The following is a 44,764-nucleotide window of genomic DNA, read 5'->3' on the forward strand; positions in this document are numbered from 1 at the left end:
CACATCAAAAGCAAAAGCGTAACGACCACTCTTTCAGTTGAATCGCTACGCTTTTCTCAAATTTACTTTTTAGCTATCTGTTTATTTTACAATTTACGATTTACTATTTGCAGTGCCGCACATGACAATTAATCATGTGTTGAATGTAATTCGGGAGCAAAGTTAGTAAAATCTTCATTTTTCCTTATCCATTCTTCATGATTATATTCTATCTTTGTCGTCCCGACTGGAAAAACTCTGTTATAAAGGAGTTTGTCCGGTCGCAAAATAGTAAATAGTAAATTGTAAAATAGTAAATACCTCGATGGCCGAACAGAAAAGAAATACCCGCAATTCAAAGTCTACTAAAATACAACCGGTAAATGATTATGGACGTATTCAGCCGCAGGCGCCTGAACTGGAAGAAGCAGTTTTGGGAGCTTTGATGATTGAAAAAGACGCTTACTCATTGGTGAGTGAGATTCTTCGTCCCGAATCTTTTTACGAACGCCGGCATCAGTTGATTTATTCTGCTATCACCGATCTTGCGGTGAATCAGAAGCCGGTGGATATTCTGACTGTAAAGGAACAACTTAGCAAACGTGGAGAATTGGAAGAGGTGGGAGGCCCGTTCTATATTACTCAATTGAGTAGTAAGGTGGCTTCATCAGCGCATATTGAGTATCACGCCCGTATTATTGCACAGAAATCTCTGGCGCGTGAGCTGATTACATTTACAAGCAATATCCAGAGTAAGGCGTTCGATGAAACGCTGGATGTGGACGACTTGATGCAGGAAGCGGAAGGTAAACTTTTTGAGATTTCGCAGCAGAACATGAAAAAGGATTATACGCAGATCAATCCGGTGATTGACGAAGCCTATAAGCTGATTCAGAAGGCTGCGGCGCGAACCGACGGTTTGAGTGGTCTTGAGAGTGGTTTTACAAAGCTCGATAAGATGACTTCCGGTTGGCAGAATTCCGACCTTATCATTATCGCTGCACGTCCTGCGATGGGTAAGACCGCCTTTGTTCTTTCTATGGCTAAGAATATTGCTGTCGATTATCGGAACCCGGTGGCGTTGTTCTCTCTTGAAATGAGTAACGTTCAGTTGGTGAACCGTTTGATTTCCAATGTCTGCGAAATTGAAAGTGGAAAGATCAAGAGCGGACAGTTGGCTGGTTATGAGTGGCAACAGTTGGACTATAAACTGAAGAATCTGATGGATGCACCGCTTTACGTGGATGATACTCCGTCTCTGTCTGTATTTGAACTTCGAACGAAAGCGCGTCGTCTGGTACGTGAACATGGAGTGAGAATCATTATTATTGACTACCTTCAGTTGATGAATGCGAGCGGTATGGCATTTGGTAGCCGTCAGGAAGAGGTTAGTACCATTTCCCGTTCGTTGAAAGGACTGGCGAAAGAGTTGAATATTCCGATTATCGCACTGTCGCAGTTGAATCGTGGTGTGGAAAGTCGTGAAGGTATTGATGGTAAACGTCCGCAGTTGAGTGACCTTCGTGAATCGGGAGCCATCGAGCAGGATGCCGATATGGTGTGCTTTATCCATCGTCCGGAATACTATAAGATTTATCAGGATGATCGTGGTAATGACCTGCGTGGTATGGCGGAGATTGTCATCGCCAAGCATCGTAATGGTGCGGTAGGCGAGGTGTTGCTCCGGTTTAAGGGAGAATTTACCCGTTTCTCCAATCCGGAGGACGATATGGTTATCCCGATGCCGGGTGAGCCTGCCGGGGCTATGTTAGGATCGAAAATGAATACAGGTAATGCAGGTTCCGTACCTCCTTCTCCCGCGCCTGATTTTGCACCGCAGACAGCGAATCCGTTCGGAGCACCGGGGGATGGACCTTTGCCGTTCTAGTTGCGTCCCTGTGGTGAAATAACGCGCAATTTTTTATCTAACCTTCTCGGTCAACCGAAAAATCTTATTAACTTTGCAAATCTTTTTGAGAAACAATAAAAAATTAAATATATGAATATCTCTTATAACTGGCTGAAAGAGTATGTCAATTTCGACCTGACGCCCGATGAAACGGCTGCTGCGTTGACGTCTATTGGCTTGGAAACAGGTGGTGTAGAAGAAGTGCAAACCATTAAAGGTGGTTTGGAAGGACTGGTGATCGGTGAAGTGCTGACCTGCACGGAACATCCTAATTCTGACCATTTGCATATTACTACTGTCAATCTGGGAGACGGTGAACCGGTACAGATTGTTTGTGGTGCCCCGAATGTGGCTGCCGGACAGAAAGTGGTGGTAGCTACTTTAGGTACAAAACTTTATGATGGTGACGAATGTTTTACCATCAAGAAATCAAAAATCCGTGGGGTGGAATCTACTGGTATGATTTGTGCCGAAGACGAAATCGGTATCGGTACGGATCATGCAGGTATTATCGTATTGCCGGAAAATGCTGTTCCGGGTACGCTTGCCAAGGATTATTATAATATCAAGAGCGATTATGTACTGGAAGTGGATATCACGCCTAACCGTGCGGATGCCTGCTCTCACTATGGGGTAGCTCGTGACCTGTATGCTTATCTGATTCAGAACGGTCGTCAGGCAACTTTACAACGCCCGTCAGTGGATGGCTTTAAAGTGGAAAACCATGACTTGAATATCGAAGTGAAGGTTGAAAACAGCGAAGCTTGTCCGCATTATGCCGGTGTTACCGTGAAAGGTGTAACGGTGAAGGAGAGTCCGGAATGGCTGCAAAACAAATTGCGCCTGATCGGTGTGCGTCCTATTAATAATGTAGTGGATATTACGAACTATATCGTTCATGCTTTCGGTCAGCCGTTGCATTGCTTCGATGCCGGAAAGATTAAAGGCAATGAAGTGATTGTGAAGACAATGCCCGAAGGTACTCCGTTCGTTACGTTGGATGAAGTGGAGCGTAAGTTGAACGAACGCGACCTGATGATTTGCAACAAGGAAGAGGCCATGTGTATTGCCGGCGTATTCGGCGGACTGGACTCCGGCTCTACGGAAGCTACGACAGACGTATTCATCGAAAGTGCTTATTTCCATCCTACATGGGTGCGTAAGACGGCTCGTCGTCATGGCTTGAATACGGATGCTTCTTTCCGTTTCGAACGTGGTATCGATCCGAACGGTGTGATTTATTGCTTGAAACTGGCTGCTTTGATGGTGAAAGAACTGGCTGGCGGTACGATTTCTTCTGAAATAAAAGATGTATTCACTACTCCTGCACAGGATTTTATCGTCGATCTTGCTTACGAAAAAGTACATTCTTTGGTAGGTAAAGTGATCCCGGTAGAGACAATCAAGAGCATTGTGACTAGCTTGGAAATGAAGATTACCAATGAAACGGCAGAAGGACTGACATTGGCTGTTCCTCCTTATCGTGTAGACGTGCAGCGTGATTGCGATGTGATTGAAGATATTCTTCGCATCTATGGATATAATAATGTGGAAATTCCGACTACGCTGAACTCCAGTCTGACTACAAAGGGTGAACACGACAAGTCGAATAAATTGCAGAGTCTGATTGCAGAACAACTGGTGGGTTGTGGATTCAATGAAATTCTGAACAACTCACTGACTCGTGCTGCTTATTATGATGGGTTGGAGGCTTATCCGTCCAATCACCTGGTGATGTTGCTCAATCCGTTGAGTGCTGATTTGAACGCTATGCGTCAGACCTTGCTGTTCGGCGGACTGGAAAGCATTGCTCATAACGCCAATCGTAAGAACGCTGATTTGAAATTCTTCGAATTCGGTAACTGTTATTATTTCAATGCTGACAAGAAGAACGAAGAGAAGGTACTGGCTCCTTATTCGGAAGATTATCACCTGGGCTTGTGGGTAACCGGTAAGAAGGTTTCCAATTCATGGGCACATGCAGATGAGAACAGTTCGGTATATGAATTGAAGGCTTATGTAGAAAATATATTGAAGCGTCTGGGACTGGATTTGCACAATCTGGTTGTCGGTAATCTGACGGACGATATTTTTGCTGCCGCACTTTCTATCAATACGAAGGGTGGTAAGCGTCTTGCTTCCTTCGGTATCGTGACTAAGAAGCTGTTGAAAGCATTTGATATTGACAATGAAGTGTATTTTGCCGACTTGAACTGGAAGGAACTGATGAAGGCTATCCGTTCTGTGAAGATCAGCTACAAGGAAATCTCCAAGTTCCCTGCTGTGAAACGTGACCTGGCATTGTTGCTTGACAAGAATGTGCAGTTTGCCGAAATTGAAAAGATTGCTTACGAAACAGAGAAGAAGCTGCTGAAAGAAGTGGAACTCTTCGATGTGTACGAAGGTAAAAATCTGGAAGCAGGCAAGAAGTCGTATGCAGTGAGCTTCCTGCTTCAGGATGAGAGCCAGACTTTGAATGATAAGATGATTGATAAGATCATGTCGAAACTGGTGAAGAACTTGGAAGATAAGCTGGGTGCCAAACTTAGATAAACTTAAAATTTCAATCTAAAAATATAAACCAATGGGAAGAGCATTTGAATATAGAAAGGCCGCTAAACTGAAAAGATGGGGCCACATGGCTAAAACATTTACAAGACTGGGTAAACAAATCGCGATAGCTGTAAAGGCAGGCGGTCCGGAACCTGAAAATAACCCGACTTTGCGTTCGGTGATCGCTACTTGTAAGCGTGAAAATATGCCGAAGGATAATATTGAACGTGCTATCAAAAACGCAATGGGTAAAGACCAGAGCGACTACAAGAGCATGACTTACGAAGGATACGGTCCTCACGGTATTGCTGTATTTGTGGATACGCTGACAGATAACACAACCCGTACGGTGGCTGACGTTCGTTCGGTATTTAATAAGTTTGGCGGTAATCTCGGTACAATGGGATCTCTCGCGTTCCTGTTCGACCACAAATGTGTATTCACTTTCAAGAAGAAAGACGGATTGGATATGGAAGAACTGATTCTGGATCTGATCGATTATGATGTGGAAGATGAATACGAAGAGGATGATGAAGAAGGAACAATCACTATCTATGGTAATCCCAAGAGCTATGCCGCTATTCAGAAACACCTGGAGGAGTGTGGCTTTGAAGATGTCGGTGGAGACTTCACTTATATCCCGAACGACATGAAAGAGGTGACTCCGGAACAGCGCGAAACATTGGATAAGATGATCGAACGTTTGGAAGAATTTGACGACGTGCAGACTGTTTATACCAATATGCAGCCGGAAGAGGGAGAATAAGACAAGGTTATGGAATATGTGTATAGAACCCAGGGAACTTGCAGCACCAACATCGAACTGAATGTGGAAGATGGAGTGGTGAAAGAAGTTGCTTTCTGGGGAGGATGTAATGGTAACCTTCAAGGTATTTCCCGCCTTGTGAGAGGAATGAAGGTAGCGGATGTTATCGCAAAACTTGAAGGAGTGCATTGTGGTGGCAGACCGACTTCATGTCCTGACCAATTGTGTCGTGCATTACATGAGATGGGATATTAATCGACTTCTTTTATTTTTGTAAAATTTGATATTTTTCAAGACCTTCGGCAATTTATTTTGTCGAGGGTCTTTTTTTTGTGGGAATCCATAGGGGGGGATCCGGGTGTTGTTTACTTACTTGTCGGTATTTTGAACTAAAATTGACCTTCACTCGTTATTTATAAGTATATTTGTAAGGTTAAAACTATTATGCAAAAATGAAGAATATTTTTCAAGACTTAAAACGCAAAGATCATAAACGCTATCTGGGTGGACTGGATGTTTTTAAATATATTGGTCCGGGGCTTCTGGTTACGGTAGGATTTATTGATCCGGGAAACTGGGCTTCTAACTTCGCCGCCGGTTCCGAATTTGGCTATTCCTTACTTTGGGTGGTTACATTGTCTACTATTATGCTGATTGTGCTTCAGCACAACGTTGCCCACCTGGGGATTGTTACCGGACTTTGCCTTTCGGAGGCGGCCACTAAATACACTCCCAAATGGGTGTCGCGACCTATTCTTGGTACGGCGGTATTGGCGTCGATTTCTACTTCTTTAGCGGAAATTCTGGGAGGTGCCATTGCGTTGGAAATGCTCTTTGATATTCCTATTATATGGGGAGCTGTGTTGACTACGCTTTTTGTCTCTATCATGCTTTTCACTAATTCGTATAAAAAGATAGAGCGTTCCATCATTGCATTTGTCTCTGTTATCGGGCTTTCGTTTATCTACGAACTGTTTCTGGTGGAAATAGACTGGCCGGCTGCGACAGCAGGGTGGGTGACTCCTTCTTTTCCGAAAGGAAGTATGCTGATTATCATGAGTGTGTTGGGAGCGGTAGTGATGCCTCATAATCTGTTTCTTCATTCGGAGGTGATTCAGAGTCACGAATATAATAAGAAAGATGATGCTTCTATTAAGAAGGTTTTGAAATATGAGTTGTTTGATACTCTTTTCTCTATGATTGTCGGCTGGGCGATTAACAGTGCCATGATTCTTCTGGCTGCCGCTACTTTCTTTAAAAGCGGTATTCAGGTAGAGGAACTGCAACAGGCTAAGTCATTGCTCGAACCTTTGTTGGGAAGTAATGCTGCCATCGTATTTGCACTGGCATTGCTGATGGCGGGTATTTCATCCACCATTACGAGCGGAATGGCGGCAGGTTCCATCTTTGCGGGTATTTTCGGTGAATCGTATCATATCAAAGACAGCCATTCGCAGGTAGGAGTCCTTTTATCTCTGGGAATTGCCTTATTGCTGATTTTCTTTATTGGAGATCCTTTCAAAGGATTGATTATTTCGCAGATGATACTTAGTATTCAATTACCTTTCACGGTATTTTTGCAGGTGGGACTGACGTCTTCCCGAAAGGTGATGGGAGATTATGTCAATAGTCGTTGGAGCACGTTTGTGTTGTATTCGATTGCCATTATTGTTTCGGTACTGAATATCATGCTTTTGTTTTCATAAAATGAATATAAATCAATACATATAGATCGATGAAGATTATTACTTATAATGTGAACGGACTACGTGCCGCCGTATCTAAAGGTTTGCCGGAATGGCTGGCGCAGGAGAATCCTGATATTCTTTGTCTGCAAGAAACGAAACTGCAACCGGACCAGTATCCGGGAGAGGTGTTTGAAGCGTTGGGTTACAAGTCTTATTTGTATTCGGCGCAGAAGAAAGGATACAGTGGAGTGGCCATACTTACCAAGCAGGAACCGGACCATGTGGAATATGGGATGGGAATGGAGGCTTATGATAATGAAGGACGTTTTATCCGGGCGGATTTCGGAGACTTATCGGTAGTCAGTGTTTATCACCCTTCGGGAACGAGCGGGGACGAACGCCAGGCTTTTAAAATGGTGTGGCTGGAAGATTTTCAAAAGTATGTGATGGAGTTGCAGAAGTCCCGTCCCAATTTGATTCTTTGTGGTGATTATAATATCTGCCATGAGCCGATCGACATTCATGATCCTGTCCGGAATGCAACAAACAGTGGTTTCCTTCCTGAAGAACGGGAGTGGATGACACGTTTCCTGTCTGCGGGGTATGTGGATTCTTTCCGTACGCTTTGTCCCGAAAAACAGGAATATACCTGGTGGAGCTATCGTTTTAATTCGCGTGCCAAAAATAAGGGTTGGAGAATTGACTATTGCATGGTTAGTGAGCCGGTACGCCCGCTGTTGAAACGTGCGTATATCCTGAATGAGGCCGTACATTCCGATCATTGTCCGATGGCGTTGGAAATATTATAGGATAGTAATACTCAATTTACGGGTGTCTCCTCCGTCGCGAAATTCGCAGAGGTAGACACCTTGCCATGTTCCCAGGTTCAGGCGGTGATTCTTGATGGGGATAGTGACCGAGCTTCCTATCAGGGAGGCTTTTATATGGGCGCTCATATCGTCGGGGCCTTCGAGGGTATGGATGAAATAGGGGGCACCGTCGGGAACCAGTTTATTAAAGAATGTCTGGAAGTCATGCCGTACGTCCGGGTCTGCATTTTCGTTGATAGTTAGTCCGGCAGAGGTGTGTTTGATAAAGACTACCAGCAGGCCACTTTCGGGAAGTGCTGGTAGTTGTGAAATGATATCACGCGTGATTAAATGAAATCCACGCGAGTAATGAGGGAGTTGAATATCGAATGTTGTAGCCATTGTTTTATCTCTTAGAATTTGGAGGGTGGATTCAGGTCCACATAGGGGTCGTTGATAGCTGACGCCATCATTGCATTGACGGCAATTCCTGCATCCTCTTTATAATTTCTTCTCTTGTTCCATTCACGTACATCTTTGAGAGTGACATCACGTTTCTTTCTGTTTTGGGGAAAACCACTTTTTCTTTTCCTGTCAGCATATTCATCCTTTCTGGCTGCGCTTATCATAGCTTGGATGGCAATGGCTGTCGATTCTTTATATGAAATAGTTTTGTTCATATTTTCTTTTTTTTGATTTTAATCTTTACGCCCTATCTGATGCAAAGATACTTTTTTATATTTTTGTGCGAAATAAAAATGCAAAATAGTTTATGGAAGATAGAATACAGAAAGCAGTGGAGCTTTTTAAGAGCGGATACAACTGCTCACAGTCGGTAGTAGCGGCCTTTGCGGATATGTATGGATTTACACAGGAACAGGCGTTGCGTATGGGTGCTTCCTTTGGCGGGGGGATAGGACGAATGCGTGAAACGTGTGGAGCTGCCTGCGGCATGTTTTTGGTGGCGGGCTTGGAAACCGGCGCTACGGAAGCGACAGACCGGGAAGGAAAAGCTGCCAATTATGCGGTGGTGCAAGAACTGGCGGCTGAATTTAAGAAGCGTAACGGCTCGCTGATTTGTGGCGAATTGTTGGGATTAAAGAAAAAAGATCCCGTTTCAACGATTCCGGAAGAGCGTACTGCTCAATATTATAGCAAGCGTCCTTGCGCTAAAATGGTGGAAGAAGCGGCAAGAATTTGGTCTGAATATCTCGAAAAGCATCCTAAATGAAAGAAAAAATGCTTTTTTATTACAAAAACGATAAAAAAGTGCTCAATAAAGTGTTATATAACATAAAAATAACTATCTTTGTCCCCGAAATAAAATCTGAAAGTCTTTTTGACCGGATGATTTTAAGCATGTCTAACTAAAATTGCAAAGCAAATGTTGAAAGAAAAAGCTGGTGTAATTGCAGGTACTATCTGGAATGCACTGAACGAAACAGAAGGAATGACTGCCAAGCAGCTTAAAAAAGCAACTAAATTGGTTGACAAAGATCTGTTCCTCGGCCTTGGCTGGTTATTGAGAGAAGACAAAGTCTCTGTGGAAGAAGTTGAAGGTGAACTCTTCATCAAATTGATCTAAGCGAGTAACTCACTTAAGCAATAAAAAAATGCGTTGGTACATGATCATAATGTTATCAACGCATTTTTTTTTATTCCGCCATTTACGTATCTTTGCACACCAAAAAGATAAAATAATAAGAATTCAGAATGAAGAATATTCGCAACTTTTGCATTATTGCTCATATTGACCACGGTAAGTCAACGTTGGCCGACCGTCTGTTGGAGTTTACTAACACCATTCAGGTGACTTCAGGGCAGATGCTTGATAATATGGATCTGGAAAAAGAAAGAGGGATCACTATCAAGAGCCATGCGATCCAGATGGAATATACTTATCAGGGGGAGAAGTATGTCCTTAACCTGATTGATACTCCGGGACACGTGGACTTTTCGTATGAGGTGTCACGTTCTATCGCTGCATGTGAAGGGGCATTGCTGATTGTCGATGCTTCGCAGGGAGTGCAGGCGCAGACGATCTCGAATCTGTATATGGCCATTGAACACGACCTTGAGATTATTCCGGTTATCAATAAATGCGATATGGCGAGCGCCAATCCCGAAGAAGTGGAGGACGAAATCGTTGAACTGTTGGGTTGCAAGCGCGAGGAGGTAATTCGTGCATCCGGTAAAACGGGTATGGGAGTGGAAGAGATACTGGCTGCTGTGATTGAACGTATTCCTCATCCCGAAGGGAATGAAGAGGCGCCGTTGCAGGCTTTGATTTTCGACTCTGTATTCAACTCTTTCCGTGGAATTATAGCTTATTTCAAGATTGAAAACGGCACGATTCGCAAGGGCGACAAGGTGAAGTTTTTCAATACGGGAAAAGAGTATGATGCCGATGAAATAGGGGTGTTGAAAATGGATATGGTGCCTCGTAACGAACTTCGTACGGGGGATGTAGGATATATAATTTCCGGTATCAAAACTTCCAAAGAGGTGAAGGTGGGAGATACCATTACACATATTGCCCGTCCGTGTGACAAGGCTATTGCCGGGTTTGAGGAGGTGAAGCCGATGGTGTTTGCCGGAGTGTACCCGATTGAGGCGGAAGATTTTGAAGATCTTCGCGCGTCTTTGGAAAAGTTGCAGCTGAATGATGCGTCGTTGACTTTCCAACCGGAGTCTTCATTGGCTTTGGGTTTTGGTTTCCGTTGTGGTTTCCTCGGATTGCTCCACATGGAGATTGTGCAGGAGCGTCTGGACCGTGAGTTTGACATGAATGTGATTACTACGGTACCGAACGTGTCCTACCATATATATGATAAGCAGGGCAATATGAAGGAGGTGCACAACCCCGGTGGTATGCCTGACCCGACGATGATTGACCATATCGAGGAACCGTATATCAAAGCATCTATTATTACAACGACTGATTATATCGGTCCTATTATGACGCTTTGTCTGGGTAAGCGTGGTGAATTGATTAAACAGGAATATATCTCCGGTAACCGGGTGGAAATCTATTACAATATGCCTTTGGGAGAAATTGTGATTGACTTTTATGATAAGTTGAAGAGTATTTCTAAAGGGTATGCGTCGTTTGATTATCATCCGAATGGTTTCCGTACTTCGAAGCTGGTGAAGCTGGATATTTTGTTGAACGGTGAGCCTGTGGATGCACTTTCTACTTTGACACATATTGACAATGCTTACGATATGGGACGCCGGATGTGTGAGAAACTGAAAGAGCTTATTCCGCGGCAGCAGTTTGATATTGCCATTCAGGCAGCTATCGGGGCTAAGATTATTTCCCGTGAAACGATTAAGGCTGTTCGTAAGGATGTGACAGCGAAGTGTTATGGTGGTGACGTGAGCCGTAAACGTAAACTGCTTGAAAAGCAGAAAAAAGGTAAAAAACGAATGAAACAAATCGGTAACGTGGAAGTGCCGCAAAAAGCCTTCCTCGCCGTACTGAAGCTGGATTAAAAATACTGCCGCAAGCAATTTTTCAGAGATCTGTTCTGAACAAATTGACTTGCGGTTAGTTTTTAATACACCAGGTGATTGCCTTCTGTCTGCAGAGCTTTCCTTGGCAATTACTTTTTAGCAACAAACAACTATAAATATGAGAAAAGTTCTGTCTTTTTCGGGCTTCCTGATGTTGGGGCTCGTGGTTTCGCAATTCCTGCCGATGATGGCAGGAGATGGGTATGGAGCTGTTAAATCCATATCGAATGTACTACTCTATGTATGTCTTAGTTTTATAATGATTAATGTAGGCCGTGAGTTCGTCCTTGATAAAACACGGTGGAAAAGTTACGCTCAAGATTATTTTATAGCCATGGCTACGGCTGCTTTACCATGGTTTATGATTGCTATTTATTATGTGTTTGTATTGCTTCCTCCCGATTTTTGGAATAGTTGGGAAGCATGGAAGGAGAATTTATTGTTAAGCCGTTTTGCTGCACCTACATCAGCCGGTATTCTGTTTACGATGTTGGCGGCTATCGGACTGAAGTCCAGTTGGATTTATAAGAAAATACAGGTATTGGCAATTTTCGATGACTTGGATACGATTCTTTTAATGATTCCTCTTCAGATTATGATGATTGGGCTGCGCTGGCAGTTGATTATTGTGGTGGTGATTGTGTTCTTGTTATTGTCGATCGGCTGGCAAAGATTGAATAAGTATGATTGGCGTCAGGACTGGAAGGCTATCCTCTTTTATTCAATGATTATATTTCTGGCTACTCAAATACTGTATCTGGGGAGTAAAGAATTGTATGGGGACGAGGGAAGTATTCATATTGAAGTCCTGTTGCCGGCATTTGTTCTGGGTATGATTATGAAACATAAGGAACATGACACACCTGTGGAACGAAAGGTGTCTACCGGGATTTCATTTTTCTTCATGTTCCTGGTGGGAATGAGTATGCCGCATTTTATCGGAGTGAACTTTGCGGAGACTCATGCTGGTTCTTATTCCGTGACTGGTTCGCAGGAGATGATGTCGTGGGGAATGATTATGTTTCATGTGGTGATTGTCTCTTTATTGTCGAATATAGGAAAGCTTTGTCCGATGTTCTTTTATCGTGACCGGAAATTAAGTGAGCGACTGGCTCTTTCCATCGGTATGTTTACCCGTGGTGAGGTAGGGGCCGGAATCATTTTCATTGCATTGGGATATAACTTGGGTGGCCCGGCATTGGTTATTTCAGTGCTTACTCTGGTATTGAATCTGATTCTGACGGGTATCTTCGTTCTTTGGGTGAAGAATTTGGCTTTGCGGAGTTATGCGGATTGACGTGATATGGAAATGTTGTAGAGCATTTTCTGTTTAGTGTGGAGGTGTGTCGAAACACTTTCTCTAATTTTTTTAGGCACGGATTATACGAATTGCACGGATAAGTTTATTTTCTTTCCGTGTTTATCGTGTAATCCGTGCCTAAATAATATCAGTTAGTAATCTGTCAAATCGTCTTCTACGTCAATAGGTAGAATCTTTTGGCTTTCTTCGTGTGGCAACTGTTCCACTTGCCGCAGTTTGCGTTCGATGGCACGTGTTCGTTTTCCCATGACTTCTTCGAGTTGGTCACCGGCGCTTTGCAAGTTCTTTTGTACTTTTTCAAGTAACCCTCCGAATTTACTGAATTCTGTTTTGACAGCTCCCAATACGGTCCAGACTTCTCCGGTACGTTTTTGGATAGCAAGTGTGCGGAATCCCATCTGGAGACTGTTGAGGATGGCGCCTAATGTTGTCGGACCTGTAACTACAATCTTATACTCCTTTTGGAGTGTTTCGATGAGACTGGTGCGTCGGATTACTTCGGCATATATGCTTTCAAACGGGAGGAACATGATGGCAAAATCTGTGGTAAAAGGCGGGTCCACATACTTATCATGGATGTCTTTTGCCATCTTTTTGATTGTATTTTCCAATTGTTTGCCGGACGATTCCATCAATGCTGCGTCTCCCGCTTCGAATGCATCGTAATATTGTTCGTATACATCTTTCGGAAATTTGGCGTCGATGGGGAGGTAGACGGTGCTGTTGGCGTCATCTTTTCCCGGAAGTTTGATGGCAAATTCTACAAATTCGGTTCCGCTCTTTTTGGTTTTGACATTGGCGTCGTACTGTTCGGGGCTCATCATTTGTTCTAAGAGTGCACCCAGTTGGACTTCGCCGAACGTTCCTCTCATCTTTACGTTGCTCAATACCTTTTTTAGTCCGCCGACATCTTGAGCAAGAGATTTCATTTCTCCCAGTCCTTTTTGCACGTTCTCAAGTTGCGAACGGACGATTTCGAATGATTGACCGATACGTTCATTCAGGGTTTTCTGGAGCTTTTCTTCCACCATCAGGCGCATGTCATCCAGTCGTTTCTCGGTGGATTTCAGTAATGCTTCCTGCTGGCGGGCCATCATGTCGAATTTCTGTCGTTGCAGTTCTCCGGTAGTCATCATATTCTTGTGCAGAACATCTTGGAGCTGTTGCATATTCTGGTTCAGCGTTTGCGTCATTTCCATGCGAAGTTCCCGGATGCTGCGGTTCAGTTCTTCCCGGTTTTCCTGCATTTGCTGACGCAAGGCTATTTGTAATTGTTCTGCTTGAGTTTGATTGTTGCCTTTGGTTAGTGATAATACAAGTAGGACTATCATTAACACGGCAATAACAATAAGTAGAATCAGTTCCATTAATATGTCAGAATTTCGTTTCCGGTTTCAGTAATCAGAATCATATTTTCCCATTGGGCGGAAGGCAGTCCATCGTCGGTGCAGACGGTCCATCCGTCGGCATCGTCTACAAACACTTCGTAGGTTCCCATATTAATCATGGGTTCGATGGTGAAGGTCATGCCCGGCACGATCATCATGCCTGTGCCCCGGCGTCCGAAATGTTCTACGTCCGGTTCCTCATGGAATTGCATCCCTACGCCATGTCCGCAGAGATCACGGACTACGCTGAATCCGTTCTTTTCTGCATGTTCCTGGATGGCGGCGCCTACATCACCCAGCTGTTTCCAGGGTTGTGCGGCAGCAATTCCTATTTCCATACATTCTTTGGTTACCTGTACTAACTTTTGCATATCAAGGTTGACGTCTCCAATCATAAACATACGGGATGCATCGGAAAAATATCCTTTGTAAATGGTGGAAACATCTACATTGATAATATCTCCGCTTTTCAGAATCTCATTTTTATTGGGTATTCCGTGACACACTACATCGTTGATGCTGGTGCAAACACTTTTGGGAAATCCTTCGTAGTTGAGTGGGGCAGGGATGGCACCGTGACTGGTGGTGAAATCATACACTAGCACATCAATTTCTTCGGTGGACATGCCTTCCCGGATATTCTCTGAAATATAGTCCAGCAGTGCAGTATTGATCTTGGCACTTTCCCGGATACCTTCCAGTTGCTCGGGAGTACGGAGTACTTTGCGCGGTGGAAGTTTATAACCTTGCTTTCTGTATTTCTGTATTTTTGCTTCTACTTCTGCCGGATAATTAGAGGGGGTAAACCGGAATCCCTTGATAAAGTTCTTCATTATGATAGCATATTTAATCGTATGACAAAGGTACGAGAATAAATGGAAAATATGCTTTCTTGTTTTCTAAAACTTTTCGATTCCTGATTGTCGGCACGGGTTACCATTCGTATGAAACACTAATTTGAGGTATCCATTCCCATCTTTTGCGGAGGACATTGTATTGGTATTGTACCCCTGTTTTTATTTTCCAGTTTTTATTTATTTTGAGAACAACATTACTACCCAATTGGGTGGGTTCCACTTCGGAAGGGAGGCCCCGGTGTTTTCGGGTATCAAGGTTTTGTACGCCATATATGTTGAGAGACCATTTGGGAGATAAATTATATTCTATTTGGCTTTGGATATGAAAGCAACTGGAATTTTCTGCAAAATTACTTTTACTGTGCAGCACAAGATTCTTGTTTATTCTTAACCAGGAGTAAGTGGGTAAAAAGGTGGAACCCGGTTTTAGGAATGTCTGATAAGTGCGAATGGAAGGTTTCGAAAAAATCATGGAAGATTTTAAAGTCGGTAGTGTGGGATCAAAATCTACAAATGGTTTTCGAGAGTACATGTTTTGCTCTACTTTTTCGATAAACTTTCTATTTATCTTGATCTCCTGATCGGATTCCAGCATTTGCTGAAGTCTCAATGAATCCTGTTTGTTCCATTCTTGTCCTGTTGCGGATAAGGGGAACAATAATAGGCAAAAAATATTGAATTGATATTTTCGAATGTCCATACACTGTGCTAGTAAAGTTTATTGTATGGACGGTGGAAAACAGGAAATGCTGCTCTAAACGATTAGCGACTAATAATAATTTCACATAATATGAGAATACTTTTCTTTTATTTATGATAGTTTTTTAGCCTTGAAAACCGGTTGTATCTTCTGAATCTCCGACTCAAAACCAAACCAGTAACCATGTCCTTCTTCATCGGTGGGAAGGAAACATAATCGTAGATTCTCGCGATATGCTCCGTATTCTATTTCCCAGCTTTCAGGTGGTAGCTGTCTTTTGGTTCTTACTTTTTCTGCCGGAGCTTTTTTTAATGACATACCCGCTTCTATCCATGCAATGCTGACTTGTGTCAGGTAGTCGGGATAATGATTCTTGCAGAAGTCATAGAGGATTAATCCTCTTTTTTCCAGGCTAAGAGGGGTGTCAATCACATCTGTTTGAACTAAATGATCGAGTAACTCATGTATAAAATGAGGGTTTTCGAGAATGAGTATCCGTGTGATGCTTCGCCAAGTTGGGGTATTGTAGAAACCGTCTAACAGGCGGGACAGATAATGTGCTGTCTGTAATTCATCTACGGTGATTTCACGAGTTTGAAGAACTTCGTATGGAGGGAGTGGAGAGTACTGTATGCCTAATTCGTCCGCTCTTCTTTTCATTTCGGTGCCCGGAAGTAATTTGAGGGATTCCAGTTGAATTTCTCCTGCGCCATACTCTGCTAAAGTACGGACATCATCGAAAATTTCTGATAGATGGTAGAGTGGGAGCCCTGCTATTAAGTCGGCATGGGTTTCCATGTTTTCAAGGGAACATAGATACTTGAGTCCGGCCAAAGCATCGGAGAGTTTGCCTATTCTCCGGCTTTGTTCAAGCACGTTTTCCCGAAGGCTTTGGATTCCGGCTTCCAGGTGTAGCAGTCTTTTAGGAAGGGTGGCTAATTCCTGTTTGAGTTCATCGGAAAGGAGTGCAGGATGAATTTCCAGATGAAAACAGATATCCGGGTATTCGCGGAATAGATTTAGTAATTCTTTTGCCCGTTTGTTGTTGTAATTGAAAGTGCGGTCCAGTACCCGTACATTCTTGATTCCGTGTTGGTGTATCACGTCAAGACGTTTCCGGGTTGCTTCAAGAGATAGGGTGCGAACCGGTTTTTCACCTCCACTGACACAAAAGGCACAGGTGTTAAAACATCCGCGGGTAGTTTCTAATTGCACAAAGGGTTTGCTCCAATTGAAGAAACGGCTCTCTTCAGGAGGGACTAATTCGGAAAAGTTCATGACACGGGCGAGCCCGTTGTCATGGTATGCTTCCGATTCATCCAGATAGCAGAGTCCTGTGATTGATTTCCATTCTTTTCTTGGCTGATTCCACACTTTTAACCATAAAGGAAATACTTCTTCGCCTTCTCCGCGAAACACTCCGCTTACAAATTTGTTCTTATATAAGAAAGCTTCATTATCTCCTAAAAACTCGGGACCTCCGAGTATAACACAGCAGTGAGGTAGTAACGCTTTTGCGCGTGAAACGATGTGCAGGAGTTGCTCGTGATTAAATAGCCAGTTGGTAGCTGCAATGATATCCGGTTGATGGCGGTAGATTTGATTGACGACACTACCGGTATTTTCATTGATAGTGGCGGAGACCGTACACCATTCAATGTCTGTATTATTTGCTATCTGGGCATGTAAGGCTGGCAATGCCAGCGAAGAATGAGCGTACGAACTATTTAAATCAAGCCAAAGAAGTTTCATGTGGAAAATTTAATATTATCTTTGCAAAGGTACAAAAAACTTGTGGCTTGTGATGTATAGTAAATATAAAATGCTAATTTTGTATTAATAAACGCAATAAACTAGAGAATTATGAAAATGATAAAGAGATATGCAGGTATCTTGATGATGCTGACTTTATTGGTTGGCTTTACTTCGTGTGAGAGTGAAGAAGAGACAGAATTTAATCTGCCTGGCGAGTGGTATACTAATGAAGAAATTGATTTCGGGGCATATACCTGGGGAAGAGGTACGCTCATGACATTTAATGCGAGAAATCAAGGAACGATTGGTTCTGCTGGTGATCCAAATTATCTGGTTTTTGAGTGGAGATGGATTGATGGAGGATATAATTCAATGGAATTATTTTTCTACGGTGACCGCACTTATGCCTATATTTGGGGTGGAGAAGCTACCGGCAGGACATTTAGTGGAACATGGTATAATAATTGGCAGGATTTTAGAGATAGAATAGATGGACAGCCATTTTATATGAGGCGTCAATAAAATAATAATGAAGATTAAAAATAAAGCCAGAGTCGATTATGATTCTGGCTTTATTTTTGAATATAGGAATTTATTTTTTCAGAAACAACTTCTTAAACTCCGCCGGATAAGGTGTCTCGAACTCCATCAAATCTCCCGTTACCGGATGATAGAAACAAAGTTTGAAAGCATGGAGTGCCAGTCGTCCGATAGGGTTGGGAGCATCTTCTCTTCCATATCTTCCATCACCGATAATAGGATGTCCTAAATCTTGCATGTGTACACGAATCTGATTCTTTCGGCCGGTTTCCAAATCGAGTTCCAACAGAGAATATCCGTTGGCACGTTTGATGGTCTTATAGTGGGTAATAGATTTTGATCCACCGTCATCATATTCACTGGAACTTACATAAAGCGTTTTATCAGTCAGCCAGGAAACGACTGTATCATAATCTTTTTCCATACTTCCCTCCACCACAGCTACATATCGACGGTCAGTCACGATATCGTGCCAGTTATCACGTAGTGTCCGCTGTGTTTTTTCGTCTTTAGCAAACATCATCAGGCCGGAAGTGTCCCTGTCCAGGCGATGAACGATAAACACACGGAATTGACGTCCGGAACGTTGCACGTATTCGTTAAGTATTGTATAGGCTGTGCGCTCTTTCTGTCTTTCTGTATTGACTGATAAAAGTCCCTGCATCTTCTCGACAACAATGATATAGGCATCCTCATATACGATTTTCAGCAGTCTGTTATTAAATTCTTTTTTTCCCTTTTGTTTGCTGATTTGCACTTTCATGCCCGCTTCAAGAGGAAAGTTGAATTGTGTGGTTATCACATTATCAACAAATACAACCCGTTTGCTTAACAACGATTTTAATTTCGTACGACTTGCGTCCGGCATCTTGGTAGCCAGGAACTCCATTAGTTCCATGGGTTCTTTCACTGCATAATTGGTATATTGAGCACGTGCTTTTTCAGCAGGAGTTCTTCTAGGTCTTTTTCCCATTTCTTTTTTCTTTTGAAATTCTATTATCATCACGGATTATCGAAGTTCCAGCAACACCACATTTTCTACGTGGTGGGTGTGAGGGAACATATCTACCGGTTGAATGGCTTTCACCTTGTATTTCTCATCGAGTAATTGCAAATCCCGTGCTTGAGTAGCAGGATTACAACTTACATACACAATCCGTTTCGGTTCGGCAAACAAGATGACATCAACTACATCCTGGTGCATACCGGCACGAGGAGGATCAGTAATGATTACATCCGGGCGTCCATGCTGATTGATGAAATCCTGCGTCAGTATATCCTTCATATCACCGGCATAAAACAATGCATTCTTGATATCATTGATTTCTGCATTTACCTTTGCGTCTTCGATAGCTTCCGGCACATATTCGATACCGATTACCTGGCGAGCCTGGCGTGATACGAAGTTGGCGATTGTTCCCGTTCCTGTATAGAGGTCATATACCAGTTCGTTGCCTGTTAATCCGGCAAATTCACGGGCCACTTTATATAAATTATAAGCCTGTTCCGAGTTGGTCTGATAGAATGATTTCGGTCCTACTTTGAAACGCAGTCCCTCCATTTCTTCAAAGATGTGATCTTTCCCTTTAAATACATGCACATCCAAATCATTGATTGTGTCATTGCACTTATTATTAATAATGTATAGAAGAGAAGTGATTTCTGGGAAAGAGTCCGCTACGAATTGGAGTAACTGCTTGAACAGTTCCATTTCGTGATCTTCCGTAATCTTGCAAATGACGATTACCATCAGTTCGCCAGTTGAAGAGGTGCGTACAATCATATTCCGCAGCATACCTTCCTGTGTGCGCAGATTGATGAAAGAGTAATCGTGTTCGTAAGCGTAGTCACGTACAGCGTTGCGGATACGGTTGGATATATCATCCTGTAACCAGCATTTCTCAATAGCCAGCACCTTGTCAAAGGCTCCCGGAATGTGGAAACCCACCGCATTCATCTGGTCATACTTCACATCCTGACGAACTTCTTCGTTTGTCAACCAGCGTTTATTTGAGAAGGTGAATTCCAGTTTGTTCCTGTAGAATTCCGTCTTGTCAGAACCGAGAATCGGAGAAATTTCGGGAAGTTCGATTTTCCCGATACGTCTCAAATTATCTTCCACTTGCTTTTGCTTATATCTGATCTGCTCCGAATAGGGGAGCACTTGCCACTTGCAGCCACCGCATACGCCATAGTGTTGGCAGAAAGGAACAGCGCGATTGGGCGACAGCTCGTGAAACTTCACCGCTTCAGCTTCGGCATATTTATTCTTTTTACGCTTGATTTGCAGGTCTACGACATCACCCGGCACTACATAGGGAACAAAAATCACCAGGTCGTTTACTTTTGCGATGGCTTTTCCTTCGGCAGCCACATCCATGATTGTTACCTTCTCCAATAAGGGAAGCTCTTTTTTCTTTCTTGCCACTTTTACACCAGTCTAATAATTACTTTGCAAAAGTAGGTATTTTTTTTGGAAAAAATTCGGGTATACAGAAATATTCCGGATTGTAATGTCGAAATTGCATTTTGATAGAAAGTTTTTTCGCAAAAAGTTTTCAAGTTTGCGAAATATCCTTAGATTTGCGAACAGAAAAAAATCATAATGTAACTTTAAACACAATATTATGGATAAAAAAAGAGTTTATACCTTTGGTAATGGTCAGGCAGAAGGAAAGGCTGACATGAAGAATTTGCTCGGTGGTAAGGGAGCCAACCTTGCAGAAATGAATTTAATCGGAATTCCTGTCCCTCCCGGATTCACAATAACTACAGATGTTTGTACGGAATACAATACGTTAGGACGTGATAAAGTGGTTGAGCTACTGAAAGATGAAGTGGTAAAAGCGATCACTCACGTGGAAACGTTGATGAAATCTAAATTCGGTGACGTTGAAAATCCTTTGTTGGTGTCTGTACGTTCCGGTGCGCGCGCATCTATGCCGGGTATGATGGATACGATTCTGAACTTGGGATTGAATGACGAAGTGGTAGAAGGTATTATCCGTAAGACAGGTAATGCACGCTTTGCATGGGACTCTTATCGTCGTTTTGTGCAGATGTACGGTGACGTAGTATTGGGCATGAAGCCTACCAATAAAGATGATATCGACCCGTTCGAAGCAATCATTGAAGAGGTGAAGAAAGCGAAAGGGGTAGAACTGGATAACGAGTTGAAAGTGGAAGACTTGCAGGAACTCGTAAAGAAATTTAAGGCTGCCGTAAAGGAACAGACCGGAAAAGATTTCCCGACTGGTGCATACGAACAACTTTGGGGAGCTATATGTGCCGTATTTGATTCATGGATGAATGAACGCGCTATCCTTTACCGTAAGATGGAAAGTATACCTGATGAATGGGGTACAGCTGTCAATGTACAGGCTATGGTGTTCGGTAATATGGGTGAAACTTCGGCTACTGGTGTTTGTTTCTCACGTGATGCCGGTACGGGTGAAGACCTTTTCAATGGTGAATATCTGATTAACGCACAAGGTGAAGACGTAGTGGCCGGTATCCGTACTCCGCAACAGATCACCAAGATTGGTTCTCAACGTTGGGCTGTATTGGCTGGTGTGACCGAAGATGTTCGCGCAGCGAAGTTCCCTTCCATGGAAGAGGCAATGCCGGAAATCTATAAAGAATTAGATGCTCTCCAGACTAAACTGGAAAATCATTATAAAGATATGCAGGACATGGAGTTCACCGTACAAGAAGGTAAACTCTGGTTCCTTCAGACACGTAACGGTAAGCGTACAGGTGCTGCTATGGTGAAGATCGCTATGGATTTGCTCCGTCAGGGCATGATTGACGAAAAGACTGCTTTGATGCGCGTGGAACCGAATAAACTCGATGAATTGCTTCACCCTGTATTCGATAAGGATGCTTTGAAGAAAGCCAAAGTGTTGACTCGTGGTCTTCCGGCTTCTCCGGGTGCTGCAACCGGTCAGGTGGTGTTCTTTGCTGACGACGCTGCTGAATGGCATGCTGCCGGTAAACGTGTGGTAATGGTTCGTATCGAAACTTCTCCGGAAGACTTGGCCGGTATGGCAGTTGCCGAAGGTATTCTTACGGCTCGTGGCGGTATGACTTCTCATGCTGCTGTTGTGGCTCGTGGTATGGGTAAATGTTGTGTATCAGGTGCAGGTGCATTGAATATCGATTATAAAAACCGTACCGTAGAAATTGACGGTGTTGTGTTGAAAGAAGGCGATTATATCTCTCTGAACGGAAGTACAGGTGTAGTTTATAATGGTAAGGTAGAAACACAGGCTGCAGAACTTTCCGGTGACTTTGCTGAATTAATGACGCTGGCTGATAAGTATACTCGTCTGCAGGTACGTACGAATGCAGATACTCCTCATGATGCGGAAGTGGCTCGTAACTTCGGTGCAGTAGGTATTGGGCTTTGCCGTACGGAACACATGTTCTTCGAAGGTGAAAAGATCAAGGCAATGCGTGAAATGATTCTGGCGGAAAATGCGGAAGGACGTCGTAAAGCATTGGCTAAGATTCTTCCATATCAACAAGAAGACTTTAAGGGTATCTTTAAAGCAATGGCTGGTTGTCCGGTAACGGTTCGTTTGCTCGATCCTCCTTTGCATGAGTTCGTTCCTCACGATTTGAAGGGACAGCAGGAAATGGCAGATACTATGGGTGTGAGCCTGCAATATATCCAGCAACGTGTAGAATCATTGTGTGAGCATAACCCGATGTTGGGTCACCGTGGTTGCCGTCTGGGAAATACTTATCCTGAAATTACACAGATGCAGACACGTGCCATCTTGGGTGCTGCACTCGAATTGAAGAAAGAAGGAGTGGAAACTCATCCGGAAATCATGGTTCCATTAACTGGTATCTTGTATGAATTCAAGGAGCAGGAAAATGTAATCCGTGCGGAAGCTAAGAAGTTGTTTGAGGAAGTAGGAGATAGCATTGACTTCAAAGTGGGTACAATGATTGAAATTCCGCGTGCCGCTTTGACTGCCGACCGTATCGCTTCTTCTGCCGAGTTCTTCTCATTCGGTACAAATGACTTAACGCAGATGACCTTCGGTTATTCTCGTGATGATATAGCTTCTTTCCTTCCTGTTTATCTGGAAAAGAAGATTTTGAAAGTAGACCCGTTCCAGGTTCTCGATCAGAATGGTGTGGGACAGTTGGTACGTATGGCTACAGAAAAGGGCCGTGCTATCCGTCCGGATCTGAAATGTGGTATTTGTGGTGAACATGGTGGTGAGCCTTCTTCAGTGAAATTCTGTCACCGGGTAGGTTTGAACTACGTTAGTTGTTCTCCATTCAGAGTGCCGATTGCCAGATTGGCGGCGGCGCAGGCAGCAATAGAAGGATAGTCAAATACGCTGGTTAGGTACTTAACTATCTGATAAATAGACTGTAAATACTTGTGAAAGTATTTGCAGTCTATTTTATTTTATGCCTGTTGGGTACTGATGTCCGTTTACCATCCAATATTTATTTGGTATTTATTATAAAAAACTAACTAAATGTTTGTTTAATCATAAAAACAGCTTTACATTTGCACCCCAGAAATCGACCGAATTGGGGTCTAACGTTTAATTTAAAAAAACAAAGAAAATGAAAAAGGGTTTATTATTGGTAGTTGTAATGTTAGCAACTATCGCTGTAAAAGCACAAGACATTTACGTAGGCGGATCTTTGAACGTTTGGCGTAACAGCACAGGCAACACTACTTCTTTTAAAGTTGCTCCGGAAGTTGGATACAACTTTAATGAAACATGGGCATTGGGTGCTGAATTGGATTATTCACATAATTATAATGGTGGACTAACAAAGAATTCAGTAATTGTTGCTCCATACATTCGTTGGTCTTACTGTGAAACCGGTGCGGTTCGCCTGTTTCTGGACGGAACTGCTGCTCTCGGCTTCGTGAAGGTTAAAGACGGAGACACTACTAAAGCCGGACAAGTGGGACTTAGACCGGGGATTGCTGTTAAATTGAACGATCACTTCTCTTTCATTGCCAAGTATGGTTTCCTGGGATATCGTAGAAATATAAATACGCTTGGAGATTCTTTTGGTCTTGAACTTACTAGTGAAGATCTTTCAATTGGTTTCCATTACGCATTCTAATAAGAAGAAAACAAATCAACAAATTAGGAAAGGGAGTTCTCAAAAATAGGGAATTCCCTTTTTTTATGTATAATCTCTATAAATTGCGCACTTGTTAACGAAAAAGTTGTTTAATACAAATTACAATTATACATTTGTATTGTTAAACAATGAGGTCAATAGAAACCTTTAGTATTAATTTAAAACTTTAAAATTATGAAGAAGAGTGTTTTGTTTGTTTTATTTGCACTGATTTCAGTGGCAGGTTTCTCTCAAATTACAGGTTGGAATGCCAAAGTAGGTATGAACTTTAGTAATTACACCGGTGATCTTGATCTGAATGCAAAGGTTGGATTCAAACTTGGTGGAGGTTTTGAATATGCTTTTACTGATACATGGTCACTGCAACCTTCATTATTCTTAACTAGTAAAGGTGCAAAGAAAGATGGCAATAGCATTAATGCAATGTATTTGGAATTGCCAGTAATGGCTGCTGCACGTTTCAATGTAGCAGATAATACTAATCTGGTGGTGAATGCAGGTCCTTATTTTGCTTGTGGTATTGCCGGTAAAACAAAGTTTGACTTAGGTAATGACACAGAACGTAAAGTCGACACTTTTGGTGATGATGCTTTGAAGCGTTTTGATGCAGGTCTTGGTGTAGGAGTTGCATTGGAATTTGGTAGAATCATTGCAGGCTTGGATGGTCAATTTGGTCTGGTTGATGTGGAAAAAGTTGGTAATCCTAAAAACATGAACTTCTCTATTATCGTGGGATATAAGTTCTGATAAGAAAACACCGAAATACAGAAAGCCGTTGCGGAAGACAATTCGCGGCGGCTTTTTTATTTTATGATTGAGAAAGTCATTTCCTTTATTGGATATACAATAGGAATGTACAGTCAGTTTACTATCGGCTTTTTATTAATCTGATAGCTTTTTCAACTTTTTAAAGTGCTCGATTACGGCTAAATAGTTCTGATCCTGACAGGCGTCGAATTTGTTCCAAAGATCTCCTAATACGACAGCTCCTCCGAAACCGAAATCTTTAATCTCCAGCAAATTATCTTCATTGATACCTCCCAATGCCATCACTTTCGAATCGATAATTTTGGCTCTTTGTGCTTCACGCAATTCTTCGGCAGTATATGTTGAATAGTAATTCACTTTAGAGATACTATCATAAATAGGACTCATAAAAACATAGTCGTAAAAATGCTTTCTGTTTTTTACCTCCTCCACTGAATGGCACGAACAGCTGATGTGACCATAATAATCATGCGGCTCTTTGGGATTACGTGCATTCAGGTGGATACCCATCAGATTAAATTCTTCTTTCAAATAGAAATGTTCATGCGTGACGATACGGCGGTGATATTTATCCGGAATAAGTGTCAATAGCCGTTCCGAATACATAGCCGGAGTTTCCGGCTTCCTAAGATGTAGGACATCCAGCCCCTCTTCGAAAAGAGCGGTAATAATCTTATCTTCTTCGACGAAGAAGGTAGGGGTGGTAACTACAATTAGTTTCATTTCTTTTGTTAAAATTGGATTGCTTAGCAAAGTTACTAATTAACTATGTCAGAAACCAACCTTTATAGTGAAAATTTGTTAGATTGCCATGTCCGCAGGTCGATTGTCCATAGTTCGCCGGCTAAAACATCTCCAAAATCACAGATTATTTTCAGCACTTCCGTAGCTTCAACACTTCCTACAATGGCAGGAGTAACTCCCATCACACCTTTAGGCGGAGGAGGCATCCGTTGCATTTCTTCTTCGTCAGGATAAAGATCCCGGTAGTTCTTTTTCTGGTTTCCGTAGTTGAATACAGAAACCTGTCCTTCAAAACCGCAGATAGCACCATATACGTAAGGCTTTTTCTGCTCTATGCAGATATCGTTAATCAGGTAACGGGTGGCAAAGTTGTCACAGCCGTCGACTACTATATCATATTCCTGAATGATATGATAAGCATTTTCTTTTGTCAACCTGGTAGAGTAGGGATGTATTCTGATCTCGCTGTTGAGAGCGGAGAGCCGTTCCGCTGCACAGATAGCTTTCGGTTTACCCAATTCTTTTTCGGAATAGAGAACTTGTCGTTGCAGGTTAGTGATGCTTACCAAATCGTCATCTACCAGTCCGAGACATCCCACACCGGCGCCTGCCAGGTAGAGAGCGATGGGAGAGCCTAGCCCTCCCACACCTACAATAAGCACTTTGGCTTCCTGCAGTTTCTTCTGACCTTCTTCTCCGATTTCGGGAAGTATGATTTGTCTATCGTATCGCATCTGCCTATCTTTTAAAATCAAAAGACTGATCCCAATCTTTCCAAACTGGTTCGCGACCTAGTTTCTTCAAGTCACGTTCCACTTCAACCGCCTTTCGCTCATCACTTACGTGAAATTGTTCCAGGGTTTGAGGATAACTGTAATATCCTCCGGGTTCAGTTTTACTCTCCGCACTCATGGTTGTAACACCGAGCGTTGCCATGTGATTTCGGATTTCTGCACTTTCACGGGTGGAATAGGAGATATCTACGTCGTGGTCGAAGATTCGCATCGCGAATGTAAGTTGAGCCAGTTCCCGGTCGTTCATGACTACATTCGGTTGGAAGCCGCCATTTTCAGACGGGCGCATACGTGGGAAATTTACGCTGTATTTCGTTTTCCAGTAATGCTTTTGCAAATAACGTAGATGATAAGCCATCATCGTTACGTCTGTCCGCCATTCTTCCAAGCCGATCAGGACACCCATGCCAATCTTATGTACACCTGCCTGTCCCATACGGTCGAAGCCGTCTACACGCCATTCGAATTTAGACTTCATGCCTCTCGGATGATATGTCTTGTAATTTGCTTTATGGTAAGTCTCTTGAAAACAGATCACTCCATTCAGACCATGATTAGTCAGTTCCTGATATTCTTCTGCTTTAAGGGGCATTACTTCAATTTGCAGGTTGCTGAAATAAGGTTTTGCCAAATCCAGCGCCCGGGCAATGTAGGGAACACCTGCTGCGGCAGGGTTTTCACCGGTTACGAGCAGTAGGTTCTCAAAAGGAGCCAGTCGTTTGATGGCTTTGTATTCGTTGACAATCTCTTCCTCTGTCAGTATCGTTCTCTTCATCGGATTGCTGATGTGGAAACCGCAATAGACGCAGGAGTTGGTACATGAATTAGTCAGGTAGAGCGGTACGAACATGGAGATAGTCTTACCGAACCGTTCCATCGTATATTTCTGACTAAGGCGTGCCATCACTTCCAGATAAGGAGTGGCGGCAGGTGAAATCAGCGCCATAAAGTCGTTGACATCCAGATGCTCTTTTTTACCCAATGCACGGCGTACGTCGGCATCTGTTTTGGAATAGATGGCTTTTGTCGTCTCTTCCCAGGATATTTTTTCTAATTCGTCGGAGAACATTTTAATCAATTAAAAATTAAAAATTGAAATGAGGGGAGAAGGTAGGTCAGTGGGCTGACTTTCTGTTTCTCCCTACTCATTATTTGTTGGTTTTAGCGCTTTTCTTTAAATCGCGTGACAATCTCATTGCACAGAAATTAGGTCCGCACATCGTACAATATTCTCCATCGATATGATGTCCTGCACGAAAATAGGTCTGCGCCCGCTCCGGGTCGAGAGACAGGTCGAACTGATCTTTCCAGCGGAACTCATAGCGAGCTTTACTCAATGCGTTGTCTCGTACCTGTGCACCCGGGTGTCCTTTTGCCAGGTCAGCGGCATGAGCGGCTATCTTGTAGGTAATGACTCCTACGCGTACGTCCTCTTTGTCGGGTAAGGCAAGGTGTTCTTTCGGAGTGACATAACAAAGCATAGCCGTACCCAGCCATCCGATTTGTGCGGCACCGATAGCAGAAGTGATATGGTCGTATCCGGGAGCAATATCCGTCACCAACGGGCCGAGTGTATAGAATGGGGCGTCATGGCATTTTTCAATCTGACGTTCCATGTTCTCTTTGATTTTATGCATCGGAACGTGTCCGGGGCCTTCAATAAATGCCTGAACATTCTTATCCCAGGCACGAAGCACTAATTCTCCCATGGTATCCAGTTCGGCGAACTGCGCTTCATCGTTCGCATCGTAGATAGAACCCGGACGAAGTCCGTCGCCTAAAGAAACGGCTACATCATATTGTGCCAGGATATCACAAATATCATCAAAGTGATCGTATAAGAAACTTTCCTGATCGTGTACGAGACACCATTTACTCATTATGCTTCCTCCACGGCTGACAATACCGCACAACCGCTTATCGGCAAGATGAACATTATGGCGGCGGATCCCTGCATGAATGGTGAAGTAATCTACACCTTGTTCACATTGTTCAATCAATGTATCCCGGTAGATTTCCCAGGTGAGGTCTTCCACTATGCCGTTCACCTTTTCAAGTGCCTGATAAATAGGAACCGTGCCGACGGGTACGGGACAATTACGGATAATCCATTCGCGTGTTTCATGGATATTTTCTCCTGTGGAAAGATCCATCAAGGTATCGCCACCCCATTTGCAGCTCCACAATGCTTTCTCCACTTCTTCATCTATGCTTGAGGTAGTAGCCGAATTTCCGATATTCGTATTGATTTTCACAAGGAAGTTGCGTCCGATAATCATCGGTTCAGCTTCTGGGTGGTTGATATTGGCCGGTAATACAGCACGTCCTTCTGCAATCTCCTGACGGACAAATTCTGGAGTAATGTGGGTCTTAATTCCCAATTCCTCGCAATTCATGTTCTCGCGGATTGCTACATATTCCATTTCAGGGGTGATAATCCCTCTTTTGGCGTATGCCATTTGAGTGATTGCTTCTCCTTTTTTAGCGCGATAGGGCAGAGCGATGTGCTCGAAACGTAAGTGATCGAGACTTTTATCGTCCCTTCTCATTTGTCCGTATTCCGAAGTAATTTCGGGAAGTTGTTCCACATCACCACGGCCTACAATCCATTCTTCACGCATACGGGGCAGTCCTTTTTTAAGATCAATGCTCATATCTGCATCGCTGAACGGTCCGCTGGTATCATATACATATATCTCCGGGTTCGGTGTTGCTATCTTTTCTTCGCCTTCAAAGCTGACACTGGGCACTTGTTCCACTTTCCGCATCGCTACACGGATATTCGGATAAAGTTTACCGGGTAAATAGACTTTCTGCGAGCGGGGGAATTTTATTTTTTGTTCCATAGTTTATTCGTTTTTAATCAAGAAAAGCCGTTAGAGGTGAACTTGCTTCTGCCACGAAGTCGACGGCTTGTAATCCTAATCCTGCTTCGTAAGCCTGTCTTCCGGCTTCTGTAGCCGCTTTGAATGCTTTTGCCATTTCTACCGGATTTCCGGCAACGGCTATTGCGGTATTAACTAATACAGCGGAAGCTCCCAGTTCCATTGCTTCGGCAGCATGACTGGGTGCACCGATACCCGCATCTACGACTACCGGGATACCTGCCTGTTCGATAATGATTTGCAGGAATTCTTTGGTCTGCAATCCTTTATTGGTACCGATTGGTGCACCGAGCGGCATAACGGTAGCTGCGCCCGCTTCTTCCAGACGTTTGCAGAGTACAGGGTCAGCCTGACAATAAGGCAACACGATAAAACCCAGTTTTACCAGTTCTTCCGTAGCTTTCAGTGTCTCGATAGAGTCAGGGAGCAGATAGCGTGGGTCCGGGTGAATTTCCAGTTTCAGCCAGTTTGTTCCAAAGGCTTCGCGAGCCAGTTGTGCTGCAAAAACAGCCTCCTCTGCATTACGTACACCGGAAGTATTGGGCAATAGCTGAATATTCGGATGAATAATATGTTTCAGCATGTCATCCTCTTTGTTGTCCATGTCGATTCGTTTCATGGCAACAGTAACCATTTCCGTGCCTGAAGCCAGAATAGCTTGTTCCATTACTTCATTGGAATTGAATTTTCCTGTTCCCAGGAAAAGACGGGAGTTAAATTCGCGTCCCGCAATTACTAACTTTTCCATTCTATATATATTATAAATTAAATTACTGATTGTACATCATTGCTTTACGCATGATTCAGGATTCTACGTGTTTCTTCTATCGGATTATCCGCTCCGAGAATGGTTCCCGACAGGGCTATCCCGTTTACTCCTGTGTGAAGTATGGCAGGAATATCCTCATAAGTGATTCCTCCAATCGCTACTACGGGGATTTCGATATTCGCCTCTTTCATCTGTGAAAGGATGGAGGAATAGCCTTCCAATCCCAGTACAGGGCTTAAATTCTTTTTGGTGGTAGTAAACCGGAAAGGACCGATGCCAAGATAATCGGCACCGGCACGATAGTGCTGTACAACATCTTCGAATGTATTTGCAGTGCCGCCGATAATGAAAGCCTCTCCAAGAATTTGGCGGGCCTGGTCGATAGGCATATCCTTTTTGCCCAGATGAACACCGTCCACTTCCAGCTTTCGCGCCAGTTCAACGTGATCGTCCAGAACCAGGATTGCTTCGTGCTCTTTACAAAGCGGTTTCAGTTGCAGGGCTACTGCCTCCACTTCTTCGAGAGGAGCCTCTTTCATGCGTAGTTGGATCCATTTGCACCCGCCTTCGAGTGCCATACGTGCCGATTCGAGGTACGAGTACCGTTCGGTCTGATGCGTGATAAATTGTAGACTGACCATTCCCTTATCCTCCGCAAGCAGCTTTGATAATCACCAGGTTATCGTTCTCATGCAATATGAAACCCTCCCATTCGGTACGGGGAATCATTTTGTTGTTTACGGCGATAGCAATGCCTTGAACCGGAAGTTCGAGCTGTGCTGTCAGTTGTGTAAGGGTAGAGTCGGGAGTAATTTCCACCTCTTTGTTGTTCACTTGTACTTTCATTGTCCTATCAGAATAAATAAGTTGAAAGTAAATACAAAGAGCGTGCTTGAATGGAAAGGCGATAAGAAGAAACACAATCCCTACGTCAGTACTAACTGCCTCAGGTTCCTAGGGTATAATCTCAGCCCCTCATGGGGCACCCCTTTGTCTTTACGGGGACAAAGTAAGTGAAAAAGAAACAGAAAAACACTAAATCATTCGATTTTTTTTCATTTTTCTGTTGATTCCTGTTTTTTGATAGGATGAGAAAAGATAAATCGGGCGCCATTTTTGTAATTCTTGTCAATCCAGATATCACCTCCCATATATTGGATGGTCAGTTTGCAGATAGCCAGTCCCAATCCTGTACCCTGTACGAACTCGTTCAGCTTTTCGAAACGTTGGAATACCAGCTCCTGTTTATCTTCGGGGATTCCGGTGCCGGTATCAGTTACCGAGAACAGCATACATTGCTTTTTTTCGTCCACTTCATAATCCAGCGTAATACTTCCTCCGGCAGGAGTGAATTTCAAGGCATTGTTCAGCAGATTGATAATAATCTGCTGCAGGCGCAAGGGATCTGTGTAGAGCATGTAAGGCTCTTTAGGCATTTGCAGTTTAATGTCTACATCCATTGTCTTGTTCCGGTTGGTCAGAGTAATCATATTCTGGCAATGGTTCACCAGCTCACACCATTCATAGTTGAATTGCAGTTTTCCTGATTCCAGGCGTGATATATCCAGTACATCACTAATCAGTTGGAGCAACAGATTGGAGTTGGTCTGGACAATATCTGCGTATTCTTTCAGTTCGTTATTCTGCTCTACCGAACCGATAATCAGACTGGAGAAACCGACAATAGCATTTAGCGGAGTCCGTATCTCGTGGCTCATATTCGAAACAAAGGCACTTTTCAGTTGGTTAGCTTCTTCGGCGCGCTCTTTAGCATCACGCAATTCGATTTCAGACTCTTCCAACTTCTTTTTATCTTCCCGTAGTTGTTTCGTAGTTCTTTCAAGGTGATTCTTCAGGATTTTAGTCCGGTAATAGTAATACAGCGAAATCATTAGACTTCCTACTAATACGAGAAATATAATCAGGATGAATTGTACTTCTGTCTTATAGGCCACAAAGAATGGGATGGGCTGATTGATTACCATTGAGTTAACAGGTAACTTCTTGTTTTCAAATCCCCATTCCTTTAGTTTCTTCGCATCAAATTTATATCTGTTGGGTAAGATATTGATACTGCTGATATCAGTTTCCTTCTGGTCTAAAAAGCGGTAGGCATATTCTCCCATGCTTTGTCCCACTCCTTCATATTGCGGGACATATCCTCCGATAGCCCAGTAACCTATTGCAGTGGAAGTCATGCTGAACATAGGCAGGAGAGGATTGGCTTTGGAAAAAGCATAAACGGAGTTATTCATGTAAGTAATACCCCGGTTATCGATTCTCCAGATGCCAAGCAACATGACTGTGTTTCTGGGAAGATTGCGCAATTGACTGGCAGCCATATCGAGTGTATGGATGCGGCCATCGACGTAGGTGATAGACAACTGTGGGAAATGTTGCAGGTTTTTCTTGAACCATGCCAGTTCGGCAAGTCCGTTGTATGTGTTATCCGATACAAATACAAGGTGTTCTGTTTCCGGATAGAAATCCTGTATCATTTCAATATCTTTTTTAATGTCATATTCGTATGTGCTACAATATCTTACGTTGTATTCCTTCATGCGTTCCATTAAGTTAATGCTTTCGGGATTATAGCTTCGGATGTCGGTCGAATCCTCCGGAATACGTATTCCGTTGCGTGATGCCATTGCACAGAAAACAGGAAGCTGCTTGTACTTTTCATCTTCGAGATGGAGGAAACTGCTCCATGCTTCACCACCCAGGAGAATAACTAATTTGGCTTTCGGATGTTTGTCCAGAATATCGGTCAATGTTTTTTTCCATTGATGCGCCTGCGTTAAGTCTGTTGCATTCATATTTTCTACCATGATCGAATATCTTCCTCCCAATTGGGTGTAGGTCTCTATAAATGTGCTGATGTTATCGTAGGTATATTTAGTGTCAGAATTATAAGAGGTGATAAACAGGATTTCTTCCTCAGATTCTTCTGTGGTGGCAGCATTGCCGAAAAGGGGGAGGAAAAGGAGTACAGCAATGGAGACAATAAATCGTATTTTTTTTCTTTTATACAGTATCATAATTGTTTGTTATGTTGTTTTATGAGTTGCAAAAATACAACTAATGCATCTGATATACAATAAAAGTCTGTTTCTTTTTAATCTGTAAAAAAGGTCGCTGTGAAAAACACAACGACCTTTTCCATAAGTATAGTTTAGCTTGTAAATTTGATTACATTCTTTTTTCAACCACATCCCAGTCGATGATATCCCACAGGGCGTTTACGTGGTCGGCACGGCGGTTCTGGTAATCCAGATAATAGGAGTGTTCCCAAACGTCAAATCCAAGAAGTGGTTTCAAACCGGCACGTACCGGATTGCTGCCGTTCCCCTCTTTAGTGATTTTCAGTTTACCGTCTTTATCTACGGATAGCCAAGCCCATCCTGAACCAAACAATCCGACTGCTGCTGCATTGAATTCTTTCTTGAAGTTTTCAAAGCTGCCAAAGTCACGTTTGATGGCTTCTCCCAGTTTACCGGCCGGCTCCTTCTTTGAAGGTTTCGGGGCAAATTGCAGGAAGTACAGGTTGTGGTTCAATACTTGTCCGGCGTTATTGAATATAGCTCCATCCGGTGCGGCTGCAACGATTTCTTCTACCGTTTTACCTTCATATTCTGTTCCGGGCACGAGGCTATTCAGATTATTTACATACGTTTGTAGATGTTTTCCGTAATGGAAATCTATTGTTTGCTGACTGATTACAGGTTCCAACGCATTGTTAGCGTAAGGAAGTTTAGGCATTTCGTAAGTCATGGTCATCATAATTAAAGACATTAATATAGTATTCATAATGTTACAAGTTTTAATTGGCTTGTTATACTATAATAACAGAAGCCCTTTGCAAAATGTTCACAGCATCTTACTTTATTTGTAAATGTACTGTATGCGTTCCACTTCTTTCGGATGCTCACGGTCGGTCCGGCAGATCCATTGGCCCGTATTATCATATTCATAATAAGAATTGCTATCGATCTGGTTTCCGTATTTATCGTACAGGCAGGTCAGGCATCCCGATGTTTTCTGGTTATTGCCTAAAATCCGTTGGTAAACGATTTGTGTCAGATAACCGTATTTATCGTATTCATAAGCATCTTTTTGTGAAATAATCTGATCCGAAGAATTGGCAAAAAGCAGGTTTTGATGTTGGGATGAAATCAATCTGCCTTTATCATCATATTTGTTTGCGGTGTACGCCTGAAGTTCTCCATTCTTATTATACTCTTTGGTTTCGGTCAATAACCCCTGTTTATTATAGGAACTTATGATGACTCTTCCATCTGTATACTTGAGCGAATCACTCTCGATACTTCCGTCCGTACCGATACGGCGTGTCCGTCGGTAGAGATCCGTTTTGGTTTTCGGATTCGTTTGCACTTCAAAGATGCAGTGACCTTGCGGATCGTATAATCTGTTCGTTTGTATTTCATTGCTTGGCTGACCGTTCTTTACGGTAAGCGACAATGTAGAAATGAGCTGCCCCTTATCATCATACGAATAAGTGGTCGAGGTATTTCCCGTACTGTCATTTTCCGCAGACTTAATCAATCGTCCTCCATTATAGTATTTCACGGAAGTAGGAGTGGATATGATTGTTTGCAGAATAAACGGTGTCCGTAGTGCATTGGCCTGGTCACGAAATTCCTTATACTTGTGTGTGCAAAGAAAATCCTGCAGCATACTCAAAGATTCGGAATTGACAATGGCAGCTTTTAAAAGCTCAAAATCAGCTTTTTCACTAAGATATTCAAGTTCGTCCAGATGAGTACGTGCTGTGGAAGTCAGGTAAGGTGATTGCTTATACTCGTCAATAATCTGCCGGATGGCTGTTGCGTTTCCTTTCTCCCGGAGGCTGTCGATTCCTTGAAACAGAAAATCATCGTATAACGCGCGAACTTCCGGAAGGAATGGACGCGTGTCTTTATCCGTGAAGAATTTCTGCATGTTGGCGTTATCAAAAAATGCCTTGAAATTCGCTGATGTCGGATTACTCTTTACAATCTGGTAAAGCCGTTTGTTTTCCGCAGTGTTGATTTGAGAGATAAATTTGCCGTTCGGATATTCCGTGATGTACGTTTGATAAATATTCAGCGTAGGTGTTTTCAGCATACCTTCCAGTAAAGCCATTTCACGGATGTCCCGTACCTTTTGCAAGATGGCAGAATCTCCCGGATAACCGCTTGACTGGATACTGTCCATCAACGTCTTGCTAAAAGGAATTTGATCTTTCGAAGCATCCAGAATGGAGATAACGGCCAGTTCTGCTTTGTTTTGTACGTTGGAAAGTTGTATTTTCTCTTCTTCACAGATATTGGGAAAATAAGCTTTCGTTGCCCTTTCGTAGCATCCGAAATAGTTGGTGGCAGCCTGTTCGCTTTGCTCGTTCCACAATCCGTTGAGCACATCCAATAATGCCAGTTCCTCGGCATAATAGGTTTGTGTCTCGTCATCTATCTTATCACGGTTTTTCTGCCATTTGTCGGCGTCATTATCGTTCAGATACCTTAGCAGCTTTTCCAGGCGGCTCTGCTTTTGTGCCATTGCCTGTGGAATGCAGGCGACCAGAAACAAACTCAAAATAATCGATAAAAATATACTTCTTTTCATTGCTTTTTGGTGTTAGGTTAAAATAGTTAGTGATGAAAATTCATAAAAATACCTTCATTCTCGAATGAATATTATACTTTTGTATTGAGAACAAATTTGAATGCCAAGGGTTTGTTAAAAATCCACATTGTTTTTATAATGCTGTTATGAATACCAATTATATAGATGAATTGAACGAGAGTCAGTGTGCTGCAGTGACTTATAATGACGGTCCTTCGCTGGTGATAGCCGGTGCAGGTTCGGGGAAGACGCGTGTATTGACTTATAAAATCGCTTACTTGCTGGAACAGGAGAACGGCTACAATCCGTGGAATATCCTTGCACTGACCTTTACGAATAAGGCGGCGCGCGAGATGAAAGAGCGTATTGCCCGTCAGGTAGGTATGGAAAGGGCACGTTATTTGTGGATGGGGACTTTCCATTCCATCTTCTCACGGATTCTTCGTGCCGAAGCAACATTTATCGGGTTCACTTCCCAGTTCACCATCTATGATACGGCTGATAGTAAGAGCCTGCTTCGTTCCATCATCAAAGAGATGGGATTGGACGAGAAAACTTATAAACCGGGAGTAGTGCAGGCACGCATCTCCAATGCCAAAAACCATTTGGTCACTCCTACGGGATACGCTGCCAATAAAGAGGCTTACGAAGGAGATATGGCTGCCAAGATGCCTGCTATCCGTGATATCTATACTCGTTATTGGGACAGATGCCGTCAGGCGGGAGCGATGGATTTTGATGATTTATTGGTATATACCTATATTCTGTTTCGTGACTTTCCGGAAGTGCTGGCACGTTATCGCGATCAGTTCCGTTATGTATTGGTGGACGAGTATCAGGATACGAATTATGCGCAGCATAGCATTGTTCTACAACTGACTAAAGAAAATCAACGGGTCTGTGTAGTGGGAGACGATGCGCAAAGTATCTATTCTTTCCGTGGGGCGGATATTGACAATATTCTCTATTTTACAAAAATCTACCCCAATACGAAAGTTTTTAAACTGGAGCAGAATTATCGTTCCACACAAACCATTGTTTGTGCTGCCAATAGCTTGATTGAGAAGAATGAACGCCAGATACGGAAAGCCGTGTTTTCGGAGAAAGAAAAGGGGGAACCTATCGGCGTATTTCAGGCGTATAGCGATGTGGAAGAGGGAGATATTGTAGCTAATAAGATTGCAGAGCTACGACGGGAGTATCGCTACGGATATGCTGATTTTGCCATCCTGTATCGTACGAATGCACAAAGCCGTATTTTTGAAGAGGCTCTTCGGAAACGGAGTATACCTTATAAGATTTACGGAGGACTTTCGTTCTACCAGCGAAAAGAGATAAAAGATGTGATTGCTTATTTCCGTTTGGTAGTGAATCCGAATGATGAAGAAGCATTCAAGCGAATCATTAATTATCCGGCTCGTGGTATTGGAGATACGACAGTCGGGAAGATTATATCGGCGGCTACCGATCATGGCGTAAGTCTTTGGGCGGCACTCTGTGAACCATTGAGTTACGGACTGGATATAAATAAAGGAACGCATGCAAAACTGCAAGGCTTTCGTGAATTGATAGAAGGTTTCATTGTCGATCAGGCAGATAAGAACGCTTATGAAATAGGAACGAATATCATCCGTCAGTCCGGCATTATCAACGATGTTTGTCAGGACACATCCCCCGAGAATCTAAGCCGTAAGGAAAATATAGAAGAGTTGGTGAATGGAATGAATGACTTCTGCGCTTTGCGGCAGGAGGAGGGTAATCCGAATGTGTCTCTTACCGATTTCCTTTCGGAGATTGCATTGCTTACCGATCAGGATTCCGACAAGGCGGATGATGGGGAAAAGATAACGTTGATGACAGTTCATTCGGCTAAAGGATTGGAGTTTAAGAATGTATTTGTGGTCGGTCTGGAAGAAAACCTGTTTCCCAGTGGGATGGTAGGAGATTCTCCCCGGGCACTGGAAGAAGAACGTCGTTTGTTCTATGTAGCTATTACTCGTGCGGAGGAACATTGTTATCTGTCTTTTGCCAAAACCCGTTTCCGTTATGGAAAGATGGAATTTGGAAGCCCCAGTCGTTTCTTGCGTGATATCGATGTTCATTACTTGCAATTGCCGCATGAGGCAGGAGTGAGCCGTGCTGTCGATGAAGGTGCAGGACGTTTCCGTAGAGAGATTGAAGGAGGATTCACCCGTTCAGCTTCTCCGTCGCGTGCCCCTTTCGGAAGTACATCTTCCGAACAACGTGAACGTCCGAAAGCACAGATCATTGCTTCCAGCGTACCGAGGAATTTGAAGAAAGTTAGTACTGTTAGCCCAAGTAGCGGTGCACAGGCAACCTCTTCCACTTCGCCATCGGTAGCAGGAGTACAGGCCGGACAGATGATAGAGCACGAACGTTTCGGATTGGGTGAAGTGATTAAAGTAGAAGGAACGGGAGACAATGCGAAAGCAACTATTCATTTTAAAAATGCGGGAGACAAACAACTATTATTACGTTTCGCTCGTTTTAAAGTGGTAGAATAAATAATAACACTAAATAGAGAGACTCATGAAGAAACAACTAACAGTAATTTTGCTTTCCGCTTTGATTGTGAGTGGATGTGCGTCGGGGCGTATGGGAAATCCGGGAGCTATCATGGCAGGTGCTTCTATCGGAGGTAGTCTGGGAAGTTCGATAGGCGGACTTATCGGAGATAATAATCATGGCTGGAGGGGCGGTTACCGTGGTTCTGCTATTGGGAATATTGTGGGAACCATTGCCGGTGCGGCTATTGGAAACGCGTTGACGGCGCCGAGGCAAGAGCAAATAGAGGAAGATGCGTATATTCCTGAAGTACGGGAAGTGCGTGTGCAAAAGTATAAGAAACAGCCGCAAGTGCAACAGCCTATTTCTCAACTGAAGTTGCGCAAGATCCGTTTTATAGATGATAATCGCAGTCATGTGATTGATGCGGGAGAAAATAGCAAGATAATCTTTGAGATTATGAATGAAGGGAGAAATCCTGTTTATAATGTAGTTCCTGTGGTAGAAACGGTGGGGAAGGTGAAGCATCTCGGCATTTCTCCTTCCGTGATGGTGGAGGAAATTCTTCCGGGTGAAGGCATCCGTTATACCGCTTCCATTCATGCAGGTGAAAAATTGAAAGACGGTGAAGTGACATTCCGTGTCGCAGTGGCGGACGAGAATGGAATGATTTGTGATTCGCAGGAATTTACCTTGCCTACACAGCGCGGAAACTAGAGTTAAAAGCCCGAAATATTCGGTTTAAATATAGTGACGGTATTTGCCTTGGATAGTGACGCTATCCTAAGCATATACCGTCACTATATTGGTGGGATAGCGTCACTATTTTAATGGCTATTAATAAGGTAGTTCTTTAGATAAGTTTATGTGAATCGAACAATGCAATTGAATGATATTGTAGGGTTTTATAATAATATTAAGTGTCATGTAATCATTTTATTTCGTATCTTTGTTCATATTTCCAATAAAAGCATTAGAGTGGTATGAAAGAGACATTTAGAAGATATCCTATCGGAATACAGAATTTTGAGGATTTACGTAATAATGATTGTGTGTATATTGATAAAACTGCATTAATTTATCATTTGACTCATACAAATAAGATTTATTTCCTTAGTCGTCCGCGTCGCTTTGGAAAAAGTCTTCTAGTCTCTACTCTTGAAGCTTATTTTTCCGGAAAGAAAGAGTTGTTCGAAGGATTGGCTATGGAACAGTTAGAGAAAGAATGGACTGTTTATCCTGTGTTGCATATTGATTTTAGTAGAACGAAATACACCACAATCGAAGATTTGCAAGAGCAATTGAATCTTTATCTAAGCGAATGGGAGAGGACTTATGGGAAAAATGAAGAAGAAACGAGCTATGCAGCCCGTTTAACCGGTTTGCTTCAACGAATCTACCAACAGACAGGAAAGCAGGCTGTTGTATTGATTGACGAATATGATGCACCTTTATTGGATAGTAATAGCGACTCTGCTTTACAAGGACAATTGCGAACTGAAATGCGGAAGTTTTTCAGTCCTCTTAAAGCGCAAGGGCAATATCTTCGTTTCTTGTTTCTGACAGGAATCAGCAAGTTCAGTCAGATGAGTATATTTAGTGAGCTGAATAACTTGCAGAATATCAGTATGAGCGATGATTATAGTGCTATTTGTGGTATTACAGAGCAAGAGTTGCTAAGTCAGATGCAACCGGATATTGAGAGGATAGCTCAAGCGAATAATGAAACCTATGAAGAAGCTTGTCGGCATTTGAAACGGCAGTATGACGGTTATCATTTCAGCAAGATTTGTGAAGATATTTACAATCCGTTCAGCCTTTTCAATGCATTTTCGCAAAGAGATTATAAGAGCTTTTGGTTTTCTACCGGCACGCCTACTTTCTTGATTGAAATGTTACAGCGAATGGACTTCAGTCTTACTCTATTGGAAAAGATGGAAGTGAAAGACGAAGATTTTGATAAAGCGACAGAGGTTATTACCGATCCGATTCCTGTACTTTATCAGAGTGGCTATTTGACTATTAAAGGATATGAACCTCTCTTTCGTACATATACATTAGGTTATCCCAACGAAGAAGTTAAGATAGGCTTTATTGAGACTCTGATCCCTTCCTATCTCAATCAACCGACACGTGAAAGTAATTTTTATGTAGTCTCTTTTGTAAGAGACCTGATGAAAGGTGATATTGAGCAGTGCCTTCTTCGTACTCGTTCTTTCTTTTCTTCTATACCTTATGATTTGGAGAATAATCAGGAAAAGCACTATCAGACTATTTTCTATTTGTTATTCCGTTTGATGGGGCAATATGTGGATGTAGAGGTTAAGAATGCTATTGGTAGGGCTGATGTGGTAATCAAGATGCCTGATGCGATTTATGTGTTTGAATTTAAGGTAGACGGAACTCCCGAAGAAGCGTTGGCACAAATTAATAGTAAACAGTATGCCATTCCTTATGAGGTAGAGCATCGCAAGGTTGTTAAAGTTGGAGTGAATTTCGATAGTACAACGCGGACTTTGGGACAGTGGAAGATAGAATATTCTTAGTAGAAAGAAATTGAAGCATATATACTTGAAATCAAACATTTTCTGCTTACCTTTGTTAGCTTGAAACAAGATAACAAGAAAGGAGACGAACTTATGTCAAGTAATTATATTCGTTTCGATTGGGCTATGAAACGTTTATTGCGTAATAAAGCCAATTTTGCAGTTCTTGAGGGCTTTCTAACTACTCTTTTGAATGAAAAGATAATCATTCGGAAGCTTTTAGAGAGTGAAAGCAATCAAGAAGATGAGTTTGATAAGTATAATCGTGTAGATATGCTTGCTGAAAACTCGAAAGGTGAACTTATTCTGATTGAAGTTCAGAATAATAATGAGTATGCTTATTTTCAACGTATGCTGTTTGGTACTTCAAAATTAGTAACCGAGTATATTAATCGTGGAGAAGGTTATGATAAGGTACGTAAAGTATATAGTGTCAATATTGTCTATTTTTCTTTAGGTAGTGGCAAAGATACCGTATATCACGGTAAAACGGAATTCCGGGGAATTCATCAGGGAGATATGCTTGAACTGACTCCTTTTCAAAAACAAACTTTTAAAGTGGATACAGTAAGTCAACTTTATCCTGAATATTATATTTTGAAGGTCAATGATTTTAATCAGGTAGCTAAAAGTCCGTTGGAAGAATGGATCTATTATCTGAATACAGGTGATATTCCTGATAGTGCGACTGCTCCAGGTTTAACAGAAGCCCGTGAACGATTAAAACTTGACAAGATGACTAAAGCAGAGCTTGATGCTTACTATCGCCATTTGGATAATATTGTCATATTAAAAGATAATATATTCACTGAACGTGCTGAAGGACGCGCAGAGGGTCATGCTGAAGGGCGTGTAGAGGGTCGTATGGAAGGTATTAATGAAGGTCGTCTGGAAGAGAAAAGGGAAGCTGCAAGCAATATGAAGTCTTTAAATATTCCTCTCGATGTTATTTCGCAAGTCACAGGTTTGTCTATAGAAGAGATAAAGGCGTTGTAATAAACGCCTTTATATAATTGTTAGTATCCTATATCATCTTAGACATGATATAGGATTTTTTATATATAGAAGTCTTGAAATGAGAACATACATAAAAATAGGATATTTTATGCGTTTCTCCTGCTTGAATTTAAGACAGAGTCTTGTATGCAAATAAATATGTGAGTAATTAGGGATTATGGAAATCCGTGGTGCTTTATTTTATATTATTTGGATGCTTATTGTTTGCTGTAAAGAGATTATTTGCGGATATTCGTTTGATTATTTGATAAGTACTTTCTTTTTGCTATATTTGATTTGGATGGAATATAGTGTGAAATAGCTGAAAATATACCGATAAATTTGGGTCTCACCGATGAATGTATTGTTCCTCGGTGAGGAAGGAAGCGACGCACACCGGGCAACGAGTCGTTCCTCGGTGAGGAACAAAGCTTAGTTAGCGGTAAATAATTCGTTTTTTATCCCTTATTTATGTAATATTTAGTCTGAAAACGGTATATTCTTGCATTGATTTATGCATTTATTTCTCTTCTTGCTTTTATTTTGATTTAATATTTATAGAGTGAATCTTAAAAATAGACTAATTTCTTTGGTTGGAAAGATTATTTTTGATATAACCAAAAACTCAAAATAGTTTTTATATTGTCTGTCAATTATTGCAAATAATGCTACCTTTGTGCTATTCAAACAGATAAAATAAGTCACGCTATGAAATTACTAACGAAACTAAGCGGTACAATTACATTTAAAGATAAACAAAAGATGCGCCTTTTGCTAATAATATTTATTCTGGAGATAGTATTATTTTTCATTCTAGGACAATTATATTGTGAGGCTAGAAAAAAAATGTTCAGTGAAAGAGTGGAAAGTGTTTTTAAAGCAGTTTTTTTGCAACATTTACAAGAAGATGCTTTTGATGGTTATTTTTACACTAGTGGGAGGAAACAGCGATTGGAGGAGTATCCTGATACGGTTTATATAACAGATGAAAGTGGAAAACGTGGATACTGCTTGGATAAAGAAAAAAGTTCTAAAAATGTAACATCTGATCCACGATTAAGTTTTTTACATACTGCTTATTTATCTAAACATCCTTTAGTAGTGGACTCTTTATATGAAAAATGGCAACTGCATTTGAAGCAGCAAAGTTTGTCTGGCACTTTTGCATTGCAGCTTTTGGTATCCGATAAAGATGAAAATATTACAGAAAGTGTATACCCTGACTCTTTTTTACATGAAAATTGTATACCAGAATTCGATATTACGGCAGGTTATCGTTGCGAGGTTGAAGTAAAAGGCTTTTTCTACTTTTCATTTTTTACTCTTGTGGGTGTAAGAGGCTTTGTTTATGGCTTTATTTATTGGCTGTGTGCAGTTATTATTAATATAGTGATATTTTTTAGAAAGAGATGGCAAAAGAACATTGTTGTTCCTACCTCTGTTCATATTTATCAAATGGACCAAGATATTATGTTTGATGCAGATTTGAGAAAGCTTATATTTGGTAAAGAGGAAATTCAGATACCACCACAAACAGCTATTTTATTAAAACATTTTTTAGAAGCTCCAGATTACATATTGAAAGACAAAGAAATCAAGAAAATATTTTGGTCGGATAAATCAAATAATGATCCGAGACTTCATAATGCAATAAGTCGTTTGCGAAGAGTTTTTGAGAATGTTCCATCTATTGAGATTCAAAGGTATGAAAATATTGGATATCAATTACAAATTAGAAGGAACAAATAAGAAACTATAATTTCCGATGAAATGGGATTTTTTTGAATAAGAGCCTTATCTCTATGATAGTATATATATAGTAGATAGATTCGGTTAGATAGAAATGGATAGATTAATCTATTGGTGGTTGTAATCCAATTGCCTACTTTCGTTTCCATTAATTAATCGATAAAACTATAGTATATATGAAGAAACTATTATTCTTTTCTATTCTGATGATGGCGGTTCTTTCTGTAAATTACTCATTAAAAGAACCTCGAGTAAATACATTATTATTAGATAATATTGAAGCTTTGGCGGCTNTGATGATGGCGGTTCTTTCTGTAAATTACTCATTAAAAGAACCTCGAGTAAATACATTATTATTAGATAATATTGAAGCTTTGGCGGCTGATGAGCAAGATGTGCCTACTAATTGTTGGGGCAGTGGTTCCGTAGATTGTCCGGTTACAAAAGTTAAAGTAGAATATGTTGCTACCGGATATAGCCTTGAAAAATAGTATAACTCTCCTGTTTCTTTCTTTTTTCTTGTTTATCTCTTGTGACCATAAGCATAAAGAATATGCAAAGGGTGTATTATTCTATTCGGGATTTCCGCACGAGAGAGAATTAATAGGAGAAGTNATCTCTTGTGACCATAAGCATAAAGAATATGCAAAGGGTGTATTATTCTATTCGGGATTTCCGCACGAGAGAGAATTAATAGGAGAAGTAATTGAGCTTGATACTGCCTTGCTTCGTTATCCGTTTAGGATACGAATCGAAGGAGATAGAGTCATTGTGATGGATTTACATGGTCTTGATCATTATGGACATTTATTCCAATATCCCAGTTATCAGTATTTATCTTCTTTTGGCAAGCGTGGTGATTCACCTACGGAAATGTTATCATTGGAGAACTTTCGTTTACAGAATCATGTAGTCTGGACATTGGATGCCAATAAAAGTGAATTAACTAGGTTAGACTTTTCTTCATCCGGTNCTTCGTGACGAAACGGTAACATTGGATGAAGATATACTTCGACCACTTGATTTTGCTATATATAATGATTCAATGTTTATTATTCCTGATTATTCCGGTGAAAATCGTTTATGTCGAGTTAACTGTAATGGTAAGCTTATAGATAAGATAGGAATTATTCCGACTATTGATGAAAAAGCATTGGAAAATGCTCGTCCGGCGTTAGCCCAAGCATGGAGGAGCTTCCTTGACTACAATCCTAACAATGGAATACTGGCGGTAGTCACCCAGTTGGGAGAAGTCCTTGAGGTCTATAATTTGAAAGATAGTACTCATGTTGTTCGTATAGGTGAGTATGGCGAACCTGAATTTAAAATATCAGATGGATATGGTATACCAACGGGTATTATGGGATTTAGTGATGTACAAGTAACAGATAGTGCCATTTATACTGTATTTCATGGAACGTCTTTTAAGGAGATCGCAAGACAAAGCGGAAGGCT

At 42.0% G+C, this 44,764-nt stretch carries 38 protein-coding genes, 1 pseudogene and 1 riboswitch; of the genes and pseudogenes, 21 read left to right on the forward strand and 18 right to left on the reverse strand.

The annotated features are described in order from the left end of the window. Positions 1–304: 304 nt before the first annotated feature. The 6 genes from dnaB (at position 305) to KQP79_RS22715 (ending at position 7,704) form a co-directional block, all read left to right on the forward strand. The gene (dnaB, locus tag KQP79_RS22690; RefSeq protein ID WP_022199634.1) at positions 305–1,867 is read left to right on the forward strand and encodes a replicative DNA helicase; all 1,563 of its coding nucleotides are present in this window, start codon (positions 305–307) and stop codon (positions 1,865–1,867) included. 111 nt (positions 1,868–1,978) lie between these two features. Beyond that, positions 1,979–4,441: a phenylalanine--tRNA ligase subunit beta gene (gene pheT, locus KQP79_RS22695; RefSeq protein WP_138343730.1), complete on the forward strand. Its 2,463-nt coding sequence runs from the start codon at positions 1,979–1,981 to the stop codon at positions 4,439–4,441. Between the two features lie 31 nt (positions 4,442–4,472). After that, the gene (locus KQP79_RS22700) at positions 4,473–5,207 is read left to right on the forward strand and encodes a YebC/PmpR family DNA-binding transcriptional regulator (RefSeq protein WP_004295595.1); all 735 of its coding nucleotides are present in this window, start codon (positions 4,473–4,475) and stop codon (positions 5,205–5,207) included. A 9-nt stretch (positions 5,208–5,216) separates the two neighbouring features. After that, complete coding sequence (locus tag KQP79_RS22705; RefSeq protein ID WP_004295596.1) at positions 5,217–5,462, forward strand: TIGR03905 family TSCPD domain-containing protein; 246 nt, start codon at positions 5,217–5,219, stop codon at positions 5,460–5,462. Positions 5,463–5,659: 197 nt separating this feature from the next. After that, positions 5,660–6,913 (forward strand): Nramp family divalent metal transporter, encoded by a 1,254-nt coding sequence (locus tag KQP79_RS22710; RefSeq protein WP_004295597.1) that lies wholly within the window; start codon positions 5,660–5,662, stop codon positions 6,911–6,913. Between the two features lie 29 nt (positions 6,914–6,942). Continuing rightward, positions 6,943–7,704: an exodeoxyribonuclease III gene (locus KQP79_RS22715; protein WP_004303567.1), complete on the forward strand. Its 762-nt coding sequence runs from the start codon at positions 6,943–6,945 to the stop codon at positions 7,702–7,704. Here KQP79_RS22715 and KQP79_RS22720 read toward each other — a convergent pair. Together KQP79_RS22720 and KQP79_RS22725 are read right to left on the reverse strand one after the other, a co-directional pair. Further along, positions 7,699–8,106, reverse strand: coding sequence for a secondary thiamine-phosphate synthase enzyme YjbQ (locus KQP79_RS22720; protein WP_004309216.1), 408 nt, complete (start codon positions 8,104–8,106; stop codon positions 7,699–7,701). The two genes, KQP79_RS22715 and KQP79_RS22720, sit on opposite strands and share 6 nt — an antisense overlap. Positions 8,107–8,117: 11 nt before the next feature. After that, positions 8,118–8,384: a hypothetical protein gene (locus tag KQP79_RS22725; RefSeq protein WP_004295600.1), complete on the reverse strand. Its 267-nt coding sequence runs from the start codon at positions 8,382–8,384 to the stop codon at positions 8,118–8,120. Positions 8,385–8,476: 92 nt separating this feature from the next. On the opposite strand from KQP79_RS22725, the gene KQP79_RS22730 reads away from it, so the two are divergent. From KQP79_RS22730 to KQP79_RS22745, 4 genes are all read left to right on the forward strand, one after another. Then, positions 8,477–8,935, forward strand: coding sequence for a C-GCAxxG-C-C family protein (locus tag KQP79_RS22730; protein WP_004295601.1), 459 nt, complete (start codon positions 8,477–8,479; stop codon positions 8,933–8,935). Between the two features lie 153 nt (positions 8,936–9,088). Then, a complete protein-coding gene (locus tag KQP79_RS22735) occupies positions 9,089–9,289 on the forward strand; it encodes a winged helix-turn-helix domain-containing protein (protein WP_004295603.1) in 201 nt (66 codons plus the stop codon). A 128-nt stretch (positions 9,290–9,417) separates the two neighbouring features. Next, positions 9,418–11,199, forward strand: a complete 1,782-nt coding sequence (lepA, locus tag KQP79_RS22740; RefSeq protein WP_004325757.1) for a translation elongation factor 4 — start codon at positions 9,418–9,420, stop codon at positions 11,197–11,199. Between the two features lie 139 nt (positions 11,200–11,338). Continuing rightward, the gene (locus KQP79_RS22745) at positions 11,339–12,517 is read left to right on the forward strand and encodes a hypothetical protein (protein WP_004309214.1); all 1,179 of its coding nucleotides are present in this window, start codon (positions 11,339–11,341) and stop codon (positions 12,515–12,517) included. A gap of 155 nt (positions 12,518–12,672) precedes the next feature. Here the strand turns inward: KQP79_RS22745 and KQP79_RS22750 are convergent, their stop codons facing one another. From KQP79_RS22750 to KQP79_RS22765, 4 genes are all read right to left on the reverse strand, one after another. Beyond that, positions 12,673–13,908, reverse strand: coding sequence for a DNA recombination protein RmuC (locus KQP79_RS22750; protein WP_004303563.1), 1,236 nt, complete (start codon positions 13,906–13,908; stop codon positions 12,673–12,675). Further along, on the reverse strand, positions 13,908–14,762 hold the full coding sequence (gene map, locus KQP79_RS22755) for a type I methionyl aminopeptidase (RefSeq protein ID WP_004309213.1): 855 nt from the start codon (positions 14,760–14,762) through the stop codon (positions 13,908–13,910). The genes KQP79_RS22750 and map overlap by 1 nt, the downstream gene beginning before the upstream one ends. 100 nt (positions 14,763–14,862) lie before the next feature. Continuing rightward, positions 14,863–15,486 carry a DUF4858 domain-containing protein gene (locus KQP79_RS22760; protein ID WP_004309212.1) on the reverse strand — a complete coding sequence of 208 codons (624 nt, stop codon included), beginning with the start codon at positions 15,484–15,486 and terminating at the stop codon, positions 14,863–14,865. A 111-nt stretch (positions 15,487–15,597) separates the two neighbouring features. After that, positions 15,598–17,238, reverse strand: coding sequence for a B12-binding domain-containing radical SAM protein (locus KQP79_RS22765; RefSeq protein ID WP_004309211.1), 1,641 nt, complete (start codon positions 17,236–17,238; stop codon positions 15,598–15,600). Between the two features lie 111 nt (positions 17,239–17,349). Between KQP79_RS22765 and KQP79_RS22770 the strand changes: the two genes are divergently transcribed. Next, the gene (locus KQP79_RS22770; protein WP_138343732.1) at positions 17,350–17,763 is read left to right on the forward strand and encodes a hypothetical protein; all 414 of its coding nucleotides are present in this window, start codon (positions 17,350–17,352) and stop codon (positions 17,761–17,763) included. A gap of 70 nt (positions 17,764–17,833) precedes the next feature. Here KQP79_RS22770 and KQP79_RS22775 read toward each other — a convergent pair whose 3' ends face one another. Further along, the gene (locus tag KQP79_RS22775; protein ID WP_004317963.1) at positions 17,834–18,754 is read right to left on the reverse strand and encodes an RluA family pseudouridine synthase; all 921 of its coding nucleotides are present in this window, start codon (positions 18,752–18,754) and stop codon (positions 17,834–17,836) included. Between the two features lie 36 nt (positions 18,755–18,790). Beyond that, the gene (rlmD, locus tag KQP79_RS22780; RefSeq protein WP_217622112.1) at positions 18,791–20,161 is read right to left on the reverse strand and encodes a 23S rRNA (uracil(1939)-C(5))-methyltransferase RlmD; all 1,371 of its coding nucleotides are present in this window, start codon (positions 20,159–20,161) and stop codon (positions 18,791–18,793) included. 247 nt (positions 20,162–20,408) lie between these two features. On the opposite strand from rlmD, the gene ppdK reads away from it, so the two are divergent. From ppdK to KQP79_RS22795, 3 genes are all read left to right on the forward strand, one after another. Further along, positions 20,409–23,129 carry a pyruvate, phosphate dikinase gene (gene ppdK / locus KQP79_RS22785; RefSeq protein ID WP_004317964.1) on the forward strand — a complete coding sequence of 907 codons (2,721 nt, stop codon included), beginning with the start codon at positions 20,409–20,411 and terminating at the stop codon, positions 23,127–23,129. Between the two features lie 244 nt (positions 23,130–23,373). Next, entirely contained in the window at positions 23,374–23,889 is a 516-nt protein-coding gene (locus KQP79_RS22790; RefSeq protein WP_004295700.1) for an outer membrane beta-barrel protein, read from the forward strand. A gap of 195 nt (positions 23,890–24,084) precedes the next feature. After that, positions 24,085–24,657, forward strand: coding sequence for a porin family protein (locus KQP79_RS22795; RefSeq protein WP_004295701.1), 573 nt, complete (start codon positions 24,085–24,087; stop codon positions 24,655–24,657). 135 nt (positions 24,658–24,792) lie between these two features. On the opposite strand, the gene KQP79_RS22800 is transcribed toward KQP79_RS22795, so the two are convergent. The 10 genes from KQP79_RS22800 to KQP79_RS22845 form a co-directional block, all read right to left on the reverse strand. After that, on the reverse strand, positions 24,793–25,401 hold the full coding sequence (locus tag KQP79_RS22800; protein WP_004295702.1) for a thiamine phosphate synthase: 609 nt from the start codon (positions 25,399–25,401) through the stop codon (positions 24,793–24,795). Positions 25,402–25,463: 62 nt separating this feature from the next. Continuing rightward, positions 25,464–26,156 (reverse strand): HesA/MoeB/ThiF family protein, encoded by a 693-nt coding sequence (locus KQP79_RS22805; RefSeq protein WP_004303541.1) that lies wholly within the window; start codon positions 26,154–26,156, stop codon positions 25,464–25,466. A 4-nt stretch (positions 26,157–26,160) separates the two neighbouring features. Further along, positions 26,161–27,285 (reverse strand): 2-iminoacetate synthase ThiH, encoded by a 1,125-nt coding sequence (gene thiH / locus KQP79_RS22810; protein ID WP_004295704.1) that lies wholly within the window; start codon positions 27,283–27,285, stop codon positions 26,161–26,163. A gap of 79 nt (positions 27,286–27,364) precedes the next feature. Continuing rightward, positions 27,365–29,062 carry a phosphomethylpyrimidine synthase ThiC gene (thiC, locus tag KQP79_RS22815; RefSeq protein WP_004303540.1) on the reverse strand — a complete coding sequence of 566 codons (1,698 nt, stop codon included), beginning with the start codon at positions 29,060–29,062 and terminating at the stop codon, positions 27,365–27,367. Positions 29,063–29,075: 13 nt separating this feature from the next. Next, complete coding sequence (locus tag KQP79_RS22820) at positions 29,076–29,849, reverse strand: thiazole synthase (RefSeq protein WP_004295706.1); 774 nt, start codon at positions 29,847–29,849, stop codon at positions 29,076–29,078. Between the two features lie 44 nt (positions 29,850–29,893). After that, on the reverse strand, positions 29,894–30,511 hold the full coding sequence (locus tag KQP79_RS22825) for a thiamine phosphate synthase (protein ID WP_004312310.1): 618 nt from the start codon (positions 30,509–30,511) through the stop codon (positions 29,894–29,896). A 4-nt stretch (positions 30,512–30,515) separates the two neighbouring features. Then, positions 30,516–30,716, reverse strand: a complete 201-nt coding sequence (thiS, locus tag KQP79_RS22830; RefSeq protein WP_004303537.1) for a sulfur carrier protein ThiS — start codon at positions 30,714–30,716, stop codon at positions 30,516–30,518. Positions 30,717–30,776: 60 nt separating this feature from the next. After that, positions 30,777–30,870: riboswitch (TPP riboswitch) on the reverse strand. Positions 30,871–30,925: 55 nt separating this feature from the next. Continuing rightward, a complete protein-coding gene (locus KQP79_RS22835) occupies positions 30,926–32,908 on the reverse strand; it encodes an ATP-binding protein (protein WP_171036024.1) in 1,983 nt (660 codons plus the stop codon). 151 nt (positions 32,909–33,059) lie between these two features. Beyond that, a complete protein-coding gene (locus KQP79_RS22840) occupies positions 33,060–33,677 on the reverse strand; it encodes a superoxide dismutase (RefSeq protein WP_004295710.1) in 618 nt (205 codons plus the stop codon). Between the two features lie 75 nt (positions 33,678–33,752). Further along, the gene (locus KQP79_RS22845; protein WP_008998453.1) at positions 33,753–35,492 is read right to left on the reverse strand and encodes a hypothetical protein; all 1,740 of its coding nucleotides are present in this window, start codon (positions 35,490–35,492) and stop codon (positions 33,753–33,755) included. A 146-nt stretch (positions 35,493–35,638) separates the two neighbouring features. Here KQP79_RS22845 and KQP79_RS22850 point away from each other — a divergent pair, with 146 nt between their 5' ends. The 7 genes and pseudogenes from KQP79_RS22850 to KQP79_RS26060 all read left to right on the forward strand — a co-directional run. After that, complete coding sequence (locus KQP79_RS22850; RefSeq protein WP_004312306.1) at positions 35,639–38,017, forward strand: ATP-dependent helicase; 2,379 nt, start codon at positions 35,639–35,641, stop codon at positions 38,015–38,017. A gap of 25 nt (positions 38,018–38,042) precedes the next feature. Further along, positions 38,043–38,735, forward strand: a complete 693-nt coding sequence (locus KQP79_RS22855) for a hypothetical protein (protein ID WP_004312305.1) — start codon at positions 38,043–38,045, stop codon at positions 38,733–38,735. 266 nt (positions 38,736–39,001) lie between these two features. After that, complete coding sequence (locus tag KQP79_RS22860; protein WP_004312304.1) at positions 39,002–40,564, forward strand: ATP-binding protein; 1,563 nt, start codon at positions 39,002–39,004, stop codon at positions 40,562–40,564. A gap of 93 nt (positions 40,565–40,657) precedes the next feature. Beyond that, positions 40,658–41,560 carry an Rpn family recombination-promoting nuclease/putative transposase gene (locus KQP79_RS22865; RefSeq protein WP_008776660.1) on the forward strand — a complete coding sequence of 301 codons (903 nt, stop codon included), beginning with the start codon at positions 40,658–40,660 and terminating at the stop codon, positions 41,558–41,560. A gap of 708 nt (positions 41,561–42,268) precedes the next feature. Next, positions 42,269–43,309: a winged helix-turn-helix domain-containing protein gene (locus tag KQP79_RS22870; RefSeq protein WP_008776661.1), complete on the forward strand. Its 1,041-nt coding sequence runs from the start codon at positions 42,269–42,271 to the stop codon at positions 43,307–43,309. 176 nt (positions 43,310–43,485) lie between these two features. Further along, positions 43,486–43,800, forward strand: coding sequence for an NVEALA domain-containing protein (locus KQP79_RS22875; protein ID WP_264386567.1), 315 nt, complete (start codon positions 43,486–43,488; stop codon positions 43,798–43,800). Then, a pseudogene (locus KQP79_RS26060) lies at positions 43,769–44,764 on the forward strand (BF3164 family lipoprotein); the annotation flags it as partial. The gene KQP79_RS22875 and the pseudogene KQP79_RS26060, both read left to right, overlap by 32 nt.

This window comes from Bacteroides sp. DH3716P (assembly GCF_025914115.1).
In the GTDB taxonomy this organism is placed as follows: domain Bacteria; phylum Bacteroidota; class Bacteroidia; order Bacteroidales; family Bacteroidaceae; genus Bacteroides; species Bacteroides ovatus.

Coding starts and splice junctions, on each gene's coding strand:
- KQP79_RS22750 (WP_004303563.1), bottom strand. CDS start 13,908: ATGGAACTGATTCTACTTATTGTTATTGCCGTGTTAATGATAGTCCTA.
- KQP79_RS22720 (WP_004309216.1), bottom strand. CDS start 8,106: ATGGCTACAACATTCGATATTCAACTCCCTCATTACTCGCGTGGATTT.
- KQP79_RS22730 (WP_004295601.1), top strand. CDS start 8,477: ATGGAAGATAGAATACAGAAAGCAGTGGAGCTTTTTAAGAGCGGATAC.
- lepA (WP_004325757.1), top strand. CDS start 9,418: ATGAAGAATATTCGCAACTTTTGCATTATTGCTCATATTGACCACGGT.
- KQP79_RS22835 (WP_171036024.1), bottom strand. CDS start 32,908: ATGATACTGTATAAAAGAAAAAAAATACGATTTATTGTCTCCATTGCT.
- map (WP_004309213.1), bottom strand. CDS start 14,762: ATGAAGAACTTTATCAAGGGATTCCGGTTTACCCCCTCTAATTATCCG.
- KQP79_RS22825 (WP_004312310.1), bottom strand. CDS start 30,511: ATGGTCAGTCTACAATTTATCACGCATCAGACCGAACGGTACTCGTAC.
- KQP79_RS22805 (WP_004303541.1), bottom strand. CDS start 26,156: ATGCGATACGATAGACAAATCATACTTCCCGAAATCGGAGAAGAAGGT.
- KQP79_RS22775 (WP_004317963.1), bottom strand. CDS start 18,754: ATGGGAAAAAGACCTAGAAGAACTCCTGCTGAAAAAGCACGTGCTCAA.
- thiC (WP_004303540.1), bottom strand. CDS start 29,062: ATGGAACAAAAAATAAAATTCCCCCGCTCGCAGAAAGTCTATTTACCC.
- KQP79_RS22865 (WP_008776660.1), top strand. CDS start 40,658: ATGTCAAGTAATTATATTCGTTTCGATTGGGCTATGAAACGTTTATTG.
- KQP79_RS22855 (WP_004312305.1), top strand. CDS start 38,043: ATGAAGAAACAACTAACAGTAATTTTGCTTTCCGCTTTGATTGTGAGT.
- KQP79_RS22765 (WP_004309211.1), bottom strand. CDS start 17,238: ATGAAACTTCTTTGGCTTGATTTAAATAGTTCGTACGCTCATTCTTCG.
- KQP79_RS22715 (WP_004303567.1), top strand. CDS start 6,943: ATGAAGATTATTACTTATAATGTGAACGGACTACGTGCCGCCGTATCT.
- KQP79_RS22760 (WP_004309212.1), bottom strand. CDS start 15,486: ATGGACATTCGAAAATATCAATTCAATATTTTTTGCCTATTATTGTTC.
- KQP79_RS22800 (WP_004295702.1), bottom strand. CDS start 25,401: ATGAAACTAATTGTAGTTACCACCCCTACCTTCTTCGTCGAAGAAGAT.
- dnaB (WP_022199634.1), top strand. CDS start 305: ATGGCCGAACAGAAAAGAAATACCCGCAATTCAAAGTCTACTAAAATA.
- ppdK (WP_004317964.1), top strand. CDS start 20,409: ATGGATAAAAAAAGAGTTTATACCTTTGGTAATGGTCAGGCAGAAGGA.
- KQP79_RS22725 (WP_004295600.1), bottom strand. CDS start 8,384: ATGAACAAAACTATTTCATATAAAGAATCGACAGCCATTGCCATCCAA.
- KQP79_RS22840 (WP_004295710.1), bottom strand. CDS start 33,677: ATGAATACTATATTAATGTCTTTAATTATGATGACCATGACTTACGAA.
- KQP79_RS22870 (WP_008776661.1), top strand. CDS start 42,269: ATGAAATTACTAACGAAACTAAGCGGTACAATTACATTTAAAGATAAA.
- KQP79_RS22845 (WP_008998453.1), bottom strand. CDS start 35,492: ATGAAAAGAAGTATATTTTTATCGATTATTTTGAGTTTGTTTCTGGTC.
- KQP79_RS22735 (WP_004295603.1), top strand. CDS start 9,089: ATGTTGAAAGAAAAAGCTGGTGTAATTGCAGGTACTATCTGGAATGCA.
- thiH (WP_004295704.1), bottom strand. CDS start 27,285: ATGTTCTCCGACGAATTAGAAAAAATATCCTGGGAAGAGACGACAAAA.
- KQP79_RS22710 (WP_004295597.1), top strand. CDS start 5,660: ATGAAGAATATTTTTCAAGACTTAAAACGCAAAGATCATAAACGCTAT.
- pheT (WP_138343730.1), top strand. CDS start 1,979: ATGAATATCTCTTATAACTGGCTGAAAGAGTATGTCAATTTCGACCTG.
- KQP79_RS22770 (WP_138343732.1), top strand. CDS start 17,350: ATGAAAATGATAAAGAGATATGCAGGTATCTTGATGATGCTGACTTTA.
- KQP79_RS22850 (WP_004312306.1), top strand. CDS start 35,639: ATGAATACCAATTATATAGATGAATTGAACGAGAGTCAGTGTGCTGCA.
- thiS (WP_004303537.1), bottom strand. CDS start 30,716: ATGAAAGTACAAGTGAACAACAAAGAGGTGGAAATTACTCCCGACTCT.
- KQP79_RS22820 (WP_004295706.1), bottom strand. CDS start 29,849: ATGGAAAAGTTAGTAATTGCGGGACGCGAATTTAACTCCCGTCTTTTC.
- KQP79_RS22700 (WP_004295595.1), top strand. CDS start 4,473: ATGGGAAGAGCATTTGAATATAGAAAGGCCGCTAAACTGAAAAGATGG.
- rlmD (WP_217622112.1), bottom strand. CDS start 20,161: ATGGATGTGGCTGCCGAAGGAAAAGCCATCGCAAAAGTAAACGACCTG.
- KQP79_RS22795 (WP_004295701.1), top strand. CDS start 24,085: ATGAAGAAGAGTGTTTTGTTTGTTTTATTTGCACTGATTTCAGTGGCA.
- KQP79_RS22705 (WP_004295596.1), top strand. CDS start 5,217: ATGGAATATGTGTATAGAACCCAGGGAACTTGCAGCACCAACATCGAA.
- KQP79_RS22790 (WP_004295700.1), top strand. CDS start 23,374: ATGAAAAAGGGTTTATTATTGGTAGTTGTAATGTTAGCAACTATCGCT.
- KQP79_RS22745 (WP_004309214.1), top strand. CDS start 11,339: ATGAGAAAAGTTCTGTCTTTTTCGGGCTTCCTGATGTTGGGGCTCGTG.
- KQP79_RS22860 (WP_004312304.1), top strand. CDS start 39,002: ATGAAAGAGACATTTAGAAGATATCCTATCGGAATACAGAATTTTGAG.